This is a genomic window from Paraburkholderia sp. BL23I1N1, assembly GCF_003610295.1.
Lineage (GTDB): Bacteria > Pseudomonadota > Gammaproteobacteria > Burkholderiales > Burkholderiaceae > Paraburkholderia.
The window spans coordinates 6,149,222-6,206,892 of sequence record NZ_RAPV01000001.1 but is presented as its reverse complement, the minus strand read 5'-3'; the positions used below and the strand labels follow the sequence as shown (position 1 = coordinate 6,206,892).

General features: G+C 60.0%; 47 protein-coding genes and 5 pseudogenes (2 of these 52 running past the window's edge). 33 read left to right on the top strand and 19 right to left on the bottom strand.

Annotated elements, in window-relative coordinates; all coding sequences use genetic code 11:
* Both B0G76_RS29015 and B0G76_RS29010 read left to right on the top strand, forming a co-directional pair.
* Positions 1–428 carry the end of a relaxase/mobilization nuclease domain-containing protein gene (locus B0G76_RS29015; protein WP_120295521.1) on the top strand. Its footprint begins 622 nt before the window's first position, so 428 of the gene's 1,050 nt are visible here — the last part of the coding sequence; the start codon falls outside the window, past its left edge; it ends in the stop codon at positions 426–428.
* 15 nt (positions 429–443) lie between these two features.
* Positions 444–1,040, top strand: a pseudogene (locus B0G76_RS29010) (DNA adenine methylase).
* A 60-nt stretch (positions 1,041–1,100) separates the two neighbouring features.
* Here the strand turns inward: B0G76_RS29010 and B0G76_RS44625 are convergent.
* Both B0G76_RS44625 and B0G76_RS29000 read right to left on the bottom strand, forming a co-directional pair.
* On the bottom strand, positions 1,101–1,307 hold the full coding sequence (locus B0G76_RS44625) for a hypothetical protein (protein ID WP_310793955.1): 207 nt from the start codon (positions 1,305–1,307) through the stop codon (positions 1,101–1,103).
* A 1,250-nt stretch (positions 1,308–2,557) separates the two neighbouring features.
* Positions 2,558–2,644: pseudogene (locus B0G76_RS29000) on the bottom strand (DDE-type integrase/transposase/recombinase); the annotation flags it as partial.
* Between the two features lie 662 nt (positions 2,645–3,306).
* Here B0G76_RS29000 and B0G76_RS28995 point away from each other — a divergent pair.
* The 5 genes from B0G76_RS28995 (at position 3,307) to B0G76_RS28975 (ending at position 9,093) form a co-directional block, all read left to right on the top strand.
* On the top strand, positions 3,307–4,041 hold the full coding sequence (locus B0G76_RS28995) for an HpcH/HpaI aldolase/citrate lyase family protein (RefSeq protein ID WP_147394101.1): 735 nt from the start codon (positions 3,307–3,309) through the stop codon (positions 4,039–4,041).
* A 97-nt stretch (positions 4,042–4,138) separates the two neighbouring features.
* Positions 4,139–5,299 carry a pyridoxal phosphate-dependent aminotransferase gene (locus tag B0G76_RS28990; protein ID WP_120295519.1) on the top strand — a complete coding sequence of 387 codons (1,161 nt, stop codon included), beginning with the start codon at positions 4,139–4,141 and terminating at the stop codon, positions 5,297–5,299.
* 106 nt (positions 5,300–5,405) lie between these two features.
* Positions 5,406–6,476: a porin gene (locus B0G76_RS28985; protein WP_120295518.1), complete on the top strand. Its 1,071-nt coding sequence runs from the start codon at positions 5,406–5,408 to the stop codon at positions 6,474–6,476.
* Positions 6,477–6,512: 36 nt separating this feature from the next.
* Complete coding sequence (locus B0G76_RS28980; protein WP_120295517.1) at positions 6,513–7,652, top strand: aminotransferase class V-fold PLP-dependent enzyme; 1,140 nt, start codon at positions 6,513–6,515, stop codon at positions 7,650–7,652.
* 37 nt (positions 7,653–7,689) lie between these two features.
* The gene (locus B0G76_RS28975; RefSeq protein ID WP_120295516.1) at positions 7,690–9,093 is read left to right on the top strand and encodes an amino acid permease; all 1,404 of its coding nucleotides are present in this window, start codon (positions 7,690–7,692) and stop codon (positions 9,091–9,093) included.
* A 182-nt stretch (positions 9,094–9,275) separates the two neighbouring features.
* Here B0G76_RS28975 and B0G76_RS28970 read toward each other — a convergent pair whose 3' ends face one another.
* A complete protein-coding gene (locus B0G76_RS28970; protein ID WP_120295515.1) occupies positions 9,276–9,968 on the bottom strand; it encodes a GntR family transcriptional regulator in 693 nt (230 codons plus the stop codon).
* A gap of 363 nt (positions 9,969–10,331) precedes the next feature.
* Here B0G76_RS28970 and B0G76_RS28965 point away from each other — a divergent pair, with 363 nt between their 5' ends.
* The 3 genes from B0G76_RS28965 (at position 10,332) to B0G76_RS28955 (ending at position 14,999) form a co-directional block, all read left to right on the top strand.
* Positions 10,332–11,111: a cyclase family protein gene (locus B0G76_RS28965; protein ID WP_120295514.1), complete on the top strand. Its 780-nt coding sequence runs from the start codon at positions 10,332–10,334 to the stop codon at positions 11,109–11,111.
* 169 nt (positions 11,112–11,280) lie between these two features.
* Positions 11,281–13,464, top strand: a complete 2,184-nt coding sequence (locus B0G76_RS28960) for an indolepyruvate ferredoxin oxidoreductase subunit alpha (RefSeq protein ID WP_120295513.1) — start codon at positions 11,281–11,283, stop codon at positions 13,462–13,464.
* Between the two features lie 14 nt (positions 13,465–13,478).
* A complete protein-coding gene (locus tag B0G76_RS28955; protein ID WP_120296899.1) occupies positions 13,479–14,999 on the top strand; it encodes an indolepyruvate oxidoreductase subunit beta family protein in 1,521 nt (506 codons plus the stop codon).
* A 166-nt stretch (positions 15,000–15,165) separates the two neighbouring features.
* Here the strand turns inward: B0G76_RS28955 and B0G76_RS28950 are convergent, their stop codons facing one another.
* Together B0G76_RS28950 and B0G76_RS28945 are read right to left on the bottom strand one after the other, a co-directional pair.
* Positions 15,166–15,384: a hypothetical protein gene (locus tag B0G76_RS28950; RefSeq protein ID WP_120295512.1), complete on the bottom strand. Its 219-nt coding sequence runs from the start codon at positions 15,382–15,384 to the stop codon at positions 15,166–15,168.
* A 361-nt stretch (positions 15,385–15,745) separates the two neighbouring features.
* Positions 15,746–16,048: a tyrosine-type recombinase/integrase gene (locus tag B0G76_RS28945; RefSeq protein WP_120295511.1), complete on the bottom strand. Its 303-nt coding sequence runs from the start codon at positions 16,046–16,048 to the stop codon at positions 15,746–15,748.
* Positions 16,049–16,382: 334 nt separating this feature from the next.
* Between B0G76_RS28945 and B0G76_RS42580 the strand changes: the two genes are divergently transcribed.
* Positions 16,383–16,994 carry a DUF1566 domain-containing protein gene (locus B0G76_RS42580; protein WP_147394100.1) on the top strand — a complete coding sequence of 204 codons (612 nt, stop codon included), beginning with the start codon at positions 16,383–16,385 and terminating at the stop codon, positions 16,992–16,994.
* A 59-nt stretch (positions 16,995–17,053) separates the two neighbouring features.
* Here the strand turns inward: B0G76_RS42580 and gltS are convergent, their stop codons facing one another.
* Together gltS and nhaA are read right to left on the bottom strand one after the other, a co-directional pair.
* Complete coding sequence (gene gltS / locus B0G76_RS28935; RefSeq protein WP_120295509.1) at positions 17,054–18,256, bottom strand: sodium/glutamate symporter; 1,203 nt, start codon at positions 18,254–18,256, stop codon at positions 17,054–17,056.
* A 24-nt stretch (positions 18,257–18,280) separates the two neighbouring features.
* Positions 18,281–19,460, bottom strand: a pseudogene (gene nhaA / locus B0G76_RS28930) (Na+/H+ antiporter NhaA).
* Positions 19,461–20,165: 705 nt separating this feature from the next.
* On the opposite strand from nhaA, the gene B0G76_RS28925 reads away from it, so the two are divergent.
* The 13 genes from B0G76_RS28925 (at position 20,166) to B0G76_RS28865 (ending at position 35,434) form a co-directional block, all read left to right on the top strand.
* Positions 20,166–21,656 (top strand): sensor histidine kinase, encoded by a 1,491-nt coding sequence (locus tag B0G76_RS28925; RefSeq protein WP_259460752.1) that lies wholly within the window; start codon positions 20,166–20,168, stop codon positions 21,654–21,656.
* Positions 21,653–22,288 carry a response regulator transcription factor gene (locus B0G76_RS28920; protein ID WP_120295508.1) on the top strand — a complete coding sequence of 212 codons (636 nt, stop codon included), beginning with the start codon at positions 21,653–21,655 and terminating at the stop codon, positions 22,286–22,288. Before B0G76_RS28925 ends, B0G76_RS28920 begins: the two co-directional genes overlap by 4 nt.
* 159 nt (positions 22,289–22,447) lie before the next feature.
* Complete coding sequence (locus B0G76_RS28915) at positions 22,448–22,834, top strand: response regulator transcription factor (protein ID WP_120295507.1); 387 nt, start codon at positions 22,448–22,450, stop codon at positions 22,832–22,834.
* A 150-nt stretch (positions 22,835–22,984) separates the two neighbouring features.
* A complete protein-coding gene (locus B0G76_RS28910; protein WP_120295506.1) occupies positions 22,985–23,593 on the top strand; it encodes a YSC84-related protein in 609 nt (202 codons plus the stop codon).
* 115 nt (positions 23,594–23,708) lie between these two features.
* Entirely contained in the window at positions 23,709–24,185 is a 477-nt protein-coding gene (locus tag B0G76_RS28905) for a YMGG-like glycine zipper-containing protein (RefSeq protein ID WP_120295505.1), read from the top strand.
* A gap of 37 nt (positions 24,186–24,222) precedes the next feature.
* A complete protein-coding gene (locus B0G76_RS28900) occupies positions 24,223–24,615 on the top strand; it encodes a hypothetical protein (RefSeq protein WP_120295504.1) in 393 nt (130 codons plus the stop codon).
* Between the two features lie 59 nt (positions 24,616–24,674).
* Positions 24,675–25,943, top strand: coding sequence for an efflux RND transporter periplasmic adaptor subunit (locus B0G76_RS28895; protein ID WP_120296897.1), 1,269 nt, complete (start codon positions 24,675–24,677; stop codon positions 25,941–25,943).
* 13 nt (positions 25,944–25,956) lie between these two features.
* The gene (locus B0G76_RS28890) at positions 25,957–29,187 is read left to right on the top strand and encodes an efflux RND transporter permease subunit (protein ID WP_120295503.1); all 3,231 of its coding nucleotides are present in this window, start codon (positions 25,957–25,959) and stop codon (positions 29,185–29,187) included.
* A gap of 1 nt (position 29,188) precedes the next feature.
* Entirely contained in the window at positions 29,189–30,676 is a 1,488-nt protein-coding gene (locus tag B0G76_RS28885) for an efflux transporter outer membrane subunit (protein ID WP_120295502.1), read from the top strand.
* Positions 30,673–31,938 carry a paraquat-inducible protein A gene (locus tag B0G76_RS28880; protein WP_120295501.1) on the top strand — a complete coding sequence of 422 codons (1,266 nt, stop codon included), beginning with the start codon at positions 30,673–30,675 and terminating at the stop codon, positions 31,936–31,938. Before B0G76_RS28885 ends, B0G76_RS28880 begins: the two co-directional genes overlap by 4 nt.
* Positions 31,931–33,559, top strand: a complete 1,629-nt coding sequence (locus B0G76_RS28875) for an intermembrane transport protein PqiB (RefSeq protein ID WP_120295500.1) — start codon at positions 31,931–31,933, stop codon at positions 33,557–33,559. The genes B0G76_RS28880 and B0G76_RS28875 overlap by 8 nt, the downstream gene beginning before the upstream one ends.
* Positions 33,556–34,140, top strand: coding sequence for a membrane integrity-associated transporter subunit PqiC (locus B0G76_RS28870; RefSeq protein ID WP_120295499.1), 585 nt, complete (start codon positions 33,556–33,558; stop codon positions 34,138–34,140). The genes B0G76_RS28875 and B0G76_RS28870 overlap by 4 nt, the downstream gene beginning before the upstream one ends.
* Positions 34,141–34,219: 79 nt before the next feature.
* On the top strand, positions 34,220–35,434 hold the full coding sequence (locus B0G76_RS28865) for a monovalent cation:proton antiporter-2 (CPA2) family protein (protein WP_120295498.1): 1,215 nt from the start codon (positions 34,220–34,222) through the stop codon (positions 35,432–35,434).
* A 96-nt stretch (positions 35,435–35,530) separates the two neighbouring features.
* Here B0G76_RS28865 and B0G76_RS28860 read toward each other — a convergent pair whose 3' ends face one another.
* Complete coding sequence (locus B0G76_RS28860) at positions 35,531–36,637, bottom strand: TrkA family potassium uptake protein (protein WP_120295497.1); 1,107 nt, start codon at positions 36,635–36,637, stop codon at positions 35,531–35,533.
* 207 nt (positions 36,638–36,844) lie between these two features.
* On the opposite strand from B0G76_RS28860, the gene B0G76_RS28855 reads away from it, so the two are divergent.
* Entirely contained in the window at positions 36,845–38,257 is a 1,413-nt protein-coding gene (locus B0G76_RS28855) for a DUF2252 domain-containing protein (RefSeq protein WP_220700779.1), read from the top strand.
* A gap of 226 nt (positions 38,258–38,483) precedes the next feature.
* On the opposite strand, the gene ydiK is transcribed toward B0G76_RS28855, so the two are convergent.
* Both ydiK and B0G76_RS28845 read right to left on the bottom strand, forming a co-directional pair.
* On the bottom strand, positions 38,484–39,608 hold the full coding sequence (gene ydiK / locus B0G76_RS28850; RefSeq protein ID WP_120295495.1) for an AI-2E family transporter YdiK: 1,125 nt from the start codon (positions 39,606–39,608) through the stop codon (positions 38,484–38,486).
* 418 nt (positions 39,609–40,026) lie between these two features.
* Positions 40,027–40,983, bottom strand: coding sequence for a Na/Pi cotransporter family protein (locus B0G76_RS28845; protein ID WP_120295494.1), 957 nt, complete (start codon positions 40,981–40,983; stop codon positions 40,027–40,029).
* Between the two features lie 692 nt (positions 40,984–41,675).
* On the opposite strand from B0G76_RS28845, the gene B0G76_RS43035 reads away from it, so the two are divergent.
* From B0G76_RS43035 to B0G76_RS28810, 7 genes and pseudogenes are all read left to right on the top strand, one after another.
* A complete protein-coding gene (locus B0G76_RS43035; RefSeq protein WP_183082248.1) occupies positions 41,676–41,942 on the top strand; it encodes a hypothetical protein in 267 nt (88 codons plus the stop codon).
* Positions 41,943–41,989: 47 nt separating this feature from the next.
* Positions 41,990–42,736 (top strand): carbonic anhydrase family protein, encoded by a 747-nt coding sequence (locus tag B0G76_RS28835; RefSeq protein WP_120295493.1) that lies wholly within the window; start codon positions 41,990–41,992, stop codon positions 42,734–42,736.
* Between the two features lie 210 nt (positions 42,737–42,946).
* Positions 42,947–43,102, top strand: a pseudogene (locus tag B0G76_RS44205) (IS6 family transposase); the annotation flags it as partial.
* Between the two features lie 310 nt (positions 43,103–43,412).
* Positions 43,413–44,495 carry a patatin-like phospholipase family protein gene (locus B0G76_RS28825; protein WP_120295492.1) on the top strand — a complete coding sequence of 361 codons (1,083 nt, stop codon included), beginning with the start codon at positions 43,413–43,415 and terminating at the stop codon, positions 44,493–44,495.
* A gap of 218 nt (positions 44,496–44,713) precedes the next feature.
* Positions 44,714–46,216 carry a GntP family permease gene (locus tag B0G76_RS28820; RefSeq protein WP_120295491.1) on the top strand — a complete coding sequence of 501 codons (1,503 nt, stop codon included), beginning with the start codon at positions 44,714–44,716 and terminating at the stop codon, positions 46,214–46,216.
* 305 nt (positions 46,217–46,521) lie between these two features.
* A complete protein-coding gene (gene nuoN, locus B0G76_RS28815) occupies positions 46,522–47,991 on the top strand; it encodes an NADH-quinone oxidoreductase subunit NuoN (protein ID WP_120295490.1) in 1,470 nt (489 codons plus the stop codon).
* Positions 47,991–48,071: pseudogene (locus tag B0G76_RS28810) on the top strand (DUF2818 domain-containing protein); the annotation flags it as partial. The gene nuoN and the pseudogene B0G76_RS28810, both read left to right, overlap by 1 nt.
* A gap of 417 nt (positions 48,072–48,488) precedes the next feature.
* On the opposite strand, the gene B0G76_RS43030 reads toward B0G76_RS28810, so the two are convergent.
* The 8 genes from B0G76_RS43030 to B0G76_RS28775 all read right to left on the bottom strand — a co-directional run bounded on the left by B0G76_RS43030 (position 48,489) and on the right by B0G76_RS28775 (position 55,601).
* Entirely contained in the window at positions 48,489–48,626 is a 138-nt protein-coding gene (locus B0G76_RS43030; protein WP_183082164.1) for a hypothetical protein, read from the bottom strand.
* A 181-nt stretch (positions 48,627–48,807) separates the two neighbouring features.
* Positions 48,808–49,938, bottom strand: a complete 1,131-nt coding sequence (locus B0G76_RS28805) for a porin (protein ID WP_120295478.1) — start codon at positions 49,936–49,938, stop codon at positions 48,808–48,810.
* A gap of 75 nt (positions 49,939–50,013) precedes the next feature.
* The gene (locus B0G76_RS28800) at positions 50,014–51,654 is read right to left on the bottom strand and encodes a 3-(methylthio)propionyl-CoA ligase (protein WP_120295489.1); all 1,641 of its coding nucleotides are present in this window, start codon (positions 51,652–51,654) and stop codon (positions 50,014–50,016) included.
* A gap of 48 nt (positions 51,655–51,702) precedes the next feature.
* Positions 51,703–51,837, bottom strand: a complete 135-nt coding sequence (locus B0G76_RS28795; protein ID WP_409076768.1) for a DUF1289 domain-containing protein — start codon at positions 51,835–51,837, stop codon at positions 51,703–51,705.
* A gap of 61 nt (positions 51,838–51,898) precedes the next feature.
* A complete protein-coding gene (locus tag B0G76_RS28790; RefSeq protein WP_120295487.1) occupies positions 51,899–52,735 on the bottom strand; it encodes an SDR family NAD(P)-dependent oxidoreductase in 837 nt (278 codons plus the stop codon).
* A 6-nt stretch (positions 52,736–52,741) separates the two neighbouring features.
* The gene (locus tag B0G76_RS28785) at positions 52,742–54,019 is read right to left on the bottom strand and encodes an MFS transporter (protein WP_310793954.1); all 1,278 of its coding nucleotides are present in this window, start codon (positions 54,017–54,019) and stop codon (positions 52,742–52,744) included.
* A gap of 75 nt (positions 54,020–54,094) precedes the next feature.
* Positions 54,095–55,150, bottom strand: a complete 1,056-nt coding sequence (locus B0G76_RS28780) for a 3-keto-5-aminohexanoate cleavage protein (protein ID WP_120295486.1) — start codon at positions 55,148–55,150, stop codon at positions 54,095–54,097.
* Between the two features lie 43 nt (positions 55,151–55,193).
* Entirely contained in the window at positions 55,194–55,601 is a 408-nt protein-coding gene (locus B0G76_RS28775) for a carboxymuconolactone decarboxylase family protein (RefSeq protein ID WP_120295485.1), read from the bottom strand.
* Between the two features lie 139 nt (positions 55,602–55,740).
* Between B0G76_RS28775 and B0G76_RS28770 the strand changes: the two genes are divergently transcribed.
* On the top strand, positions 55,741–56,742 hold the full coding sequence (locus B0G76_RS28770; protein ID WP_120295484.1) for an AraC family transcriptional regulator: 1,002 nt from the start codon (positions 55,741–55,743) through the stop codon (positions 56,740–56,742).
* A 211-nt stretch (positions 56,743–56,953) separates the two neighbouring features.
* Here the strand turns inward: B0G76_RS28770 and B0G76_RS28765 are convergent, their stop codons facing one another.
* A protein-coding gene (locus B0G76_RS28765) for a DUF2950 domain-containing protein (RefSeq protein WP_183082167.1) crosses the window boundary here: on the bottom strand, positions 56,954–57,671 show its 3' portion. The gene runs 248 nt beyond the window's last position; only the last 718 of its 966 coding nucleotides appear in the window; its start codon lies off the right edge, out of view; it ends in the stop codon at positions 56,954–56,956.

Below are 57,671 nucleotides of genomic sequence, written 5' to 3'. Positions count from 1 at the left end.
AGCACGGCGTGGAGGCCAATGCGACGCCGCGACTCGCCCGTGGCGAAACGCGGCGCTATCCGAAACAGGCTGTCGTGCATCTGAGCGCGCGTGGAGAAATACCACGTTACTGGCGATCGGGGCTGGGCGAGCCGACCCGCCTTGCCTTGTGGCACGCACACGCTGGGCCGCTCGAAGCATGGCAAGGCGTCGTTCACGCGATGGCTGGCTCGCAGAGTGCCGATGACCGGAGCCTGGCGGAAATGATCACAGACTTCGTGCAGACGATGCCGGTCCAGCACGACCGGCCCGACACCGGACGCATCGGCCGGAATGAAGGGATACGTCGGCGTAGCTCAATGCGTGAGCGTGGATTACGTCGCACGGACCGCGGTGAGACCCAGCAGGAACCGTTTCTGGACGACCTGGATGTGCGCGTGGAGCGGTGAGCAGAGGAGATGTGAATGGCGATGCCGATCATTCTGTGGATAGGCGGCAAGCGGCGGCTCGCGGACATACACCGCGTGGTGCAGCATCACCTCGAAGAGTCACACACTGACCGACATCCAGCGTGCAGCGCGCTTCTACTACCTCCAGTAGAACTAACTGATTCGGCGGCCGGGTTGAAGGGCGGACTTTCGGTACCGTGACGACTTCGTCGCCGGGGCTCAATCTGTTGCGCCAGGAGGAGACGCTGTCGGCGACCCATCTCAGGCTGTCGGGAGCGTATATCGAAAAGCTGGACTGGCATGTTTGCATGGACCGGTACGATCGGCCACACACTTTTTTCTATCTTGCCCCCATACTGGGAAACAGAGGGCTGCGGCCTGCCGTTTGAATTTGAACAGTACGAGCGTATGGCGGGGATGCTGGGCGGGTTGCGGGGGCGGGCGATCCTGACGCTCAATAACCACCCGGCGATGAGGGCGTTGTTCGCGCAGTTTGATATGGAATGCGTCGATATCCAGTACACCGTTGGCGGTGTAGGAAATACCGCGCCGCGCAGCGAACTCATTATCTACAGCGGGGACCGGTCGAAAGAACCTGTGGGACTATTCTGACATTGGTAACGGCGCCAGTTTGAGCGCGTCTGGCGCCGCGCTTCGACTCACGTTGTGGTGTCAGCGATCCATGAGGAGTGCGGGGCCCGCCTTGTACGAGGCGACCAGCACGAAGATCATGCCCATGATCAGCAACAGAAAGCTGTAGAGTGTGAGCGGAAAAAACAGGAGCAGTTGCAGCGTCGAACCACCGATGCCGTGGACGAGATCGGTGTCGCGGATATTCTCGTACAGCAGCCATGCAACGGCGGCAAGCCCGAAGGCCATCAGGATGATTCCGTCGGATGTTGTCGTGTGCTGAAGGTATGCTTTCCCCAGAAATAGAAGCCCACCAGAGAAGATTGATCGCGATGGCGGTGAGCCAGAATCCGCGCGTTGTCAAGAAGGAGTGGCCGAACCGGCGCCGGCAGTGCCTGTTGAACAGCTGGAGGCCTTTTGCGACAGCGACGACGATAGCGACGATCAGCGCGAGTTTCAGCCAACCCATGATTCGCTGCCTTCAGGCACGCATTGCGGCATAAACCTGTTCCGGTCAAAACATGGGTTCAGGCAGGAGCGAGGTTTCATCTGCCAAATATAGACGTTTGACTGGCGAATGCAACGTGATCGATTCAGACTGGAATGGTGTTATTGAATCCCTTGTGGTGGTAGTTACTTGCTCGCTACCTTGTTGTTGTCTCTCGTTTCAGCGCGGAATCTTCAGGCGCAATTTTTTATTATTGAAAGAGGACCGCGAGAGACCGCGCAAGTGAGGGCGAGGGGATCAGTCATTGAGCCAACCAAACGCATTAACGCAGGTTACGATTTGCCGAAGCGCGACTGCCGCGGCGATCTTGCCAGGCGCCAGATCTGGCAGGAAGTGGAAACGCGTCTGGCGAAGGAGATACATGGTGACAGGCTTCATCCGGTCGCCAGCGTCGACGTTCGATCCGACAGGGATTCGGACAAGGCGACAAGAAGCCCAGTGGCATCGTGGCGCGTATGCTTCAGCTCGAGCAAGCGGTCTTGAAATCTTCGGTTGAAGTCTCAGGAACGTCATTGATCAGGGGCCCGTTTTGCGCGGGCCCTTGGTTTCACAACAGATAATCGCTGGTAGGCCGTACGGGATTCGAAGCTGTGACCAACGGATTAAAAGTGCGAATCAGGGTATAACGCTGCATGTACATTTTACTAAGAATCAACGGCTTGGCGCAACTGCACCGCAGTCGGCCGCAGTCAAAAGCAGTCGTTCGCAACCGTATCTGCCTCCCAATCTGCCTCCCGATTTCGTCGGTTCATGACTGTCGCCCGACCGAATCCGCGGCCAAGGGGAGCAGAAATATCTGTGGTTTGGGTATTCGACTAACCTCCACATTGCGGTCGGTTTGGAAGGCTTTAAGGAATTGGGCCACAACGTAAAAGACAGTACGCTGAGCATCGTCCTTCATGGGGCACTTCACTACCTCGAAATCCCACGCGCTATGAGCCAGCCGTTCTAATGGAACGGAGGCAGGCCGGCTATATGATTATCAGAACCGTCGGTAGAGATACCGCCACTCACCCCTGATTCGAATGTAGGTCTCATCCATCCTCCAGCTCTTGCTGACCGCCCGTTTGCACCGTCGACATCACATCGAGCGGATAGTGAAGGCGCTTTAGCACCTCGACTCTACGCTCGCCGTTCTACCTCAACGGAGGGAGGCCGGCTATATGATTATCAAAACCATCCCCAACGTGATCCCAAGATGATGTTTTTGTCACAAAAGCACGCTCACGTGGGAAATTGTCGGGGACGGAGCCACGACTATCGAGGTGGCGCATCAAAGCGCGCTGAGCATCGCGGAAGCAATGCAGGTGCACATCATGAATATTAAGGGTTCCTACGTGATTAACTCGATAAGACTGCCTAAGGTCTATCGACGTTTCCGCCCGCGTTGTCGCATCAGCTCAGCCAGCTGGACTCCCGGCAGTTTCTTGTCCAATAAAAGGGCAAACTCATAGCGACAGCCGACATGGAAAAAGAGCGGTTGCTACGCGAGCAAGTTCTGTATGAAGAATGCACTCCTCTCAGGGTCATCCCTAGGTGCAATAGGCAGCGTTACACCCGGCAGCCCTTCACACGGTCCACGGCGGCCAAAGCTGCGGAATCTCGCTGGCGGCACAAATACTTGACACCTAAATATTTCCTCCTTAGTCTGAACGCAGTTTCGACAAACTGAATCCAGAATTCGGAAAATACAATTACCTAACGCCGGTGCGGGCCACCCACGCCGACGAGGAGTCTTCGATGCTTTTCCAGTCTTTCAAGCAAGCCCTACTAGGTAAGAAGCCGCTTGACCTCATATGGCTTGCACTTGGAAGTGTGCCGATGGCGGAATTTGCGACCTTTGCCAAACCGGACGCGCTGGTGCTCGATCTCCAGCACGGCCTTTGGGACCGCGGCACGCTGGAGGCGGCGATCGGCGTCGCCGGCACGCGGTTGCCGGTCATTGCGCGCTGCGCCGAGAATTCGCCGCACGCCATCGCCCGGGCGCTCGACGCGGGTGCGGCGTCAGTGCTGGTACCGCTCATCGAAACTGCCGAGGACGCGCGTCGCGCGGTGTCGGCCGGACGCTACCCGCCATTCGGTAATCGTTCTGCCGGTGGTGTGCGGCCGCTGCTGGCTGGTGTCGACGCGATGCTGGCTGCGGATCGCGAAGTGGCGGTCGGCATGCTGATCGAGACTGCTCATGGCGTCGACAATGTCGAGGCCATCGCCGCAGTGCCGGGTGTTGACTACCTGTTCATCGGTACTGGCGATCTGTCCCTGTCGCGCGAGGGGGATAACGAGCAGATCGGCCGCGATTGCGAGCGGATCCTGCGTGCAGCGCGGGCGCACGACTTGCCGTGTGGCATCTTCACGCGCGACGCAAAAGCAGCACGTCAGGCGTTTGCGAACGGATACCAGATGGCCGTGTGCGCCAACGACATCGATCTGGTCAAGCAAGGTTTTCTGTCGGCGTTAAAGCAGGTGTCGCAATGACACACGAACAGTACGACGACTCTGACCCGAATCCCGGCTGCGTTTCGCCTGGGAACTGCTGCCATCCCTTACCTGAAACGAACTCGCTGGAGGCCCAATGAACATCACGAGAGAAGCGATCCTGTCGATGCCGGATTCGCCGATCATCGACGTATGGCGTCTTGGCGTTGGACGCAGTGACGTCATTGGTCTGTGGGCCGGCGAAAGCGACCTGCCGACACCCCAGCTGTTCTGCGATGCGGCCAGCCGTGCATTGGCTGCCGGTCAGACTTTTTACTCGCAGAATCGCGGCATCCCCGAACTGCGCGACGCCATCGGCGGCTATTACGCGCGTCTGTGCGGCGTCACCGTCGAAGACGAGCGCATCGCCGCTACCAGCTCCGGCATGAACGCGGTGATGCTCATCGCGCAGGCCATCATTGAACCGGGCGACAACGTCGTGTGCGTGAGTCCGTCGTGGCCCAACATCCTGCGCGCTGTCACCGTGACAGGCGGCCATGTCCGCGAGGTGCCGCTCAACCGTGGCGACGACGGCTGGCATCTCGATCTGCAGCGCCTGTTCGACGCATGTGACGCACGCACGCGAGCCATCTACTACGCGTCGCCGGGTAACCCGACCGGCTGGATGCTGGAAGACGGGCAGCAGCGGCAACTGCTCGAATTCGCACGTTCACGCGGCATCGCCATCCTCGCCGACGAGGTTTATCAGCGCATTGTCTATGACCGCCCGTACGCGGCGTCGATGCTGGAGATCGCGACGCCGGATGACCCCGTCTTCGTGATTAACAGCTTTTCCAAAGCGTGGGCTATGACAGGCTGGCGCATGGGATGGATGGTGTATCCGCGCCAGATGCTCGACACCTTCGAGAAGCTGATCCAGTTCAACACGAGCGGCGGTCAGGCATTTCTTCAGGCGGGTGCCGTAGTCGCCCTTAATGAGGGCGAGCCATTCGTTCGCTCGTTCGTTGAGCGCTGCCGCGTCGGCCAGACGATTGCGCTTGACCGTCTACGCGCACTGCCCGGCGTCGAGGTGGTGCCGAACCATGCGTCGTTCTATTTGATGTTCAGTGTCGACGGTGTGTCCGACACGCTTGAGTTCTGCAAGCGTGCCGTGCGCGAAGCGGGGGTGGGGCTCGCACCGGGCATCGCCTTCGGCGAAACGTCGGCGCAGCAGATTCGCCTTTGTTACGCGCGTAGTGAAGCCAGTTTGATCGAAGCAATGGACCGGCTCGAGACATTCGTGACCCGCCGTCGCTAGCGCGGCCACGGCCGCGCGGATTTTGCAGTGCAGTACCCACGCTCGCAGGAGACCGGCGCTTGCCGCTGAGAGCGCTATTCAATCGAAGAAAAGGGAAAGGAGCAGTATGCAACGCAAATTTCACGCTGTGATGGCGATCCTGGGTGCCTCTCTGAGCGGCAGTGCCATGGCGCAAAGCAGCGTTACGTTGTACGGCATCGTTGACCAGAGCGTGCGCTACACGACTAACGCCGACTCGGCAAACAACAGCAGCGTGCAGTTGACGAACGGCGCGATCACGAACAGCCGTTGGGGTCTCAAGGGGGACGAGGACCTCGGTGGCGGACTCAAAGCGGTGTTCCGTCTGGAAAGCGGCTTCGAACCGCAAACGGGGCAGCTCGATCAGGGTGGCAGCCTCTTCGGCCGCTATGCATATGTTGGTCTGTCGGGCAGGTTGGGCACGTTTACGCTGGGTCGTCAGGGAACCGAAGCATTCAACCTGTTCGGCGAGTTCGATCCGCTGACGGTCGGCAACTACACGGCCAACTCATGGCCGTTTTTTATGACGGTCGGCCGCATCAGCAATGCAGCCACTTACGCTGGCAACTTCGGCGGTCTCCATCTCGGCGCCACCTATGGATTCGGCCAGCAGCCGGGCAGCTTCAGCCAGAACAGCAACTGGAGCGTCCGCACGTCGTATGACATGGGCACTCTCAGCGTTGGCGGCACGTATCAGGAAGCGCGCGACCTCAGCAACAACGTGCAACGCATGTGGGGGCTAGGCGCACACTACGGGATTGGGCCGGCCACGCTGTTCCTCGGTTATATGGGCGGCAGTGACGCCACCGGTTTCATCGACAGCGCGCTCAACGATCCGACCCGTACGGTCACGACAGGCTCGTTCGCGGCCAACCTGCGTAGAGACATGACAGTCTTCACTGGAGCGTCCTATCAGGTTAATCCAGCGCTCGCGATCACTGGTGCGTTCTATTACGACGACATAAAAAACGTCAACGGTCTCGCTGGCAACGGAGGCACGCGCTACACCGGTGTGCTGCTGGCTGAATATTCGCTGTCGAAGCGCACTCAGGTCTACGCCACGGTCGACTACAACCGCGTGACGGGCGGCGCATTTACCGAGTTGCCGGGCAATGACAACCAGACCGGTGTGGCCGTGGGTATCCGCCAGAGCTTCTAGTTCGGGACCGCTATTTTTTTGCAAGGAACGTAATTTATGAACTACCCCACTGAATCCAGTCGGGCAGGTTGGCTGCTGTATCACTCCGTCGGCATGTTCCCCGGACAGGAAGACGCCGTGCGCGCCGCGCTGGATAACTTCGCATCGAACTGGTGCCGCCCTGATCTGCAGCGTTGGGACTACGGGTTGGCCGCGCGTCAGCAAGTGCTCGATCAGTGGGCTACGCTTATCGGTGCACCGACGGATTCGGTATTCGCTGCTGAAAACGTCACCGAGGCGTTCGCCAAGTTCGTTGGCGCACTGGGTCGCCAGCGTCTGGCTGGGCGCCGTATCCTGATCGCCGCGGACTGCTTTCCGAGCCTGCATTTCATGCTGCGTGGGCTGGAGCCGGTGCTGGGTTTCACGCTCGATACGGTGCCGCTCGCAGAAAACGAGTCCTACGTGAGCGACGACGCCTTCATCGCGCGCTGGCGGGATGACGTTGCGCTGGCGATCGTCACCTGGGTCACCTCGACCGCATCGAAGCGGGCCGATCTGACGCGCCTTGCCACTCACGCACGCGCACAAGGCAGCCTGATCTCGGTCGACATCACGCAGGGCGCCGGCATCTTCGATTTCGATGTCGCACGACCAGCCGTCGATTTCGCCGCCAGCACCACACTCAAGTGGCTGTGTGGTGCGCCGGGCACCGGGCTCGCCTATCTCAACCCGGCCTTGCTCGACTCGGCGTTGGCACCCTTGGTGCAGGGCTGGTTCAGTCAGCCTGATCCATTCAACTGGGATTTGACGCGCTTTTCGCTCGCCTCTGGCGCGCGCCGTTTCGACAGCGGCACACCGTCCTTTCTGCCGTTCGTGGCGTCCGCGCCGGGCCTTGCGTGGCGCTTGTCGCCGGCCGCAGCCGGTTTGCGCGCGCACAACCTGACGCTGTCGCACCGGTTGATCGAGATGATCGACGCCAAAGGCTATCGCTTGCGTTCGCCGCGCGACGATGCGCAGCGTGCCGGCAGCGTAATGGCCGACTTGCCTGCGCGCATCGACCCGCGCGAACTGGAAGTGAGGCTCGCGCGGCACGGCATCCTGGTCGACACACGCGGCACGACGGTACGTATGTCGCCCGGCGTATTGACGACCGCCGAGGCGCTTGACGAGCTATCGGCATTGCTACCTGAAGCCTGAATCTGACGTATCGCGACTACAACAAGGAAGCCAGGACATGGAAGAGACAAGCATTACCTCACGTGAGGGCGGCTTGAATAAAGCCCTGACACAGCGGCAGATCACAATGATCGGCATTGGCGGCGCGATCGGCACTGGCCTTTTCATGGGAAGCGGCATAGCGATCGGCTATGCGGGTCCCGGGGTCCTGATCAGCTACGCGATCGCGGCGCTAATTGCGGTCATTATGGTTTTCAGCCTGGCGGAGATGGCTGTCGCGCACCCGACCGCCGGCTCGTTCGGCACCTATGCGGAGATGTATCTGAACCGCGGCGTCGGCTTCGTGGTGCGGTACACATATTGGGTCATCGAAGTGGTGGCGGTCGGCGGCGAAGCGATTGCGGTCGGCGTCTATATGGGCTTCTGGTTTCCGGGTATTCCCGTGTGGCTATGGTCAATGGCCTTTGGCGTGGCGCTCATTTACGTCAATTGCCGATCGGTGACTAATTTCGGTTCGTTCGAATACTGGTTCGCCTTGACCAAGGTCGTCGCGATCATCGCTTTCATCGTGGTGGGCATTGCGCATGTTTTCGGCCTTGGCACCGGTACACCGCCTGTCGGCATGCATAACCTGACCGGTTTGCCAGGCGGCTTCATGCCGCACGGTTTCCACGGCGTGTGGATGGGTGTGCTGATGGCGATCTTTTCGTTCTATGGCGTGGAGATCGTGGCTGTGACGTCGGGTGAGGCCAAGGACCCATCGCGCGCGATCCCGCATGCACTGCGTTCGATGGTGCTGCGCCTGACGCTGTTCTACATCCTGGCGCTTGGCATCATGGTCGCGTATCTGCCGTGGACCGAGGCGGGCGCGAGGGTGGTTCAGCAAAGTCCGTTCGTCAAGCTGTTCGCTCACGCGGGTATTGCACACGCGGCAGGCATCATGAATTTCGTGGTGATCACGGCGGCGCTGTCCAGCATGAACACGAACATCTATCTGTCATCGCGCACGCTGTTTTCGCTGGCGCGAGGTGGCTTCGCGCCACGCTGGATCGGCACCCTGTCCGCGAACGGTACGCCGCTCGTGGCCACGCTGATCTCCGGCGCAGGTGTGCTACTGGCTGCGGCCGTGTCCTTCTTCAGCCCGCTTGCCTATAACTACCTGTTCGGGATTGCCTTGTTCGGCGGCATCTTCGTGTGGATCGTGATTCTGGTGACGCACTTGCGTTTCCGTCAAGCGTGGAAAGGCCGCAAGCTGCCGGTCCGCATGCCGCTCTTCCCGATTGCCCAGATTACGGGTATCGCCCTGTTGAGCGCGATTCTGATCACCATGGGCCTTGATACCGAGTTCTGGGACATCTCGTGGATCGTCGGTGTGCCCTGGCTGATTGCCGTGTCGGCCGTGTATCTGATCTACCGCAAGCGGTTGTCGCAAGCGGCATTCGCTAAGGCGGCGAGTGCCTGAGTTCTTGCAGTGCTGCGCCAATCGAACTCGCGGCGCTTGTCAGAGATAAGCTGTACCCGGAGGTAACGCGGCGCATGCGCACTGTGCATGCGCCGCGGTTATTTTGCTCGCCGGATCAGGCGATTCCCTGTGAGCACAAAGGGCGCTGTCTCGCGCCACATGCCCTCATGGAGAATATCGACTCAGTCCTCGCCGCCAAGCAATGCGAAATACTGTTCCTCCGCATTGACAATGAACTCGAGCATCGCGCCTCTGATCTTTTTCGGGTCACGCTTAGTAAAACCGTCGAGTAGCACCTGCATGCCCTCGATAGCGATCTTCTGCGTATTACGATCCTTGAGGGTGCTGAGTCGCACCTGCTGCGCATGATCGGCGAAACGCCGGATCATTGACTGTAGCCTCGCGTTCTGCACGGCATCGAGCCAGACGTCACGAAATTCGATGTTGGCGTCGATCAATGTGACCGTGTCGTTCTTGTCGTAGGCCTTGCATGCTTTCCGGTAGGCGCGGTTGAGTGCGGCTTCCTGTTTCTCAGTGAGGTTCGCCGCGGCGCCTGCGGCAGCGCTCGGCTCGAGCAAGCGTCGCATTTCGAAGATCTCGCGAATATCGCTGTTCGTGAGTATCGGCACCACGAAGCCACGTGTCGTGCCGACAAGATAACCCTCGTTGACGAGGCGCAGCAGCGCCTGCCGCACCGGCATGCGGGTGCAATCGAATTCGTCGGCAATCTCATAGTCGAGCACGCGATCATCCGGCGCGATTTCGCCGCGTTGCAGCCGTGTGCGGATTTCCTGATAGACGGTCTCGCTCAACGTGGTTTGCTTGAGCGCGGTGCGCCGCGGGAGCTTCGTCTCTTTCGCAACTTCATCGGACATCAGTGGCTTCCTCCCAATCGAGCTGGCATTCAGAATTCATTTCATTGTAAGGGCATTCTACCTTGCGACAGCGCGGCTCGCGCGGGTGCCGGTATCGTGGATTCATGTCCTTCGCCACTGCCTTGATCCGGGCGAACAGACCGGCATGAAAGTCGCGCGTATGGCCACGTTTACCCTGGACGCTGTGCATTTTTGAGGTTGGTGTTTGACATCTATTTCTTTAAATAATATTCTGAATTCAGTTTTTAATTTTTGCCCATGGGCCGATCCAGGGGCGTCGTGATTCGCCAGCAACATCTCACTAGATGATTAGCGGTTCGAGCCAGAAAAGGGCGCGCGCCGATCACACAGGATGCCTCAACAATGACTTCCAGCCTTGCACAGCTCGCCGCAGATCTCGTCAGCGGGCGTGTCCGGACTGCCGACCTGACGCAGACGCTATCGCCGGAATTCCCGGCACTGCAACTGCCGCCTGAATTCGGCCAGGTCTGGGCATTCAAGATGGAGAAGATCAGCCAGTACGACGAGAACGGACCGGGCTGGTACTGGAACAATTTTTCGTGCGGCGAACACACCGGCACGCACTTCGATGCGCCGGTGCACTGGATCACGGGCAAGGACCACACCCAGAATTCAGTCGATACGATCGACCCGAAAAATTTCATCGCGCCCGCGATGGTGGTGGACGCCAGCGCCGAAGTGGCGGCCAATCCGGACTGGTTGCTGACAGTCGATTTTCTGGAGCGCTGGGAAACCAGACATGGCCGCATTACTGAGGGCGCCTGGCTGTTGTTGCGCACGGACTGGTCGAAGCGTACCGATCCCGTCGAATTCCTGAATCTGCGCGAGGACGGCGCTCATACACCTGGGCCGACCCAGGAGGCGGTCGAGTGGTTGATTCAGCAGCGGAAAGTGCACGGGTTCGGCGTCGAGACGATCAATACGGATGCAGGTCAATCGTATAGCTGGCCGGTGCCCTATCCGTGCCACACGCTGATGCACGGGTCAAACCGATACGGGTTGCAGTGTCTGACGAACCTCGACCAGTTGCCGCCTCGTGGCGCGATGATCGTGGCCGCACCCCTGAAAATTCAGGGTGGGTCAGGGAGCCCGCTGCGCGTGCTGGCGCTGATCGCTGACTGAATGAACTTCTCGCTCGTAAAGACGTGAGAAGTCGGCGCAGTCAAACGCACCGAAACGGGTCGCTGCTGTGCAACAGCATTGCGTGACAGAGATTCAAATACCCGATTTTATTGGCGGCCGGAATGGCGAAAGTTAGCCCCGGGCAGCCAGACCATGATGAAGGAAGGTAATGGCTGAGCGGTCATTTGCAGAAGAAGTCAAGAAGTTGCGCCTTGGTGCAGGCGATGTATTCAGCGGCGAAGGCATTCTTGCCGTAACCAAGGCACTGCTGGAATCCGGCGTAGCCTATGTTGCGGGCTATCAGGGTTCGCCAATCTCGCATCTGATGGATGTGCTGGCCGACGCGCAAGATATCCTCTCCGAAAACGGCATCCGTTTCGAGAACAGTGCCAGTGAGGCGACCGCGGCTGCGTCTCTCGCCGCATCGGTCAATTATCCGTTGCGCGGTGCCGTGACCTTCAAGGCGACAGTCGGCACCAATGTGGCCTCGGACGCATTGGCCAATCTCGCGTCCGGCGGTGTGACCGGCGGCGCGCTGATTATCGTCGGTGAGGACTACGGCGAAGGCTCGTCGATCATGCAGGAGCGAAGCCATGCGTTTGCGATGAAATCGCAGATGTGGCTGCTTGATCCGCGTCCTAATCTCCCGTGCATCGTGCAGGCTGTGAAGAACGGTTTCGATCTGTCGGAGGCAAGCAACACGCCGGTGATGCTGCAATTGCGCGTGCGAGCCTGCCATGTGCACGGGCAGTTCGTCGCGTCCGACAATCGTCGCTCGACATTCTCGATCCGGGATGCGCTGGAGAACCCGGCGCGTGACGTCAGCCGTATCGTGCTACCGCCGGCCAGCTTCCTGCACGAGCAGGAGAAGATCAACCAGCGCTGGCCTGCCGCGGTGAAGTTTATCGAGGACCGCCAGCTCAACGAGTTCTTTGCTGCCGACGCGGACGATATCGGCATCGCCGTACAGGGCGGGAGCTATAACACGGTCATTCGCGCCCTGGAGCAATTTGGCCTGGCCGACGTGTTTGGCGAGTCGCAGATTCCGCTGTATGTCATGAACGTTGCCTATCCGCTGATCGATTCGGAGTGGCAGCGTTTCTGCGAAGGTAAGCGTGCTGTGCTGGTGATCGAGGAAGGCCAGCCCAACTTCGTCGAACAGAACGCGGCCAGCATTCTGCGTCAGCTGGGTTCCGTGGCCGCGCTGCATGGCAAGGACATGCTGCCGCTGGCCGGTGAATACAACACCGCCACCCTCCTGAAGGGCCTGCGCGCTTTTCTTGAACGGTATGGCAGGCTCGAGCCGCTGCCGCAGCCTGCACCCGTACGCAAAATCATTCCGGTGGTTGCGGACGTGACCGGCGCGGGGCCCGATAGCGATGCCGCAGAGCGGCCGGTCGACGAGAGCGTTCAGGCCCGGCCGCCGGGTTTTTGCACCGGGTGTCCGGAGCGGCCGATCTTCACGGCGATGAAGCTGCTGGAGCGCGAACTCGGTCCGCACCACGTTAGCGCTGACATTGGCTGTCACCTGTTCTCAATCCTGCCACCATTCAACCTGGGCAACACGACGATGGGCTATGGGTTGGGCAGCGCCAGCGCGGCGGCGCTCAATGCGTCCGCGGGCAAGCGCGCGATTTCGGTGATGGGCGACGGTGGCTTCTGGCATAACGGCTTGACCAGCGGCATCGCCAACGCGGTGTTCAATAAGAGCGACAACCTGACCATCGTGGTCGACAACAGCTACACGTCCGCGACCGGAGGGCAGGATATCCTGTCGTCGACCGCGCTGAACCCGGCGCGCAGTACCGGCCATGCGATCGAAGGCGCCGTGCGCGGGGTGGGTGTCAAGTGGGTGCGGACCATCCGCCACACTTATGACCTCAAGGCCATGATGTCGACGCTGAAAGACGCGCTCACCACCGGTGCCAAGGGGCCGAAGGTACTGATTGCCCAAAGCGAATGCATGCTCAACAAGCAGCGGCGCGAGAAACCCAAGGTGCGTCAGGCAATTGCCGCGGGCAAACGCGCGGTTCGCGAGCGCTTTGGCATCGACTCCGACACCTGCACCGGCGATCATTCCTGCATCCGTTTGTCGGGCTGCCCGTCGCTGACGATCAAACCCAATCCCGATCCGCTGCGCACCGATCCGGTGGCTGCCGTGCTTGACAGTTGCGTGGGCTGTGGCCTGTGCGGCGAGGTGTCGCATGCGGCTGTCCTGTGTCCGTCGTTCTATCGTGCGCAGATCGTCACTAACCCCACTCGGTGGGACCGGTTGCGACAGCGACTGCGCAATGGAGTGATCGGCTGGCTGCAGCAGCGCGACGCCGCACGCCGCGCTCTAACCGCATTTTGACCCGCATGTTGACCATGAGCGACTCGACTACTTCAACCGTGAAAGCAAAACCGATCAAGATAGCCATCCTGGCCATGGGCGGGGAGGGGGGCGGCGTGCTGGCCGACTGGATCGTCGATATGGGCGAGCACAACGGCTGGATTGCGCAGACGACCTCGGTGCCGGGCGTCGCTCAACGCACCGGCGCGACCATCTACTATGTCGAGCTGTTTCCACGCGAAGCGGCTGAGCGCAGCGGCCGCTTGCCGGTGTTGGCGTTGATGCCCGCGCCCGGTGACGTGGACGTCGTGCTGGCTTCCGAATTGATGGAGGCCGGACGCGCGGTACAACGCGGCTTTGTCACGCCGGAGCGCACCACGCTAGTCGCATCCACGCACCGTGTCTATTCGATCGCCGAGAAGTCGGCTATGGGCGATGGCCGCGTGGAGAGCGGCGCATTGATTGCGCACGCCAGCAAGGCGGCGAAACGTTTTGTGCGCTTCGATATGGCGGCTGCCGCTGAGGCCGCCGGTAGCGTGATCAGCGCCGTGCTGTTCGGCGCGTTGGCGGGGACGGGCGTGCTGCCATTTAGCCGTTTGCAGTTCGAAGCGACCATCGAGCGAGGCGGGGTCGGCGTCGCGCCGAGCCTGAGGGCATTCGCTACGGCGTATAGCACTGCCGAGGCAGACGGGAAGCCGGTCGTCGATGCCCCGGCCAGCCCTTGCGAGCCGAGTCCGCGTGATCCGGTCGTAGCGCGAGTGCTGCAACGCGTACGTGACGAGTTGCCCATGGCGGTCCAGCCGGTCGTCGTGGAGGGTGTGCGTCGCCTGATCGACTACCAGGACCTCGCCTATGCGGGCCTGTATCTGGATCGTCTCAGTGCTGTGCGCCGATCGCTGACGCACGAAGATGTGGACCTGCTACGTGAAACCGCGCGCCATCTGGCGTTGTGGATGTCCTACGAGGACACCATCCGCGTGGCTGATCTGAAGACGCGCGGTACCCGCTTTGAGCGTGTGCGTGACGAAGTGCGTATCCAGCCGGAGCAATTGCTGGCAATCAACGAGTTCATGCATCCGCGTCTGGAAGAAATCTGCGAGACCCTGCCCGTGAAGTTTGGCCGATGGCTGATGCGACCGCATCTTGCAAACCGGATCGTGCGCCGTGTCACGAGCGCCGGACGCGTAGTCACCACGAGTTCGCTGCGCGGCTACCTTCTGCTCTACGCGCTGTCACGCGCGCGCCGCTGGCGCCGCGTCACGCTTCGCTATGCTTTGGAGAATGCGCGCATCGAAGAATGGCTACAGCATGTGATTGTCGCGGCTCGACGCAACCCGGTGCTGGCGATAGAAGTTGCGCAGTGCCAGGGATTGGTCAAGGGATACAGCGATACCCACTCACGCGGCCTGAAGAACTACGAGACCTTGATGGCGGCGGTAGGGCGGGCCGGCGCCATGCTTGCGCCTTCAACATTACGCGACTTGCGTAAAGCGGCGCTCGCCGATGAGCATGGGAATGCGTTGCGAGCGCTGCTTGTCAAGCATGCGCTGATCTAGGAGACCGTCGGAGTTGAGGTGAAGCGTAATTCAAAACACTTCAATTACCTGACTGAGTTCGCGCCGGTTTGCGGACTCACCTCGTCGTCAACACGCGATAAAAGTAAAAAGTAGTTTGAAAGAAGATTGGAGCGGCAATCCGGGGCGGGGACTGTTGGTGCCGAGCTCAGCCCGCCTCTTTGTCTGCGCCCGTTGCCGGGCGCAGGTCATCGTTTGCCGCCGTTGCGACCGCGGCCAGATCTAATGCGACGGCGACTGTTCGTTGCTCGCCCATCAAGCCAGCATGCGTGTGGCGGGTCAACGCTACCAGCGCACCCGCCACGGCCGCTTTGCGCACGCCGAACGGATGCGCCGCTATCGCAGCCGCAACAATAAAGTGACGCATGGGGTTCCGCTGAGCCTGCCGCCGATGCTTTACTGAGACCGACTTCGACGACATCGGCCACAGCAGCGGTATCCACGCACACCACACCTGTGCCTGAGCATTGCCACTTCTGCCACTGCGTCTGTGCGGGCTTCCTACGCCTAGGTCCACTTCGCCGTCGGGTCTTCCGTGATATTCGGACTGCTACTCACTACACAAGTGACCCATGACCATCGGAGTCGAACTCGAGGCGCAGATCCTGCGCTATTATTTACCCCTCCGGATTATGTCGGGTTACACGATTGGGATCTACGGATCGACCAAAGATTGTGGGTCGTAAAGCAGATGTACTCGAGCGATTACCCGACATAATTTGAAGGGGCTAAAGACTGTTCAGAAAGTCGAGGAGCTCGTCTGTTTGCTTGAAGCGTCCAGGCCTTCCGGGTCGCGGAGTGGCCTTTTCAAGGGCCTCTTCCTTCATCGCAAGAGTCGCTTCGACATAGATCTCCGTGGTTTCCACAGATTCATGCCCGAGCCGTAACGCGATGACCGAGCGACGAACGCTTTGTTGCAGAAGGTCCATGGCCATGGTGTGTCTTAAACAGTGGACAGTGACCCGTTTCTGCTTCAATGACGGGCAAACTTCACACGCGGCCTTGTGGTGCTTGTTTAGCAGGTACTGCATGCCATGGTCCTTCTGGAGGGCGAATTTTCGAGGGTGGCTCACAGCGACGCACGCATGAGCCGCATGCAGAGCGACGGGGACGCTTATTTTTCTACCAGCCGATCACACCGGCCTTGAACGCCTTCCTCGCGCCGAATTTGACGGATTTGACGGGTTTCGCGCCAGCGTCATCTGCGCGCCGATACTCGCCGTCCGACCGGCCTCAGAGTGGTGTAGGTCCAAAGTCCCATTGTCAGAGTGAGTTGAGGCGGCGATAGTGCTTCTGCAGGCAAAGTTCGGCTTGCGAGCAGGGTGTGTCTACTCGATCATCATGACCTCAGTTTTTTCGACTCCTATGAACTTCACCGGAAAAAAGTGGAACTCGCTATTCACGCAGCTTCGCGCGTTGCTAGCTGCTGCATTGGTTGTGAGCCCGGTTTGTTCCCGCGCAGCGGAACAAACCGGCGAGATCGTCACGAGCGAGGAGATATGCATACCCAAAGGAGCCCATCCAATGGTCGGCGGCGGTACGACGGTTTTCTCTCACGATAGAACCTGTTTTCGCCGTCCCCCAGCCCGCGTCTATCCATCGGAAAGCAAGGTCTCACGCGCGAAGATGGGTCCCCCTGATCCCTACAACGGAGCGCGGGTAGTGCGGTACGACTACCATGACGCGCTCTACCACTGCACGTATCTTCACATGCGGCTGCCGACGGTCGAAGAACTCAAGGCCCTGTATGCCTACGCCAACAAGGCTAACGATGCCGCTACAGGGAGCGGATATGCAATCGTCGCACCCAAAAACGATTCGCGCTATTCAGGCGGTCTGTATGGCTGGGGCGGCGGCAGCGTCTACTGGTCAAATACGTTTGCCGGAAGGGGCCACCGCGAGGTCGCCGACCTTGGCACCGGTCGGGTCAGCATTCGTAGCTATTCGCAATTGAGCTACGTTTCCTGCGTTCGCTGATGCTTTTGCCGCGCTTCGCGGGTTCGGGTTTTTTGCTGCCAGGGCGGTGGAGTCCCGCTTTATCCGTAGATGGGAAGCAGCAGGAACAGCTTGATGACGATTGCGTTGGCGATGTCAATGAAAAACGCCCCAACCATGGGCACGACCAGAAAGGCCAGATGGGAGGGTCCGAAGCGCTCCGTAATGGCTTGCATGTTGGCGATTGCAGTCGGGGTAGCACCCAGGCCAAAACCACAGTGTCCGGCCGCCAGGACCGCAGCATCATAGTTGCTGCCCATCACGCGGAAAGTAACAACGATGGCGTACGCGGCCATGGCGAGTGCCTGCACGACCAGGATCGCAAGAAGCGGCAGCGCCAACGATGCAAGGTCCCACAGGCGCAGGCTCATCAGCGCGATCGCGAGAAACAGTCCGAGGCTTACGTTGCCAAGTACCGACACCGCGCGCTCAAATACCTGATACAAGCCGGCTACCGCGAGCCCATTGCGGAGAATCACGCCGACAAACAACACACACACGAACGTGGGCAACTCGAAGGCAGTGCCGGTCAACCAGTTTGCGAGTGCGGAGCCGACGGCGAGGCAGACGGAAATCAGCGCAACCGTTTCGATGAGAATTTCTGCCGTGATCAGTCGCTCAGCTTTAGGCTGCTCGAACCCGCTTGTAATCGGGACGTCGGTTTTCTTGGTGGGTGCAAGACCGTAACGTGTAATGAGGAAGCGCGCGACCGGCCCGCCGATCAGTCCACCGAGGATCAGTCCGAATGTGGCGCAGGCGATTGCAATCTCCGTTGCCGACTCCAGCCCGTGGCGCTCCGCGAATACCTTGGCCCATGCTGCACCGGTCCCGTGTCCGCCAGATAGCGTTACCGACGCGCCAAGCAGGCCGAGAAGTCGTTCTTGCCCCAAGGCCCAGGAGAGTCCGAGGCCCAGCGCATCCTGCATCACGAGCAAGCCGACCACCACGCCGAGAAAGACCAGCAGCGCCCGACCGCCGGCTCTCAGTCCCGCCAGATCTGCGTTAAGACCGATCGTCGCGAAAAAAGTGAGCATCAGGGGCGCCTGAAGCGTCGTATCGAAATGCACTTCTATCTTGAGCGTGCTGCGCAGCGCAAACGCAAGCAGGGCAACGAGCAGGCCCCCGACGACAGGTTCCGGAATGCTGTAAGTTCTCAGTAAACTGGTCCGCGCAAGGATCTGCCTTCCAAGCAGAAGCACGAGCGCAGCCGCCATCAGCGTTTCCAGCGTGTCGAGCCTCAGCATGTTTTTCTCCGGTCACGAGATCGGTTAGTCAGACTCGGACATTTTTGGCGTCACATAGCTACTCGGCGCGAATTTGAGCAACAGATAACCCGTCACGCCTGAAAGTGTTGAACCTGCGATGACGCCCAACCGGAGTGGCGTGAAATATTCAGGGCCTTCGAAAGCGAGGGAGCCGATGAACAGACTCATGGTGAAGCCGACGCCACACAGAGCGCCCACGCCAGCGAGTTGAAGCCATCCTGCTCCGTCCGGAAGCCTGGCTAGCCCGAGCCGAATCAGGATCGCACTTGCGCCGACAACGCCAAGAAGCTTGCCGAGGAAGAGCCCTGCGGCGATCCCGAGCGGCAGCGGCTCGGTCAGCGCTGCGATCGTTACACCAGCGAATGAGACGCCCGCGTTGGCGAACGCGAAAATAGGCAGGACAGCGAAGGCCACCCAGGGATGAAGGCTGTGCTCGAGTTCATGCAAAGGGGCGTGGCCTCGCGCGTTTTTCGTTTTCAACGGGATGGCGAAGGCAACTGCAACGCCTGCGAGCGTGGCATGGACGCCGGACTTCAGCACGAATACCCACAGGATCACGCCCACAATGGCGTACGGTGCAATTCGTGTGATCTTGCGAAGGTTCAAGCCGATCAGTACCGCTATCGCCACGACCGCGAAAGCCAGCATTTGCACCGAAAGATCGGCAGTGTAGAACAACGCAATGATGACGATTGCGCCGAGGTCGTCCGCGATTGCCACGGCGGTCAGGAAAATCTTCAGCGACACCGGAACCCGGCCGCCGAGGAGAGAGAGGATTCCAAGGGCGAACGCTATGTCGGTAGCGGTGGGGATAGCCCAGCCATTTAACGCCACATGATTGTCGCGATTGATGAGGAAATAGATCAGCGCGGGCACTACCATTCCGCCTACTCCGGCAACGACTGGCAACACGATCTGTGCGAGAGTTGACAGTTCCCCTTCAATGACCTCCCGCTTGACCTCGAGTCCTACGAGAAAGAAGAAGATTGCCATCAAAACCGTCATTAATCCAGAGCAGTAACGGTTTGGCGATGGCGAACGAGCCGAAACGCATCTCCACCGGAGTTTTCAGAATCTCGTCGTATGCTGATTGAAGTGGCGTGTTACTGCAGATTAGTGCAAGCACTGCCGCGGCCGCGAGCAGCAGGCCAGCCGCTGATTCAAGCTTGAGGAAGTCGGACATGCCGTCGGTTATTTTTTGAATCGCGTTGTCGATCACGATGGCCGTCCCGTTGTCAGTAGAGCAGCGCTTCAGGACTCCAGCCGACGTTAGCGAGCGGCGTAGGTCAGTGATTTTCAGTCGATTGCACTGCGCATATCAAGCCTATCACCGCTGCAATGGCTGACTATTGGACCTTGGTCTCATAGAAACGGCTTAGTTGCTCCAGAACTCATCATTCAGAACGCTACACTGTGCGTGCGACGCAAGGGAAGTCGCTTTGCCGTTTGCGATGAAGAGAATGCGCAAATCATGCGAGATCGCTCGGCAATGCGTTTCCCGGGCGCGGCCCCTTTTTTGGTCCGGCCGACTTACCCTCCAGTTCGCGCGGCGTCAGCTGCGGTTCCCCATATTTGCATAATACGTTTGGGGGAGACAGTTTTGCGAGCTGTAAGATGGCTCCCGATGAAGCGCGGTGCAGGTTTACCTACGTTTACTAATGCCTCGACAACACCTAGGATTGCGTACATGTTACTGGACTGCGGTGCGGTGGTGAGCGCCTGCCCGGTCGTTGCTACCGAGGCACTGCGGGTGAAATTACCCCGGTTCTACCCTCAACGGTTGTTCGCGTCACGCTTGATTCAGAGCTGACGGCCAAGGCGTTTTGGTACCAGCGAAGCGCGAACCCAGCGGTTCGCCAGGTGCTGTTCAAGAGAGGAGCGCCGTGCCATGACCAAGGTTGTGTCTGCCGCAGTGGCTGCTCTTCATGGTTTGCGATTTCCGAGGCAACTGCGCACCCAGCGGCTTGTAGTCGGTGCCGATACATCGACGAAGCAAGCTGTCCCGCGATTCAATTTTCACCGCGCCGCTGCGCAGTTCAAGGGCAAAGATGTGCTCTCGTACCGACCGCCGAGAGACGCATGGATGCCATTCCCGGTACTTTCCAATGCATGGCGGCCTGATGCCGACAGGGGACTACGCGACTCACCATGCCACGCGCCGCTAGCGGCACAATCATCCACCGCTCTGTCTCGTATCGCTATCCCAACCCGAATTATCCGCTTGCTTTCGGGGCGGCTTAGGCGAAGCCGCGCGGCCGGAGCCGATCTGGTCAGCTTGAGTGCTGCCTGGGAGGCGTTGCCGATTGCCATTCTTGTGGTGGACCGCCACGGCAGGATGGTGCTGGCCAACGGACAAGCTGAAATGCTTTTTGGTTACCAACACGGGGATCTGATCGGGGCACCCGTCGACCTGCTTGTTCCCGTACGGCATGCCGATAGTGGTCGTGCATCAAGTGGAGAATTATTCAGATCATTGCAGGAAAAAGCGTGTGGTCCTGCGCAAGACCTGTTCGCAAGGCGACGCGATGGCACCCAATTCCCGGTGGAACTTGTGCTCAATACATTTCGCTTCGAACGTGAATCGGCGTCGCTTATGGTTGTTGTCGATAGAACCGAACGATACGAGCTACATCGAAACCGGCAGGAACTCGCTCACCTGACGCGCGTGTCGACGCTCGGCGAAATGGCGAGTTCTCTCGCGCACGAACTGAACCAGCCGCTGACCGCGATCCTGAGCAACGTCCAGGCGGCGCAACGATTCATGGCCGACGACGCCGTCGACCTCGCGGAGGTCCGCGAAATCCTGACGGACATTGTTGAGGACAGCGGTCGGGCGAGTGAGGTTATTCGCCGCATTCGTGCCTTCGTCAAGAAAGATGAACTCGAACTGGGCCCCCTTGATCTTGCCGGCGTCCTGCGCGATGTGGTGATTCTGGTTCACAGTGATGCGATCGTACGCGGGATTCGCGTTACGCTCGATGCCCGCGAGAATCTGCCGGCGGTTCGCGGCGACAGGGTGCAGTTGCAACAGGTCGTGCTCAATCTCCTGCTCAACGCGTTCGACGCTGTGAACGATTGTCCCTCTGCTGATCGTGTCGTGAGTCTGGCGGTCAAATCAGACCGGGACGGGATGGTATGTATTGCGGTACATGATCGTGGCCATGGGCTGACTATCGACAAGCTCGACAAGATCTTCAAACCGTTCTTCACGTCAAAGCCCCACGGCCTTGGCCTGGGACTGTCGATTAGTCGCTCGATCATCGACATGCACGGCGGCAGGATCTGGGCTGAAAACAACGTGGACAAGGGCGCCACATTTCATGTCGTTTTACCGTCGGAGGGCGGGGCAGAGTTAGGCCGCTCGGAGCAACTGTCATGAACGGACCTGCGCCCCGGGTGTTCGTGGTTGACGATGACGATTCCGTACGCCGGGCGATGGGACGTCTGATCCGCTCTGCTGGGTACGAGGTCGACCTGTTCGGCTCGGCGAGCGAATTTCTTGACAATGCTTCGCTCGCTGCGTGCCCGGCGTGTCTCGTACTCGATGTTCAATTGCCAGATTTAAGCGGCCTTGAGCTGCAACGGAAACTGAACGCCCGGCTGCCGATCATCTTTATCACCGGTCACGGCGACATTGAAATGACCGTCGGCGCGATGAAGGCCGGTGCCACCGACTTCTTTCCGAAGCCGGTGAACGGCGCGGATTTGCTGCGGGCGGTCGCGCAGGCGCTGGATGGGGCCATACGCACGCAGGAAACCCGCACCGAGCTGGATGCCATTCGTGCCAATCTTGACCGGCTAACGCCGAGAGAGCGGGAGGTGATGGTGCTGGTCGTCAGGGGCTTGATGAACAAGCAGGTTGCCTCTGAACTGGGCATCGCGGAGAAGACCATCAAGACCCATCGCGCACGCGTAATGGAGAAGATGGACGTCACATCGCTCGCCGGACTCGTGCACGCCGCCGACAAATTGGGCCTCTCCGCTCCGATCGATCGAGCGTCGCACTGCTAAACGCTCGCGCTCGAGCGAATACCGGTATGCCTGCTGCCCGGGCCCATGCAATGAGCGCATGGGACTAAAGTCCACTATCGACCCACCTACTTTCTCTCGTAGTCTAGCGTTTGGGGGGATGCGATTGATAACGTGTTCCCAGACACCGGACTATTTGCAATGGGAAAAACCAAACCATTGGTTGCTGTCGTCGATGATGACGGGTCGGTGAGCCGGGCTATCAAGCGCTTATTGCGGTCCATCGGGATCGGTTCTGACACCTTCGCGAGTGGCGACGAATTTCTGGACATGTTGTTGTCCATGCCGTCGTACCGTCCAGACTGTGTGATTCTTGATGTGCAGATGCCTGGTCTGAATGGACTGGAGGTCCAGCGGCGTCTCGCCGGCCGAGGCTTGCCCATCATTTTTATCACGGCACATGACGACATTGCGGTGCGCGAACAGGCACTCGCGGCGGGCGCTGTCGCCTATTTGCGCAAGCCGTTTAACGACGAACTGTTCGTTAAGACGGTGCGTGCGGCTCTGGACAGCAATCCGCAAACGTAGCGTAGGGCGAGTCAACTCAACCCTATTGGACCAAAGTCCCATTGTCTTTGGTCTTCGTCAGTACCAGTATTGACGTCATCAGGCAGTTTTCTCGGAACGGCCACCACGCGGGCTTGCTCAACAACCGGTATGTCAAAGGGAGTGCCCATCATGATCAGATTCGTTTGTGTGCTAGGAATGGTTTCATGCTGCGCTGTCCTCGCGGCCTGTTCGACTGGGCAATCGTCTTCCGGTCAAGCATCGCCCGCTCAATCGTCCTCCGCCGAGGCTTCTGCCACTCCGATGGCTATGGACCCCGGATTGGATGAGGAAGCGAACGCTGCATTGCGGAGTTTGTATTCCGACAATCAGAAAGCGCAAGAGATCGGACAGCGGGCGAAGGGCATCCTTGTCTTCCCGGACATCGTGAAAGCAGGCTTCCTTGTCGGTGCACATCACGGCGAAGGGGAACTGATCGAGAACGGCAAGGTGACCGGATACTACGCTCATTCGGCCGTTTCATATGGCCTCCAGGCGGGCGTACAGAAGTTTTCGTACGCCATGTTCTTCATGAGCGATTCGGCGCTGCAGAATCTCAAAACGAGTCCGGGATTCGAGGTCGGTGTCGGTCCGAGTATCGTGGTGGTGGATGCGGGCAAAGCCAAGTCCCTGACGACAGCGACGATGCAGGCCGATATCTATGCGTTCATCTTTGATCAGAAGGGCTTGATGGCTGGCCTGGGTTTGCAGGGTTCGAAGATTACGAGGCTAAGTCGCTGAATCCGGCCATAGCGAGCATTTCTGAAAGCTGTCTGTGGAAGGGCTCACGATGAGCCTGGGAAAGCATGTTCGATTAGTCGGACGAGCATCGGAAAAGCAGTTTGGACACCGAATCATGAAACCATTGATGCACATTCAGGCTGGCCTGGCATTCCTGTCGGTGGCGTTTTCAGCAGTGGCGCAGCAGCCGATCACCTATCCGGCGAACGGTCAAAGCCAGCAAAAGCAGAACACCGATACCGGTGAATGCCAGGTATGGGCGAAGCAGACAACAGGCGTAGACCCAGTGGCGCTCGCTCAAAGAGCGGCGAATCAACCCGGTGCCCCGCAGCCTCAAGGTGAGCGGCTCAGGGGTGCTGCCGGCGGCGCTGCACTGGGCGCGGCAGTCGGGGCCATTGCAGGAAATGCGGGAACGGGTGCGGCGATCGGCGCGGTGACGGGCACTGTGGGCGGCGGAATGCAACAGCGTCGCAGGGCCCAGGCGAGTGCACAGCAGCAACAGGGTATGCAACAGGACACCTCGCAGCAGTTGGCGACCTATAACCGTGCCTTCTCGGCATGCATGTCCGGCCGCGGCTACACCGTGCAATAGGCGGGGGCAAGGGTGGCCGGGACGCGGAGAAGCAGTCATGAAGATTCGATGTGTTGCGCTTCTGGCATCGTTCAGCCTGGCCTCCTTTGGATCGCTCGCAGCGGATTTCGACGGCAGCAAGCCGCTCATCTGTGCGACCGTCGAAGCGCACGACTGTGATAGCGGAATGCTCTGCGAGCGATCGCTGCCGGCGGACATCGGCGCGCCGCAATTTCTTCGTGTGGATTTTGCGAAGAAGGTCATCGTGGGCGCTCGCCGCGCGACGCCTATCCAGTTCATGGACAAACTCGAGAATCAGATTCTGCTCCAGGGTACGGAACTGGGATTCGCATGGACGATAGCGCTCGATAAGGAAGATGGCTCAATGTCGGCGACGCTGGTGAACCGCGATGAGGTTTTCGTGCTGTTCGGCGCCTGTACTCCAATGTAGTTGCGACGGGTGAGCTTATGAATCCCGCACTTCCAGAACCGCGCGATGGCAGACGGCCGATGCCGGATGTATCACGAATCAGCGTCCGGGGGACGTATTCGGGGCACTCGTGGGGACCGCTGGCGCCGATTCTCGCGAGCTTCGCCGTCGCGTTGCTTGCCGGGTGCAGCAAACCCGCGGCTGTCCCCGCGCCCAGCGCTGCTGAAGTGACGGTGATGACGATCACTCCGCACAATACGCCTGTCGATTTCGAGTTCACTGCACAAACCCAAAGTTCACGGGAGGTCGAAATCCGCGCACGCGTTGACGGCTTTCTCGACAAACGGGCCTATACGGAAGGTCAACTGGTGCATGCCGGCCAGACGCTCTTTCTGATGGACCGCAAGCCGTTCGAGGCTGTGTTGCAGACGGCAAAGGGTGAACTGGCACAGCAGCAGGCGCGACTCGTCGTTGCGAAAGCCAATCTCGCCCGTGTCGTGCCACTTGCAGCCCAGAATGCGGTAAGCAAGAAGGACCTTGACGATGCCACGGGTAGCGAACGGCAGGCGGAGGCCGCGGTTATCTCGGCGCAAGGACAGGTTCAGACCGCGCAACTGAACCTCAGCTACACGACAATCAAGTCGCCACTGACAGGGCTGTCGAGCTACGCAAGACAGCAGGAGGGCAGCTATGTCACGGCCGCCGCGACGGGCCTGCTGACAACTGTCTATCAACTCGATCCTATGTGGGTCAATTTCAGCATTTCAGAAAACGAGATGTTGCGCTACCGGGACCAGATCGCCAAAGGCCAACTGCAGTTCCCACCTGATAACGACTTCGAAGTCGCGCTTATTCTTGCGGACGGCTCGGAGTTTCCCGCCCGCGGTCGTATCAACTTCACTAATCCGGCCTTTAGCACGGAAACCGGAACGTTTCTTGTGCGGGCCGTATTCGACAACCCGAAAGGCACGCTGCGTCCGGGCCAGTTCGTACGTGCCCGGGTGTCCGGCGCGGTGCGTCCGAATGCGATCGTCGTGCCGCAACACGCAGTCCTGCAGGGCGATAAAAGCCACTTCGTCTGGGTCGTCGACAACGAATCGAAAGCCCATCAGCGCGTGGTGGAGGTGGGCGAGTGGCACGGAAACGACTGGTTCATCACGGATGGACTCCAGCCGGGAGAGCGAATCGTGGTTGACGGCGCACTTCGTGTCGCGGCTGGCGCGCAGCTGAAGATCGTCACAAAGCCAGCCGGGGCGGCAGATGATGCGCCGCACGCAGCCACCGATGCACCAGCCGCAGAGGAGCAGAAGCTCGCGCGCGGACAATCGAATAGCACGGTGACCAGATGAGCGGGCCGGGAAAATGAACATCTCCCACCACTGCATTGACCGGCCGATTTTCGCGGCAGTCATTTCGATTGTCATCACGCTCGGGGGCGCGTTGACGATGTTCGCGCTGCCGATCGCGCAGTACCCGGACATTACGCCGCCACAGATCACCATCTCGGCCAATTATCCAGGTGCGAACGCGGATGTGGTCGCCAACAATGTTGCGGCGCCCATCGAGCAGCAGGTGAATGGCGCCGACAACATGATCTACATGAACTCGTCGAGTTCTTCTACGGGCAACCTGACGATCAACGCCTATTTCCAGATCGGCACCAACCCGGAACTGGCGCAGGTCGATGTGCAGAACCGCGTGAATCTGGCGCTGCCGCAACTGCCTTCGTCAGTGCAATCGCAAGGCATTCAGGTACAGAAGAAGTCGTCGGCGTTCATGATGGTGATCGCGATCTATTCGCCGAGCAACCGCTACGACGCAACCTACATTGCCAACTACGCGAACATCTATGTGCTGGATGCGCTAAAGCGCATTCCGGGTGCCAATCAGTCGAGCATCTTCGGCAACCCGGACTACGCGATGCGCATCTGGTTGAGGCCGGACCGGATGGCGCAACTGGGCATCACCGCCGCAGACGTGCAGAAGGCAGTTAGCAGCCAGAACCAGCAGTTTGCGGCTGGACGCCTCGGGCAGTCGCCGACGGGCGTCCCGGTCGAACAGTCATTCGCTGTGACGACCACCGGCCGGCTCACGGAGCCGGCAGAATTCGAGAACATCATTATCCGTGCCGCCAATGGGGGGGCGGCGATCGTGCGCCTCAAGGATATCGGCCGTGCCGAACTCGGGCAAAAGGACTATTCGATCCGGAGCAGGTACCAGGGCAAGCCCGCAACGGTCATTGCTGTCTATCAGCAGCCAGGCGCCAACGCACTCGACGTGTCGAAGCAGGTGCGCGCGACGCTTGCCCAGATGAAGCAGTCGTTTCCAGAGGGCATGGACTACAGCATCGCGATGGACACGACCGAGTTCACGCGGGCGTCGATCACGGATGTAGTCCATACGTTCTTCGAGGCGGTGGTGCTGGTCGTGATCGTTGTATTCGTATTCCTGCAGAGCCTGCGCGCCACGTTGATACCTGTGCTTGCTGTACCGGTGTCGATAGTCGGTACGTTTATGGGCATGCAGGCCATGGGCTTTTCGATCAACATGCTGACCCTGTTCGGCATGGTGCTCGCCATTGGTATCGTCGTAGACGACGCGATTATCGTAATCGAGAACGTGGAGCGCAACATGAACGTCCACAAGCTGAATCCGAATGCCGCCGCCAAACGGGCGATGGATGAAGTCTCGGGCGCGCTCGTCGCAACCACCCTGGTGTTGGTCGCTGTATTCGTGCCGGTTGCGTTCATAGGCGGCATTACCGGGCAGATGTACAAGCAGTTCGCGATCACGATCGCGATTTCGGTTGTCATATCAGGCATCGTCGCGCTCACGCTGTCGCCTGCGTTGGCGGCGTTGTTGCTGAAGCCCGGACACCACGAAAAACGCGGCTTCTTCAGGTGGTTTGACAATGCATTCGCACGGCTGACCGACGGTTATTCGCGCGTGGTTGCCCTCGTCATCAGGCGCCTCGTCCTAGCCCTGCTGCTCTTCGCGGGCATGATCGCGCTGTCGGTCGTGATGATGAGATCGATTCCGACATCATTCCTGCCTCCAGAAGACCAGGGCTACCTGCTCGGCGCGGTCATCATGCCGGATGCGGCCAGCCTCGATCGCACCGGCAATGTGTCACAGCACGTCACCGACTATTTCATGAAGCAACCGGCCGTGGGCAGCGTCACGGTCGTCGACGGTTACAGCCTGCTGGATAGCCAGACCAAGAACAACGCGGCAACATTCTTTGTCGGCCTCAAGGGCTTCGACGAGCGCTACAAGTGGGCAAACATCAAGAGTCAGAATGCACGCGCCGTGTTGCTCGGCGCTTATGCAAACCTGTCGAAGGTGAAGGAGGGGATCATCCTGCCTGTGAATCCCCCGTCGATTCCCGGACTCGGAACGACAGGCGGCACGGAGATGTGGATTCAGAGCAAGGGCGACGCGACGATTGCGCAGCTCGCAGGCGTGGTGAAGGACTTCGTCGCCAGGGCGAAACAGCGGCCTGAACTGTCCGGGGTCACCTCGACGTTCAACGCGTCGGCGCAGCAGCTGCTCGTCGACGTGGACCGCGACAAGTCGGAAACCCTCGGCGTCCCGGTTGAGGAGGTGTACAGCGCAATGCAGTTGATGTTCGGCTCGCAGTATGTGTCGCAATTCAGTCGGTCGAGCCGCCTGTGGCAGGTCATTTTGCAGGCCGAGCCGTCATACCGGCTCAAGCCCGAGGATCTCAATCAGATCTTTGTGCGCAGCAGGACCGGCAGCATGGTTCCGCTCAAGGCCGTGGTCACATCGCGGTACGTCACGGGTCCTGATCTGGTGACGCGCTTCAACAATTTTCCGGCGGTCAAGATCACGGCGAACGCCGCCCCTGGCTACAGCTCGGGACAGGTTCTCGACGCGCTTGACGACGTCGCCCGACTGATGCCGGCCGGCTACGGCATTGGCTGGAGCGGTGAGGCCTACGAGGCGAAACAGGGGGGAGCGGCTTCAAGCCTCGTGTTTGTGTTCGGCCTCGTCATGGTGTTCCTGATTCTAGCCGCGCAATACGAGAAGTGGAGCCTGCCGATTGGCGTGTTGCTGGCTGTGCCTTTCGCGCTGTTCGGCGCGTTGCTTGCGATCCTGCTGCGTGGTTTGCAGAACGACGTGTATTTTCAGATCGGGTTGACGATTCTGGTCGCACTGGCGGCCAAGAACGCGATCCTGATCTTCGAGTTTGCCGTGTTGAACCGCGAGGGTGGGGCATCGGTCCATGACGCCACCATGACCGCCGCCAGCGAACGCCTGCGTCCGATCATGATGACGTCACTCGCGTTCATTCTCGGCTGCATGCCGCTGGCGCTCGCAACGGGCGCGTCAGCGAACAGCCGGCACTCGATTGCCACGGGCGTGATCGGCGGGATGCTTGGTGCCACGGTCATCGCTGTGTTCTTCATCCCGATGTTCTACTACGGGCTCCAGACGCTCTCCGAAAAGACGGGCGGCAGGAATACGCCGGACCCAACCGGCGGCACGCCCGGCGGCGGGGGATCCCCTTCTGCTCCCGCTGGTCCGGGTGGACCGTCGGTCAAGCCGTCGGCGAGACGTCAGGGCGAATGACATGCGTACCGCGGCGTCAATCCTGTTGATCGCGCCGGCACTCGTCCTCGGCATGGGCGGCTGCCTGCTCGGTCCTGACTACGTGCGGCCGTCGGTCGAAACGCCGGCGACGTTCCGATTCGCCTCCGGTGAAGGCGCGCAGGTCGGTAATGCCGCGTGGTGGGAGCAGTTCCGGGACCCGGTGCTGAACGATCTCATTGCCACCGCGCTCGCCGACAATAAGGATGTGAAGATTGCGGCCGCGCGCGTGGACCTGTTCCTGGGCCAGTTCGTCACGACCCGCTCCGCGCTGTTCCCGCAGCTCAACGCAGGTTTCGATGCATCCCGTCAACGTGCATCGCAGGCGGGGCCGACCCCGCTGCCCACTGGAGTTGGCCCTGTGTTCAACGAGTTTCAGGCACCGCTTGCGGTCTCCTGGGAAATCGACATGTTCGGCAAGGTGCGTCGCCAGACCGAAGCTGCGCGCGCGAGTTTGCTGGCGAGCGAAGAGGGCCGTCGCGCGACGATTCTGTCGCTGGTCGCATCCGTTGCTTCCGCGTACATCAATTTGCGCGATCTCGACGCACAGCTTGCCATTGCGAAAGCGACCACCGAGAGTCGCGCCGACTCGGTCAAGGTTTTCTCGGCGCGTTTCTCGGGAGGGGACGTCTCGCAGATGGAGCTCGCGCAGAGCCAGTCGGAATACGAGGCGTCGCTTGCCACGATTCCGCAGATCGAAGCGCAAATAGCGCAGCAGGAAGATGCGCTGTCACTCCTGCTCGGCCATAACCCGGGAGACATCCTGCGTGGGCGGGAGCTCTCGGATCTGGCGATCCCGGCCGTGCCGTCCGGGCTGCCTTCGGATCTGCTCGAGCGCCGTCCGGATGTGCTTCAGGCCGAGCAGAACCTGGTTGCCGCAAACGCGTTGATCGGCGCGGCACGCGCGCTGTACTTCCCGTCGATTTCGCTGACCGGATTGTTCGGTTCCGTCAGTGGACAGTTCTCGAAGCTGTTTACAGGGCCTGCGCGCGTCTGGTCGTACGCTGGTTCCGTGAGCGTGCCGATCTTCACGGCCGGCAACATAGGCGGGCAGGTGAGGCAGGCTGAAGCGCAGCAGCAACAGGCGTTGTTCGAATATCAGCAGATCATCCAGAGCGCGTTTCGGGATGTCGACGATGCGCTGATTGCGCTGCAGAAATCTAGAGAACAACTCGTCGTGCAGAGTCGTCAGATCGATGCGTTGCGCACCTACTCACGGCTCGCGCGGCTGCGTTACGAGGGCGGATATACGAGCTATATCGAAGTACTGGACGCGGAACGTAGTTTGTTCAATGCCCAACTCAGCTACACCCAGACCAATGGCGCGGTGTTCGGTTCAATCATTGCGCTTTATAAGGCGATGGGCGGCGGCTGGGTGGTGACGGCTGAACAGATGACACACAAGGCATCCATGCGGCAGGGCGGTGTCGCGCCTCGACGTGACGATTCCGTTGCGGAGCTGCTGCCATGACCGGCGAACGCCTTATCGCGTGTCACGAATGCGATCTGATCCAGCGCGAGTCGCCTCTTCCGCACAGCGGCGTGCTGCGTTGTTGCCGTTGCGGCGCGGAGCTTTACCGGAGCCATGCAGACAGCCTCGATCACACGCTCGCCTATACGCTGACTTCAATGATTCTGTTCGGCATTGCCAACGCGTTCCCTATCGTCGGCCTGGCGGTGAACGGCAACCTCGTCCAGACCACGCTCTTCGGCGCGGTGCGTGTGCTGTATCTGGATGGTATGTGGCCGCTCGCGACACTCGTGTTCGCGACGACGATACTGACGCCCGCCCTGCAAATGACCGCCATCGCGTATCTGATGATGCCGTTGAGATTGGGACGCGTGCCGTACCGGGTCGACATGGCGTTCCGCCTGCTGCGCCTCGTGCAGCCATGGGGCATGACAGAGGTGCTGATCCTCGGACTGCTCGTCGCACTTGTCAAGCTTGCGCATATAGCGAGCGTTGTACCCGGCGTTGCACTGTGGTCGTTCGGTGCGTTGATGCTCCTGCAGTCTGCCGCGAGTGCGGCATTCGATTCTCGCGAAATCTGGATCCGTGTCGGTGGCGCGCAAAAAGGCGGGCCGTCGAGCGGCTCGCCGACGGCTTTACCGGCTTCGACGGCGGCTGGCTGCGGATTGATGGTCTGCCACAGTTGCGGGTTGATGTCGAAACCGGCTGCGCACGCGCACGAGGCATTATGTCCGCGATGCGGAGCGCGCGTCCACTTTCGGAAACTGGATAGCATCGCTCGCACGTGGGCGTTTCTGATCGCTGCGATGATCCTCTACATTCCGGCCAACGTGCTGCCGGTCATGCACACGAGTTCGCTGTTCGGGGCGCAGAAAGACACCATCATGAGCGGGGTGGTTTATCTGTGGACATCGGGTTCCTGGCCGCTCGCAGCGATCGTATTCATCGCGAGTGTCGTGGTGCCGATGCTGAAGATCCTCGCGCTGGTATACCTGGTGGCGTCGACACAGTTTCATTCGCGCTGGCAGCCGCAGCAAAGGACGCGCATCTATCGGTTGGTGGAATTTGTCGGGCGCTGGTCGATGCTCGACATCTATGTCATTACGATGCTGGTTGCCCTCGTGCAGTTCAATGCGTTGGCGACAATCAGCGCTGGGCCGGCCGCGGTCGCGTTCGGGGCAGTCGTCGTGCTGACCATGTTCGCCGCCATGTCGTTCGATCCGCGGCTGATCTGGGACACGGTGGAGAAGGACCGTGTCTAGGCCACCCGATCGATCTGACTCGCCTGAGCCCAATATTCCGGAAGCGGTCGCGGCGGGCCGCCCGCGTTGGCGGATACAACTGATCTGGCTGGTGCCGCTTGTGGCCGTCCTGATTGGTGGCTGGCTCGCCGTGAAGGCTGTCCTCGAGCAGGGCTCTACGATTACGATCACGTTCATGACGGGTGAAGGGCTCGAGGCGGGCAAAACCAAGATCAAGTTCAAGAATGTGGACATCGGGGTCGTCAGGAGCGTAACGCTGTCGAAAGATCACACACGCGTTGTCGCGAGCGCTGAAATTGTCAAGGACGCGGCAGATCTGCTTGTCGACAACACACGTTTCTGGGTCGTACGGCCGCGCATTTCCGGGGGTACGGTCTCGGGAATCGGCACGCTGTTGTCTGGTTCGTTTATCGGCATGGACGTCGGCAACGCAACGACCAGACGGCGTGACTATATCGGCCTCGAAACGCCACCCGTGTTTGCAAGCGACGTGCCGGGACGGGAGTTCGTGTTGAAGGCCGAGGACATGGGCTCACTCGACGTTGGCTCTCCGGTCTTTTTCCGCCGGCTGCAGGTGGGGCAGGTCACTGCCTACCGTCTCGACGATGACGGCAAAGGTGTGACATTAAGAGTATTCGTCAATGCACCCTATGACAGGTTTGTCAGTAGCGGCACGCGGTTCTGGCACGCAAGCGGCATTGACGTCTCGCTGGATACGACCGGTGTCAAGGTCAATACCCAGTCGTTAGTGTCGATCGTGATCGGCGGCCTTGCGTTCGAAACGCCTTCTGAGGAGGCTGCCCAATCCCAGGCCGCTGCCGGGACTACATTCGCTTTGTTCCACGACCGTGCGGACGCGATGAAGCGCCAGGACCGTATCGTCGATACCTACGTACTGAATTTCACGGAGTCGGTGCGCGGGCTGACGGTCGGCGCGCCCGTCGACTTCCGCGGAATCGTAGTGGGTGAGGTGAAAGCGATCTATACCCGCTTTGACCCGGCCACCAAACAGTTCAGCATTCCGGTCGAAGTGAATTTCTATCCGGAGCGCTTCACGTCCCGGTACCGGTCCGGCACCACAGGGGGCAGAATCGGGGGCGTGAATCCTCATGACCTGGCGGAGCTACTGGTGGAGCGGGGCCTGCGCGCACAGTTGAAAACGGGCAACCTGCTCACCGGGCAGCTGTATGTCGCGCTCGAATTCTTTCCCAATGCACCAAAAGCGAAAATGGATTGGACCAGGAGCCCTCCGGAAATACCGACTGTCCCTGGTGGCCTGCAATCGTTGCAGGACTCGGTCACAAGCCTGGTGGCCAAGTTGAACAAGATTCCGTTCGAAACGATCGGAAAGAACGCGCAGCAGACGCTCGCCGACGCGGACACGCTGCTCAGGCGGCTCGACACGGAAGTCGCGCCGCAGGCGCGCGATGCGCTGGCTGCGGCGCGTACGGCTCTCGATTCCGCGAACAGCGCGTTGCAGCCGGACTCGGGATTGCAGCAAGGCGTCGGCGACGCCATGAGTGAGCTTGCTCGCACCGCTGCTGCGTTCAGAACACTCGCGGACTACCTCGAACGACACCCGGAAGCGCTGATCCGAGGCAAGCCGGAGGACCAGAAATGATGCGCTCAATCCTGTTCCTGATTGCCGCGCTCGCGGTTGGACAGTTCGCTGGTTGCACCGGCTCGCCAAAGGCGGTCTTTTACACCCTGAGCTCGGATACCGCGCTCGAACGCAGTGGGCCTGCCGTCCCGATCAGCATCGTCGTGGGTCCGGTGACGCTGCCGGAGTTGATCGACCGTCCGCAGATGGTGACGCGAGTCAGTCCCAACGAGGTTGCCCTGAACGAATTCGCACGTTGGGGGGAGCCTCTGAAAAGCGGGATCCCGCGGGCACTCGCCGGCGACCTTGCGCAATTGCTGGGTACCGGCAATGTATCGGTTTTTCCGCAGACCGTGGGCATGTCGACCTGGCAGGTTCGCGTGGACATTCTGCGCTTCGACGTGACGCCCGGAGAAGCAGTGACGGTTGAGGCGCTGTGGACCGTGCGTCCCCCAAAGCAGGCTGCCCAGCTAACAGGGCGCACGCTCGCACGTGAGCCGTTGAACGGGCAGGGTTACGACGCGATCGCGGCAGCGCACAGCCGCGCTCTGGCCGCCGTGAGTCGCGATATTGCCGCGGCGATTGAACGGACGCAGCCGTGATGGAGACTACACGTCTCACCGTTCTGTCTCGACCGTTTTCGGTCCGAGGGCTCGCGACGTTCTTCGCCAGGCGAACGGCATGGAAGCTCTGCTGATCGACACCGTCATATTCCTCGCGGCGGCATTGTTTGTCGTGCCGCTGTCGGTACGGCTCGGCTTTGGCTCCGTACTGGGCTATCTCCTGGCCGGCGTGTTGATCGGCCCCTGGGTCTTCCGGCTCATCACCGACGTCGACGCGATCCTGCACTTCTCCGAGCTGGGCATCGTCCTGATGATGTTTGTCATCGGACTTGAAATGCATATAAGCAAACTGTGGGCGATGCGCCGCACGATATTTGGCTACGGCGGGATCCAGATGGCGTTGTGCGCGTTGATTCTGACAACGATCTTTGTCGCCTTCGGTTCACCCTGGCGGATTGGCGTGACGGGAGGCCTTGCGCTTGCGCTTTCGTCAACCGCAATGGTGATCGCAGAGTTGCAGCAACGCAAACTGATGGATACGCCGGCCGGGCGCGCGGGCTTTGGCATTCTGCTGTTTCAGGATATGACAGCGATCCCGTTGATCGCCCTGTTGCCTTTACTCGGTCCGGCGACGATGGGTACTACTGCGGGGCCAGCGTGGCTCGCTACGACGAAAGCGCTAGTCATGCTTGCTGCAGTCGCGCTAGTTGGCCGCTTTTTGTTGCGCTATGCGCTGCGCGCGATTGCGCGCACCAGGGTGCCTGAGATCTTCACCGCGTTCGCGCTGCTCTGGGTGATCGGCGTCGCGCTGTTGATGCAAAGCGTCCACCTCTCGATGTCACTGGGCGCCTTTCTCGCGGGCGTCCTGCTTGCGGATTCCGAATACCGTCACGAAATAGAAGCCGACATGGCGCCATTCAAGGGACTGCTGCTCGGGCTATTCTTTATCGCTGTCGGCATGTCCATCGATTTTGGCGTGTTAGCGCGCGAACCGATACGAATCCTGGCGCTGGTGGTGGCGCTCGTTGGTTCCAAGACGGCCGCAATGTGGTTTCTGGCACGCCGTTTCGACGTGCCTGACAAACAGAGGGCTTACTTCGCGATCCTGCTATCGCAAGGTGGCGAGTTCGCGTTCGTCGTGCTGGCGGCATCCTTCGCTGCGCGCGCAATCGATCAGCGACTGTCGTCGATCGTGACGTTGGTGGTTGCATTGTCGATGGTCACGACGCCGGTCCTGTTGCTCGTGAATCGCCGTTTCTCCGGGACACAGCCCGGTTCCGGCGAGTCGGTCCGCGCAGAGGACGACGTTCCGAGGTCAGGGAACGACGGTTAGAAGGCGGGAAAGCGAGCCTTTTTGTAAATGTTCTGCAATTCAGGCTGCATCGATTGAATCGCTGGCCATCGTCCTGCCGATCAGGATTCGGCCAGGTCACTCGCGGGCGGTTCCCGTTGTACGCATCGATTGAATAACGATAAGCGTGTCACCCTGATTGATTGTGCAGTGTGCGTCCCGATAGAACGAAAGGACGTTTCCGTCGCGAACCAGTCCGATAACGATGGCGCTCGCGACCGCGTTGGTCGCGCAGCCTACCTCGTGCTGTGCAGCGGGCCTTTCGACCAGGCTCACGCGGCCACGGGTCGATAGCAAGTCGTTGATGAATGGAACGAGGTAGCGGCTTTGCACCCCATCGGCGAGTAGCAGCCCTCCGATCTTGGTGGACGAGACGATGACGTCGGCGCCCGCCTGGCGCAATTGCCGTTGAAAAACGTGCTCCTGAATCCGGACGACGACCTTGGTCGACGGAGCGATGCTGCGGACGCTGAGGGTAAGGAGGATCGCGGTTGGATCGTCCGAAACGGCGATGATTACAGCTTTCGCTGCGCGTACCTGGGCCTGTTGCAACACGCTTTCGCGCGACGGGTCGCCGAGCAGGCCGGTGACCCCGAGTGCGGTCGCCGCTTCCAGTGCCGCCTCCTGCTGATCAATCACCACGATTGACCCTGGATCGACGCCGCTTTCCAGCAACTCGCGCACGGCGACAGAACCAGTCAGCCCATAGCCGCAGACGACAACGTGATCGCGCAATTGTTTCTGTAGCCGTCCCATGCGGAATTCCTCGATGACACGTTGAATGACTAACTGATACGCAGTACCCAGAAAGACGAACCAAATGACGATGCGAATCGGCACAATGAAGAATGAAACGATCATCCGCGCTCGTGCCGTGACCGGCACGACGTCGCCATAGCCAACGGTCGCGACGGTGACCATCGTGAAGTACGCCACGTCGATCATGCCGAGCGTTCGGTTTTCTGCGTCGCGCAGTTCGTCACGGTCGAAGTACAGCACGAGGAACGCGAGCGCGCATAGTCCGGCGACGAAGTAGAAGCGTTGCAGCAACACACGCTGCGGTGAAGCACTGGGACGTGTGAACAGTGTCCGGGTGCGCGGCACCTGCCACGCCGCACGAGCCCGCAGCGATAGGCGAAAACGAGGGGCTGGTCGTTGGCGCTCGGTTCCCACGTTGGGATCCATTGATGAATTGTGCCTTCGCAATTCTACGACGAACCAGCGGTTCGCATTCCGTCAATCGACGGACGGCTGGGAAGGCAGACCTCCGGGCCTGAGCATAGCGGCCAACGTTGCCTCGTGCATCAGGTTGCCCGAACAGCATCAATTCCAGAGGCTGGCCTAAACTTAGGGTAGTGGTAAGTTTGAGGGGGTAACATGCACACGGAGTCATTGGAACCGCTCGAAGGCGCAGGGCAGGCCGAGTCCGGATCGCCAACTGTCGTCAGCCAGCATCTTTCACGGGCGGAACGCCGTGCCATAGGCAAGGCCCTGCGCAAGAAGATTCCCCGGGAGTTTCATGCGACCTGGAACGCGCCTTCTGACCGGCCGGATCCTGTGGATCTGGTGCAGGAGTCCAACAAGGGGCGCCTCACGGACCTGATTCCCCTGCGCCACGGGCGCATGGCGCAATCGCCTTTCACCTTTTACCGCGGGGCGGCGCTCAATATGGCGGAAGACCTGGCATCCATGCCAAGCACCGGCGTGCGTGTCCAGTGCTGCGGTGATGCGCACCTCGTCAACTTCCGTGGTTTTGCCACACCGGAGCGCAACGTCATATTCGCGATTAACGATCTCGACGAGACGCTCGCGGCCGCCTGGGAGTGGGATCTCAAACGCCTCACTGCGAGCTTCGTGATTGCCTGTCGAAATAATGGCCTGAGTGAATCCGCCGCCCAGGACACGGTCCTCACCTGCGTTCGGTCGTATCGCGAACACATGGCCGAATTCGGCGAAATGAAATCGCTCGACCGCTGGTATTTTGCCCTCGAAACCGAAATGCTGATTTCGACCATCGTGGATCCGACCATCCGCCGTCGAGCCGTCAAACGGCTCGCGAAGGAACGTGAGACCTGTATCACTGAGGACATCTTTCCCAAGCTCGTGCAGGGTTCGGGGCACACTGCACTCATCAAGGAACAGCCTCCAACCATCTTTCGCCTGAAAGGGCACCGCGCAGGGCAAATTGATTCCCGAATCGCGAATGTCTTCGCCCGTTACCGCGAAAGTCTGACTCCAGCCTGCCGCGTGATGCTCGATCACTACAGGCTGCTGGACGTCGCAATCAAGGTTGTCGGTGTCGGCAGCGTCGGCACCCGCTGCTGGATTGGGTTACTGATGGACGGTGCGGGAGATCCGCTCCTGCTCCAGGTCAAAGAAGCGCGAGCCTCGGTTCTGGAGACCCATGCGGGCAAAAGCGTCTACCCAAACCATGGGGAGCGCGTCGTGAATGGTCACCGGCTCATGCAGCCTTCGAGTGACATCTTTCTGGGATGGACGAAGGGAGGGTCGGGGCGACATTACTACGTGCGCCAACTCCGGGACGTCAAAATCAAGTTCCCCGTCGATGCGTTCGACAAGGCCGAGATGTGCCTATTCGCTGACTGGTGCGGCTGGTCGCTCGCGCTCTCTCACGCGCGCTCCGGGGATCCCTCCATCATTAGCGGATATCTGGGCAAGAGCGACGCGTTCGACAAGGCGCTTGCCATTTTTTCGGTTGCGTACGCAGACCAAACTGAAGCGGACCACGCTGCACTAAAGCGTGCGATCGAAGGCGGAAAGGTGAAGGCAATCTTCGAAGAGTAGCAATGAGTCGCGCGGGGAAACACCCACGGGCGACGCGGCCGTTGATAAGCCCCACAAAGAATGTCGGATGGAGAGCAATCATGCTCGCACTCATTGGGCGGCGTGCTGCTGCCATGGGCGGTCGCTGATCAGCGTCCCATCCAGGCGGTCTGAACCTGCAATCCACTGCGCCCGACGTGTCGATATCGGCACGTCGCCAGGAACTGTCGTCACCAGACGGTTATGGTCAATCGGGCGTCGTGTCTGCTGGGGGGGCGGCCGGATTGGGCGTCCGCGTATCCGCTGCAGCTTCGGACGCCCCTGGCGTGTCGATCCAGGCGAGCAGCAAATGGTAGGTAACGGCCAGAACGACCGGCCCGATAAACAGTCCGACTACGCCGATCGAAAGCAGGCCACCAAGCACGCCGGAAATGATGAGCATCATTGGCAAAGAGACAGCCCGACGGATCAGGATTGGGCGCATGAAATTGTCGAGACCGGTGACCCCGATGGACCAGACGAACAAAAGGATCGCCGCGAGCCGCGCATCGTGAATGAACAACCAGGCGACACATCCCATCAATGGCAGGAACGGCCCGATCTGCACCAGACACACGATTAGCAGGAGTGCGGCCAGTACGCCTGCAAACGGGACGCCGGCTATCCAGATGCCGAGTGCGCCGAGGGCGGCCTGCACAACAGCGGTGACAACCACGCCGAGCGCAATCGCGCGAATCGACTGCCCGATCAGATGGACGATACCTGTACCTCTGTACGGTGCGACACGCTGTGCGAGGCGCGTTACCAGCCGCGCAGCGACTTCGCCATTCGCATAAAGAAGGCCGCACACGACCAGCATGAGGAGCAGATGCAGCATGAACAAGCCTGCCTGGCTCACGCGAGCAAGCAGCCAGCGTGCCGCGATAGCAGCGTAGGGTTGGAGCTTTGCGAGCACCCCGCCCGGCCCCGCGTCCGAGAGGCTCTGCCACTCGTGTGCAATACGGACGCCGACTACAGGTATGGCCGCCAGCCAGTGTGGAGGCGACGGAAGCGCGTAGTCCGGCAAGCCTTTGACGAATGCCGTGATGTCGGCGGCGTGGTCGGCGAGCGTCGATATGGCGCCGAACACAGGAACGACGATCACCACGACTTGTAGCAGCAGCATGATCACTACGGCGAGTCCCCTTCGCTCGCCTAGGCGATGCTGCACCGAGAGCAGAACAGGCCATGTCGTAACGACGATCATGGTGCCCCAGATGAACGCCGGTACGAAAGGGAGCAGGATATACAGGCTCCCGCCGATCAGCAGAAGCACGGTGCCGATGGCAAGCACGACCCGGGGAAGATCCACGGCAGGACGGGTGTCATTCATTTTCAGCCTATTCCCAGTAACGCAATGGGCATTGGACCTCCGCCGTCCAGTTGCTCTTTGAATGACTCGAACGGGCATTCAAGTGCTGTGAATAGTGCAATCCTGCGGCGTCGGCATCGTCCAGGCGATGCTTGCTCGGGCAGTCGGGGAGGCGAGTGCGGCGCCCCGCGAGCCGAGCGCTTTGATCACACCATCAAATTGTCCGCCAGCACATGCATGCTCGCCTCGTCGCCTCCACGGAACGAACGCTCAGTCGTCTGTCCGAGGCGAGACCACGGACAGAGCAGGCGTGGACGTACCCGCAGAACGCGTCGCACGGCATTGAGGAACACCCAATTGGTGCGAGAGACGCGACGCCTGGTTTAACCGCCGCCTGCCTCGCACCGAATTGCGCAAAAAAGTCGGCCCCAGCATGCGATCACGGCACCGACGCAGGCCGTGGCGATTTCGCGTCGACCCGCAGCCAACTGCGCAGAGGAGGCTCTATCCAGTTCAGCGTGAGGAGGAGGACCAATGCAACCGTTAGATTGAATATGAGGTGTGCCCAAGCCACGGCCATGCCAGGGTTGGCGCTCGCGTCCACAACCGCTCGCGAAAAAGGTCTCAGGAATGGGAAGTAAACCAGCACGCCAGCGGCGTTGAACAGAAAGTTGGTAATCGCCGTGGCTCTGGCAACAGGGCTCATTCCGAGACCCGCGATCAGAGCCGTCGACGTAGAGCCCACGTTCGAGCCAATCACAATCGGTATTGCAGCCTCTGGCGGGAGCACGCCTTGCTGCACCAGAAGGATGGCCAATCCCGTGGTGACACTGCTTGACTGGACGAGCGCCGTAAAGACAAGGCCGGCAAGCACGCCCATCCACGGCGCCTCGGCGAGGGCCAGCCAATCCTTGAACTGCTGGCGATTCTGCAGCGGTTTCAGTTCCGTCGAGATGAGATCTAGCGCAAAGAACACCAGGCCAAAGTAGAAGATGGCCTTCCCAACAACCTTCGCCCGGATGGGCAGGATCGAGATCAACGAGCCCAGCACGATAAACATGGGGCCGATACCGGTGAGCTTGAAAGAAACCAGCCAGGCAGTGGCTGTCGTTCCTACATTGGCACCAAGCAAAACGCCCAGACTGGCCCGGAACGAAATGACGGAGGCATCGACGAGGGTGACTGCGAGCGCAGTAACGGCGCTGCTCGACTGTACGACCGCTGTGGCCAGCGCGGCGACCAGAAAGCCGCGCCAACGGTTGGCCGTCACCCGCCCCAGCCATGCCTGCAATGCCTCGCCTCCGACGGCTTGAAGTTCGCCGCTGAACCCTTGAAGTCCATACAAGAAAAGAATGACTGCGGAAATTGCGGAGAACAGTCCCTGCAATGGGGTCATCGCAAACTCCTGGTTGTTCGCAGCGCTTACCCATAACCGGCCGCGCTCCAGATTGTTGATTTCAAGCTCCCCAATAGCACGGTCGGCGGTCCATGCAGTTCAATCGTGTCTGCGATCGTCCCACCGGTAGCCAAGGCTTGCAATGCGTGAGGTTCGTGAAACGCATACTGCAGACATGGATGGCATACGGCCGACGTGCAAAGACGCCGACGTGCAAAGACGCCGACGTGCAAAGACGCCGACGTGCAAAGACGCCGACGTGCAAAGACGCCGACGCGCAATCTCGCGGAGCGCGCTCGGCCTGGCAGTTGCGCATTGTCCGGACTGGTGCACCGCCCGCGCTTGCACCAGGAGCTTGGCGCGATCATCGAACTCCGGGGGCGACACTCCCAGCAACCGCGGAGTACAGCATCTTGCGGCCGTCCTGGCGGCAATAGACCGAAGCCGTTTAATCGTGAGGGACGGTGTGCAGAGAGGATATGTTCAGCATAAGGTGCTCCGGGCCACTACGCTATTGGACCAAAGGCTCATTGTCTGCCTTCATGCGGCCACCTACTCTAGATGTTGATCCAGGACGAGACTCAGGCGGTACGTGTGTGGAGAGACTGAGATGGCGAAGCCTTGTCACCGATCAGTAGTACAGCGCCCCGGCGGGCAAGGCTGAGATTCCGGCGCTGGCGATTGCTAAACACGTGTTCGTCAAAGCCGCCGCGCGTTCCGGTGCCATCGGCGGGGCTGGCTATATGATTATCAATGCCCTCCATGTCGCGCCCGCAATCATGCAGTGGGATTCTGCCCCAGGCTTCGGCAATCTCAAAATTACCAGGACATTTATGCGGGTGAAGCCCATTCTGTTCAGATACGTCGTAAAGGCACCGCTGGTCGTCGGGCATCGCAGCGAATTTACGTTTGCCTGTCACGAGCGCCGGGCAAAGACCTGGGGCGCGTTCGAAGCGTAACGTTGGTGCCGGATTCGATATACGATTGTCAAAAAGGAAATGAATTCATGTGCGACACATATGAGTTTCTTCGACCCAACGACGGCTCAGGCCGGCGGAATTTTCTCAGGCTAACCGGCACCGCGGCCGTGCTCGGGCTCACCGGCGGCACTCTCTTCGCGGGTCCGGCATACGCCGATGCGTTGACCAAGGCGCAGCGCGAAAGCATGACACCAGAGCAGATCATCGAGGCAATGAAGCGAGGGAACGCGCGCTTTCGGAAGGGCGAGCGGAAAGCCCGCAATTACTTGAACGAGCAGAGGGCGAGCGCGAATGGACAGTATCCCGCGGCCGTGCTGCTTAGTTGTATCGACTCGCGCGCGCCAGCTGAAGTGATCATGGATCTCGGCATCGGTGATATCTTCAATTGCCGTGTCGCTGGCAACGTCGAAAACAACGACATTCTTGGCAGCATGGAGTTCGCATGCAAACTGGCTGGTGCAAAAGTAGTCCTGGTAATGGGTCACACAAAGTGTGGCGCCGTCAAGGGCGCCATTGCCAACGCCGAACTAGGCAATCTCACCGGATTGTTGGCCAGGATCAAACCCGCGGTGCAGGCGACGACCTACGCAGGTGATCGTTCTGCGACGAACTACGCTTTCGTGGACGCCGTGGCGCGTAAGAACGTCGAGTTGACCATAGCAGGCATTCGTAAGGATAGCCCGGTGCTCGCGGAGCTGGAAACCAGCGGCACGATCAAGATTGCCGGTGCGATGTACAACCTTGCAACGGGTGCGGTTGAGTTCTTCAGTTGATCAGCACGAGCGGCTGTTTGTCCCGATGGCCGCTTTCAAGAAAAGCGGCCGACAGGTAGGGACCGTATGCGCCTGTCGCGATAGGCGAAAGTCGGCCAGGTGTTGGCCGTGAGAGGGCACTGTCAGGTTAGCCACCGGCGGGGGTAGGATGTTGCGATGAAAAAGACGAAATCGCTTTATCACGGCCACCTGTTGCGGTCAAACCCGGTGCCACGCAAGATCATTACCGATCAGTTGCGCAGCTATCCGGCCGCGAAGGCGGATATCCCGGAGCTCGCTCACGTCAGGCATGTGTTCGTCAGGGCGGCTGCGCGCGTGAACAACCGCGCGGAGAACAGCCATCAGCCCACCCGCCGACGCGCACGCGGGCATTTCTCTCCCGCTTCGGTCCGATCCGGCAGCACTTTGCGTTGCCCAGACACCGGATGAATGCTTCGCGTCATCGTATTGAACTCAAGGCACGCTGCACGGCATGGCAACGCTGGAGCGTGACCGACCCAGCAACGCCGACTGATCAGGATGCCAATAGACTATCAGCACGATTCAGGCTGTATCCGCTAGCTCGATAATGCCGGTGTGTGTCCAATAGCGATGGCGCTGGTCTCCCCTGTGGTAGACAGGCAACTGGCAGCTCATCTTTCGCAATGTTCGGATCAAGACGGGTAAGGTGGAGACAATGGTCACGCAACATCACGACGACCCTAAGGCCTCGGTGGCGAACCACGATCCTCTGTCGATCGACCTTGCCTTGCAGGGTGGTGGTGCTCACGGGGCATTTACGTGGGGCGTGCTTGAGCGGGTGCTCGAAATACCCTGGCTAAAGATTGAAAGCATCACCGGTACGTCAGCCGGAGCGATGAACGCTGTTGTGCTGGTGCATGGATATACGCTTGGCGGCCCGGAAGGTGCGAAGTTGGCCCTTGAGCAGTTCTGGCGGCGGGTCAGCGATAAGGCGCGGTACAGCCCATTCCAGCGGACGCCGGTTGACGTGATGATGGGCAACTGGTCGCTCGATAATTCTCCTGCCTATATTTTCTATGATCTCTTCAGTCGCCTGTTTTCTCCCTATCAAACCAACCCGACGAACTTTGATCCGCTGCGGACCATTCTGGAGGAAAGCATCAATTTCGAAGGACTGAAGCAATCGCCGATCAAGCTGTTCGTCACCGCCACCAATGTCCGCACGGGTCTGCCGCGCGTTTTCCGAAACGCGAATATAAGTGTCGAGGCAGTTCTCGCTTCTGCATGCCTGCCGTTGGTGCATCAGGCCGTCGAGATAGACGGCGACCCCTACTGGGATGGCGGCTTTTCCGGCAATCCGTTGCTAACGCCGGTTATTCGCGAAAGCAAGGCGCGCGATATTCTGCTTGTCCAGATCAATCCGATTGAGCGGCCCGGCGTGCCAAAAACGGCGTCCGAGATTCTTAACCGGCTGAACGAGATTTCATTCAATTCGAGTCTCAAGAAGGAGTTGCGTGGCATCGCCATGTTCCAGCGCCTGTTTGTCGACGAGGGCCCCGGGCATGCAGCCTGGGCGGAACAATGGGCCGATGCGCGCGTCCACCGGATCGCAAGCCCACGCATGGTCGAACTCGGTGTGTCCTCCAAGCTCAACGCAGAGTGGGAGTTTCTCCGCATGTTACGAGAAGAAGGGCGTAAATGCATGGAACTCTTCCTGAAGGATCATGCGGCGGATCTCGGCAAGCGATCGACTTTCGATCTTGACTCCCTTCTCGATACGGTTCTTGAGCAGATATGAAGCTGCAGGATTTGCGGTTGGTCCCCGTCGTGAGCGTGGCGCCGCCTTGCATCCCGGTTAGCTGTTTATGAGGCTGTGCAGTGAAGCCTGATTGCTGCCCACCAACGGGCCGTCCTTCGGGACGTAGAGGGCGATTCACCTGGATATAACGGGTTCGTTCTCTGTGCGTGCACGCCCTCGACTACTCAACGTGACAGAATCCCCGCCGGAATACGACTATGAACGCAGTTGCACTCACTCCTCTCGCGCTCGGCTTCGGACTGACCGGTATGCTTGTCAGTCTCGGCCTGCTGATCTGGTTTGCATATCGAGGGTGGAGCGTGCTGCTGCTCGCGCCGCTTGCCGCGATGCTGGCGGCAGGCATCTCCGGCGAGCCGGTCCTCGCGCATTGGACGCAGACCTTCATGGGCAGCGCTGCGCGTTTTGTCGCGCAGTTCTTTCCGCTGTTCCTGCTTGGCGCACTGTTCGGCAAGCTGATGGAGGATAGCGGTTCAGTGCAGGCCATCGCGGGTTTTATGACGCGGCGGCTCGGCCCACGCCGCGCGATGCTCGCGGTAGTAATCGGCGGTGCGCTCGTTACCTATGGCGGTGTCAGTCTGTTCGTTGCCTTTTTTGTACTGGCGCCGATGGCGCAGGCGCTCTTTCAGGAAGCAAACATTCCGCGCAGGTTAATGCCTCCCGCCATAGCGCTCGGTACGTCGACCTTCACGATGTCGGCGTTGCCAGGCACGCCGGCGATCCAGAATGCGATTCCGATGCCATTCTTCGGCACGACGCCGTTCGCCGCGCCCGGCCTCGGGGTGATCGCTAGCGTCGTGATGGCCGGATTCGGACTGTGGTGGCTAGGCAGACAGGAAGTGCGGGCACGCGCTCTCGGTGAAGGCTTCACGACTCGGGCGGCTGAACACTCCATGCCGGAAATTGGAGCTGCACGCCACACTGGCCTCGTGCGTGAGCGTGCAACCGTCTCGCAGAGCTTTGATCCCGTCGAGATCGATCATGGCCACGTCTCCTCGACCATGCCGTCTTTCGGTATCGCCATTGCCCCGCTGGTGGTCGTCGTAGGCGTGAACTTCCTTATGAACGTCGTCGTATTGCCGCGGCTCGACGCGGCTTATCTTGCTGAAGGTCGTTGGGGAGCGACGTCGCTTGGAGCTGTCGGTGGGGTGTGGGGCGTTTGCGTTGCACTCGCGGTGGCAATCGTCATGCTTGTATTGCTTAATCGGACGAGGCTCCCTGCGCTGCGCGAAAGTGTCGACGCGGGAGCGAACGCAGCGGTGTTGCCGGTGCTCAGTGTGAGCAGTCTGGTCGGGTATGGCGCGGTGATCGCGGCACTGCCTGCATTCGGGCTCGTCCGCGAATGGGTGCTCGGCATCGGCGGAGGCCCGCTGGTATCGCTAGCGGTAGCCACAAATCTGTTGGCCGCCCTGACAGGTTCGGCGTCCGGTGGTATGACGATTGCGCTCGATGCGCTCGGCGGCACTTACCTGCAACTTGCAGCACAGCATCACATCGATCCGGCGTTGCTGCACCGTGTGGCGGTGATTTCATCCGGTACGCTGGACAGCCTGCCGCACAACGGTGCGGTCGTCACGCTGCTCGCGGTGTGTGGCTCGACGCATCGGGAAAGCTATCGCGACATCGTGATGGTGGGTATTGTTGGCGCGCTGCTGGCGCTCGTGATAGTGATCGCCGTCGGATCTGTAGCGGGATCGTTCTAGGGTGAAGTTGTACGCAACGTTATGTGCCAATCTCGATTGGCCCGGAGAGATGAGATGGCTCGCTGAATTCCGGATGTGTCGCGTGACTGGTACGGGCTTTTCTATCACGCGACGCTTTGCCATTGGTGCCTTTTTTGAAGCATTGATGCTGCGGGTCACGGTAGCATGTCGATGGATTGGAAAGACTTCAACCCAAAGCCAGTGAAGTTCGGCGGAGAATGCCTGGATGAACAGTATCTCGACTTCTCCTCGATCAATTCGCATGCGGCGTAACTCGCTCTAATTTCACAAGAGCCGTAAAGATCATGCAAAACGCACATATGCTGTTGCCCGACGCGCTGGTAGTGCTCGGCTTCGTGATCGCCTCCCGACTGGGAGACTTCTGCTCTGAAGCAACGAACCGCCGTCTTACTTACCTCATCGCGGTCCTGTCGTCGACTGCGGCGGGCGTTTGGTTCGCGATCCAATCGTCCGATCCACATCAATACTATTTCTTCTCGCGAATGATCGTGATCGATTCGTTCGCCAGCGTGATGAAGGCGGCCGTGTCGCTTGGCTTCGCTGCCACGCTCGTCTATTCGCGTAGATATCTCGAAGATCGCGAGCTGTTCCGCGACCATGTGTTCCTGCTCGGCATGTTCTCGCTGCTCGGCCAGTTGATCATGATTTCGGGCAACCACTTCCTGATGCTCTACCTCGGTCTCGAACTGATGTCGCTGTCGCTATACGCAATGATTGCGTTGCGGCGCGACGCCGCGCAGTCGAGCGAAGCGGCGATGAAGTACTACGTGCTGGGCGCACTGGCGACGGGTTTCCTGCTGTACGGCATCTCCATGCTCTACGGCGCGACAGGCTCGCTCGAACTGAACGAGGTACTGAAGACGGTTGCTTCTGGCCGCGTCAACCATGCCGTGCTGCTGTTTGGCGTGATTTTCATCGTCGCGGGCGTAGCTTTCAAAATGGGGGCTGTGCCTTTCCATATGTGGGTGCCGGATATCTATCAGGGTGCGCCGACTGCGATGACGCTTTTCGTCGGAGGCGGTCCGAAGGTCGCGGCGTTCGCGTGGGGCCTGCGGTTCCTTGTGATGGGACTGTTGCCGCTCGCAGTCGACTGGCAGGAAATGCTCGTGATTCTGGCGGCGCTGTCGATGATCGTCGGCAACATCACCGGAATCGTGCAACATAACGTCAAGCGGATGCTCGCGTACTCGGCCATTTCGAACATGGGCTTCGTGCTGCTTGGCCTGCTGGCGGGAGTCGTCGCCGGCAACGCCGGTGGCGCGGCGGGCGCGTACGGTTCGGCAATGTTCTACAGCATCGTGTATCTGCTTACGACGACGGGCACATTTGGCGTGATCATGTTTCTGGCGCGCCGCGATTTCGAAGCAGAAACGCTCGGCGACTTCAAGGGCCTGAATCAACGCAGCCCGGTGTTCGCGTTCGTGATGATGGTGATGATGTTTTCGCTAGCTGGTATTCCGCCGACGGTCGGCTTCTATGCGAAGCTCGCCGTGCTTGAAGCGGCGGTCAACGCCGGCCTCGCGTGGCTCGCGGTGCTGGCAGTGATCACGTCGTTGTTCGGCGCGTTCTACTACCTGCGCATCGTCAAGCTGATGTACTTCGACACACCGCAGGACACGACCCCGATCCTGGCAGGTGCCTGCAATCGCACGCTGCTTGCGCTGAACGGCGTGGCCGTGCTGGTGCTCGGCATCGTTCCAGGTCCGCTGATGACGGTCTGCCTGCAGGCGATCTCGCACACACTCCCGCTGTAGTGTCCGCGGCAGGCTGGTTCATCGTGCTGTTGGCGCTCGCCGGGGGCAACGCGCCGTTCCTGAGTCAGCGGATCTTCGCTGGAGCGAGCCCTGTGCGCCCATAGCGATGAGCTATCTACGACGTGAGCCCTCTGCGGTCTAACGTTGTCGACCTGCCTGCAGCAGAGAGCGAGGTATAGGTGAAAACGCAATGGCGATGCCTGGAATTATCGTAATCGCACGGTTGCGAAGCGCATCTGTAACCGGTTGCCCCGCCCAGTGTCGCCTTCCCGCCCGGGTGGCTCCTTTCGATGGCGCCGAATGGTTCGGGTCTACACTGAAAACACAATCAGGCGGGCAGCGGACATTCAGGACGTCAGCGCAGCCGAGCGATTTCATTCGCTAGTGATATAAGCAGTTCTTATCATATGGGAATTGCCTCGTTCTGCCATCCTTATCGTGACACAAGCCAAGACGGGTCCTGATGCTGATTTTATTCATGGCGAACCCGGTTGATCTCAACGCTCGACCAGATCTCTGACCGCAGTCAGGGTGGCCGGAACGGTGATGTTGTTGCTTTGATCCAGTGCCTCTGCAGGTAGCCAGACAGCCAGAGCGATAACGCCGATCGCGCCGAAGGCGACAATAACTTTCATTTCCCTGCTCGCTTACCGAAAGAATTGCGCTGTACCTGAGCAACTGGGAACAGGTCCACCGGACCTGCCTGGACAGTCCACCGCCCCGGTCATCGGCGGGTTTCGTGGGCTATCCGATACCGTTGCTCAGACGATTGCGGTTCGCGAGCAACGACTGCTTGCGAGCCGTTATTTCGCTCGATCAGAACGCGTGACGCATCCCGAGCATGACAGCCGTCGTGCCCATGCCGGGCGCAGCCGGCTGGCCGTATGCAATCGTCTGGGTCATATCTCCGTGGTTGTTCACCCAACCCACCTGGGCATAGACCAGCGTGGTCTTTGACAGGCTGTATTCACCGCCTCCAGCGACCTCAAGCGATTTGTTGGCCGAACTGTTCTTGTCTTTCAGATAATAGACGCCGCTTGTGACTTTCAACGCTGGCGAAATCTGATAGCCCAGACCTGCCGTATACATGTCCAGGTTGACCAGATTCGCATGGGCCGGGTTCTTGCCGTTGCTGTACGACGCGGACATCGAGATGCCGCTGAGCGTCGTATATTTTGCGCCCACATACCACATGCGGTTATTGTCCAGCCCGGTGGGGACGGGCGGCGTCAAACCGGTGTTGGTGTCGTGACCGTTGTAATAAAAGGCCGCCAGGCTGAGGCCATAGTTCGAGTACTTCAGCACGGCCGATTCGCGCGTGCCGCCCTGGAAGCTTCCCGCGACGCCGCCGGGCGCGTATTCGAGCAAGCCCGACACCCCGGCGAATTTCGGCGACTCGTAGACGATCGCATTGCTGTCGTAGAGTGCACCGATCGGGCCATTGGTGTTGGCGCCCGCCCAGCCCGCTGCCGTGTTCATGCCGATCCACGCGGTCAGGATGCTGCCAAAGTAGTCCCCCGAGCGAACGTCGGTCTCGGCCATTGCGTACGCCATCGGGACGATCTGCCTGCCCGCAGTGACCGAACCGAACGGTCCCGACATGCCGACAGTCGCAAACTGGTTGAACATCGCGGAAGCACCTGTGGTATCGGCGAGACCGAACTTGCCGGTGCCGCTGTCGAAAGACCCTTGCAGCTTGAAGTTGACGTGATATCCGCCGCCAATGTCCTCGGTACCCTTCATGCCGTAGATACTCGAGTAGATGCCGCCATCCTTGAAGCGATAGACCTTCCCGAGGTTCTTCGCCGCTGGACTGAACGAAGCCGCCGACGTGCTCTGATACATCAGCCCCGAATCGACTACACCGTACAGCGTCACCGACGATTGCGCATGTGCGGCACTGCCAAGCGCAGCCATTGCAGCGGCCGCTACCCATTTCAATTTCATTGCGTCTCCGATTTATTGCTTTATATAACCCAAACGATCTACATCCACGCTCACCACAAAAGACTGCCTGTCGGCTCACGAGGGCAACAGATAATTCTGAAACTCGTCGCGCAACTGGTTCTTCAACACCTTGCCGGTCGCGCCAAGCGGCACTGCAGCGACAAACACGACCGCGTCCGGCGTCCACCACTTCGCGATCTTTCCCTCGAAGAACGCCAGCAATTCCTCGGCGCTCACGTGCGCGTCAGGCCGCTTGACGGCAAGTAGCAGCGGCCGTTCATCCCACTTCGGATGTTTTGCCGCTATGCACGCGGCGCTTGCTATCGCCGGATGCGCGGCCGCGATGTTCTCGATCTCGATTGAACTGATCCACTCTCCGCCGGACTTGATTACGTCCTTGCTGCGATCGGTGATCTGCATGAAGCCGTCGGCGTCGATGGTCGCGACATCGCCAGTCGGAAACCAGCCATGCGTGTCGGCATCGATACGCAGCGGGTTGCCACCTTCATTGCGGAAGTAGTTGCGCACGACCCATGGGCCACGCACCAGCAGTTCACCGGAACTCACGCCATCCCAAGGCAATTCCTGTCCATCCCCGGCGACGATCTTCATGTCCACGCCAAACACCGCGCGTCCCTGCTTCGATTGCACCGCGCGACGCGCCTCCGGTTGCATTGCGAGGTGGCTGGATTTCATCGCACCGACGGTCCCGATCGGACTCAGTTCGGTCATCCCCCATGCGTGCAGGACCTCGATGTCATGGTCGTCCTGAAACTTGCGAAGCATCGCGGGCGGACAGGCCGCGCCACCAATGACGGTACGCTTCAGGGTCGAGAATTTCAGCGCGCCCTGTTCGATCCAGTTCAGCAGTCCTTGCCACACCGTCGGCACACCGGCCGCGAATGTGACTCCTTCAGCCTCGATCAGCTCGTACAGTGATTGGCCGTCCAGCCCCGGGCCGGGGAAAACCAGCTTGGCACCCACCATGCACGCGATGTAAGGGATGCCCCATGCATTGACATGAAACATCGGCACGACCGGCAGGATCACGTCGCGCGCCGAACAGTTCAGTGCGTCCGGCAAAGCTGCGGCGTAGGTGTGCAGCACCGACGAGCGGTGCGAGTACAGGACGCCTTTCGGGTTTCCGGTGGTACCAGACGTATAGCAAAGCGTGCTGGCCGTTTCTTCGTCGAAGTTCGGCCACACGTAGGTGGACGAACTTCTCTCAAGCAGATCTTCGTAGCACAACAGATTAACGATGCCGCTATCACGCGGCATATGCTCGAGATCGGTCATCGCGATAAACGCCTTGACCGTCTTGCAGCGCGAGGCAATCGCCTTCACTATCGGCAGGAACGTCAGGTCGAAGAACAGATACTGATCTTCCGCATGGTCGACGATGTAGGCAATCTGATCCGCATGCAGACGCGGATTGATCGTGTGCATTACCGCACCCATTCCGGAGATGCCGTAGTACAACTCCATATGCCGATAGCCGTTCCATGCCAGCGTACCCACGCGATTCGACGCCTGGACGCCCAGTCGCGTGAGCGCATTGGCCATCTGGCACGCACGGCGGTGGCAATCGCGGAACGTATAACGATGAATGTCACCCTCAATCCGGCGCGACACGATCTCAGTATCGCCGTGATGGCGATCCGCATGCACGATGAGCGATGAAATCAGCAACTGCTTATGTAGCATCAAACCGTTCATTTCGTTAATCCATTCTCTGATACAGGGGCGCGAAGGCAGCGTCGAGCTTCACACTTTCCTGTTACGGCGTTGTTCGAGCGATTGCGCAACTTCGGTCTTTTGCCGGTCAGTCATCTGGTCCCAAACGCCTATTTCGACGAGCGTTCGCCAGCACCCCTGGCAGAACCTGGCGTGCTGATCCATCCTGCAAATATTGATGCAGGGATTTTTGATGGCATCGCCTAGGATCATGCGCAGCACCCGGTCAAATCACCACACCGCCATTCGGGCTGATGACCTGGCCCACGAGATAGTGGTCGCCCGCCAGGTAGGTCACCGTCGACGCATACTCCTGCATCGTGCCGAGGCGTCCGGCTGGGCAAATCTGCCAGAACTGGTTGGACTTTTCCTCACCCACGGTCTCGAAATACTTCGTGAATTCCGGCGTGGCCACACCGCCCGGGGCCATCGCGTTGACGAACACGTTGGCGCCCGCCACCTCAGCCGCGACCGATTTGGTGAAGGCAATAACCGCACCTTTGGTCGCGCTGTAATGCGGGCTATGCGCGCTCATGGCCGAGATGCCTGCAATCGAAGCGATGTTGACGATCTTGCCGTCGCGCTGCGGCTCCATCAGCCTGAGCGCCTCACGCGTGCAATAGAACAGGCCGTGCACATTGACGTCCCAGTAGCGATGCCATTCGTCGTCGCTGATGCTGCGGGTGAAACCCAGCGATTGCCGCGGCACCGGCATGGTGAGATACGCGTAGTGCTTGTTGCGGCGCTCCGTATCGACCGGCCGGTTGGGCACGAGCGCGGCGTTGTTGACCAGAATGTGCAACGTGCCGAAGCGCTCGACGATGGCTTCGAACAGTTCCGTAACTTCGCTGCTGGACGACACGTCGCAGCGCAACGCAAGGCACTGCGCACCGGTCGCTTCCACGCCGATACGCGTTTCTTCCAATGCCGGCATGTCGATATCGCAAATCGCAACGTGTGCGCCGGCTTTCGCCAGATCGATCGCAATCGCTCCACCCATGCCGCGACCCGCACCGGTGACGAGGGCCACCCGCCCTTCCAGATTCTGATTTTGATTTCGCATTCTCAATTACCTTGTAAGTTGTGCGCTTTCCAGCGCGAGCGCACGCTGCTTGCCTGAGGCACGCGCCGCGAGCGCAAAGAACAGTGCTGAACTGATCGCGAGCACATCGGTAGCGATCAGCACACCCGTCAGCGGTGCGGAGGCGCCCACCTTGACGAAATGGTCCGTGACCATGCCGACGACGACCGTGCCAGTGGCGAGAGCAAACACGTTGATCGACATCATCGTGAAGCCGACGACCGTCGAGCGCATGTTCTGCGGCGTCAGGCCGGTGACGACCGTAATGGCAGGGCCATACACGGCGAGTGGCAGAAAAAATCCCGCGCACATGCCCATATAGAAAAGTGGCGACCCTGCCGGGGCAAAACGGTAGGCCAGCATGAACGGAGCGCAGATCATGACGAGAAGTGCCATGAAACTTGCGTGCCCTCCCCGCAGCTTCTTCGCGACCCGATCGGCCATTGCACCGCCTGCTGCCGCACCCAGCGTGCCGAATACCAGTTGCAGCGCGCCAATCCTGGTAGCGATGCCCGCCGCGTTCATGCCCCGCTCGTCGACGAGCCACAACTGCGTGAAGGAGAAGCTGGCAAAAACCAGGTGCACCAGCACGAAGCCGATAATCGTCAAGTACAGAGCCCGGTTGCCAGCGACCGTACGCAACACGGCGAGTACTTGCGGCAGGACGGGCGCGCCCCTTTCCTGCGGCGCCAGCCGGCTGCGATCTTCCTTCAGCAGCGCCAGCGGCACCGCGATGGCAACACCGATAACGCCCAGTGCATAAAACGTGCTGCGCCAGCCGTGCGTGGCACCAAAGCTGCCGGCAAGCAGGAAGCTGCAGCCGACGCCCAGCGGAATGCCCATGAAGAACAGCCCCATCGCCGTGCCTCGCTTCTTCTCGGAGAAGAGTTCTGCGAGCAGGGCCACCGCGGCCGGGACCAGCGCTGCTTCACCGCTGGCGACAAAAAACCGTGCGACCACCATCTGCTCGAAGCTTTGGGCGTGACCGGATGCCAGCGTGCAGACGCTCCAGATCAGTACGCCTGCGGCGATGACCCGCGGGCGGCTGAAGCGGTCCGCGAGCGTGCCCATGAACACGGCCATCACCCCAAAGCTCAGCACCCACACCGCGCCGACCAGAAAGCCATATTGCGTATGGTCGAGCGCGAGATCGTGAGTGATCTGCGGTGAGAAACCGAGCAGCATATTGCGGTCGATATGAGCCAGCAGGTGAATCACCAGTAGCGATGCCAGAACCGCAGCGGGGCTTTTCTTCCAGAACATCATCTGTCTCCATGCCTCGGGGAATCATTGATGCCAGACGGAACGCAAAACGCTGTCGCGTTCTGCCTGGCCACCCCGTCAGGCGACTTTACGTGCGGCCACGTCGCGCTGGACGGACCGCCGGTTAGGCGGCATGCGCAGGTTGTCCAGTGTCTCGTCGACGGAACCCCATTGCGTGCCGATCTGATAGATGCGATGGGCGTCCTCGCCGCTCGCGACGTCGCGGTTGAGTTCGCGCGCGATACGCACCATCTTTTCGATCTGCTGCACCGACGTTGCGCGTTCGCCGTCCGGGCCGAACAACGTGTCTTCGATGCCGACGCGCACATGCAGACCCAACGCGATAGCCATCGTGTTCAACGGCACCACGTTGCGGTTCAGCGTTTCGAGCGTGAGCACCGCGCCGTCCGGCGTGCGTCGCGCGAACTCGATCATGTCGGCAGGATGCAGTCCGGACGCGCCGCCACCGATCGCCACGTAATTGAGGTTCAGAGGGCCGGTGTATGCGCCGTTGCGGATCAGACGTTCGAGCGTTTCCAGTTGTGCCAGATTTCCCAGCATGAACTGCGGCTGGATACCGTTGGCCACGAGGCGCCTGATATGCTCGACGTGCCATGACGGATTGGATGGCACGATCATGTCGCGATAAGCCGCCTGCAGCGCGGGGTTCATCAGCGAAGTGCCTGCGATGTCGGCCTCGGTCATCAACTCCATCACATTCATCTGGCTGGTGTTGATCGCCACGGTGACCTGATCGGGACGCGGGTCCAACTCCGCCAGCATGTGGCGCGTGTCGTCGTTTTGCCATTTGGCGGCTTCGCCTTCGTTCTCCGGCGCAAACGAGATCGAGCCGCCGACCTGCAGCACCATCTTCGGCACTGCTTCGCGCAGGCGCGCCAGCATGTCGTTGAATTTCGACAGGCGCTTGCTGCCCTTGCCGTCTTCCTCACGAACATGCACGTGCAGCACGGTGGCGCCCGCGTTGTAGCAATCGACGGCCTTCTGGATCTGCTGGTCCATCGTGACCGGAATGTCGTCGGAATCGCTGGGGATCCATTGCGGGCCGTACGGCGCGACCTGGATCACGAGTTTTTCCTGATTTTCAGGCAGCAGTGAGTCGTCTAGAAAATGCATGTCTTGGTTCCTTGTTAGCGGTTTCTGAAGCTACGGCGGCCCGTTAGCCAGCGGCCTGAGCACTGCCGGCACGTGCCTTTTCAAATGCAGCCAGCTCTTCCAGCAGAATCGGCGCGCCCAGGCTGGACGAATGGATGCCGAGAACGCTCACCGCCTGCAGAACTGCCGCGATTTCTTCCCTGGTGGCGCCTAGTTCCAAAGCCTTGCGGATGTGTCGGCGCGTGCCCGGCGCATACATGTGCGTGCACGACGCATCCACGGCAATGGCGATGAACTCCAAAACCTTCGGTTCCAGAACACCTGACATGACGGTATGCATGCCCATCGCCATGAATTTCTCGGCCCAAACGGGATCGATTTCGGCAAACGCGTCCCAGGCGGGATTCCAGTTACCGGTGGCGCGCAGTCCATCGCAGATCGGCGTGGCGCTGTGGTTCGTCTCATTGCTCATCGTTGACTTCCTCTACATTCCTGAATTGCGCGGCGCGTGACCGTGTCGCGGCTACAGGGCTAAGTATCGGATATGGGCGATTTTTGGTTTGACTAAACGGGACAATTAATTTACATTTTGGGACGCAAGGGAAAACGCTATGTCCTACCGCCTGCGAAGCGCTGCACTTACCAATTACGTCGAAGTCGCCCGATCCGTTGGCGTCGATCCTTATCACCAACTCAGCAGCGCAGGAATCAGCCAGTCTGTTCTACTGGACAGCGACATCATGATTCCGGCCGACGCAGTGGCACGGCTGCTCGAGGCTTCAGCCCGGGCCGCAGGTATCGACGATTTCGGACTGCGGATGGCGGAAACGCGGCAACTCTCCAACCTGGGCCCGCTCGGCTTCGTCATGCGCGAGCAGCCGACGCTGCGTAAGGCGCTCGAATCAATGGCGCATTACCTGCGCCTGCAGAACGAAGCGCTCGTCATCCATATCGAGGAGTCGGGAGGACTTGCAGTCATTCGGGAAGACATCATCGGCGGCATTCCTGGCTCGATGCGCCAGGCAACGGATCTGGTGCTAGGGGTTCTGTACCGGATGCTGAGTGTGGTGCTTGGCGCCGCCTGGAGGCCGCGCACGATCTGCTTCACCCATGACGCGCCAGCAAATCTCGCGACACACGGGCGCGTGTTTGGTGCACCGGTGGCATTTAGACAGGACTTCGACGGCATCGTATGCCTGGCAACGGATCTGGACGCCGCGGTTCCTACCTATGACCCTGTAATGGCCTTGCAGGTACGTCGCTACCTCGATGCCATGCTAGTTCAGTCCAATACAACGATGCCTGACAAGGTCAGGAGGCTGGTCGTCGCGCTGCTTCCCTCCGGCGCGTGCTCGGTAGATCGGATAGCCCAGCATTTAGGCGTCGACCGCAGGACGGTGTCCCGGCAGCTTGCAAGTTACGGCGACAGCTATTTATCAATCGTTGATGAAGTCCGGATCGAGTTGGTGACGCGATACGTCGACAGCGGTGACCGACCGCTTTCCGAAGTCGCCACGCTGGTCGGTTTCTCATCATTAAGCGCGTTTTCTCGCTGGTTTAATGGGCGTTTTGGCTGCAGCGTTTCAACGTGGCGACGCGATAAGGAACAGTGAAGTACTGGGATTGGCACGCGGTCTGCCTTCGGTTCCGCCCCCCTCAGCGGGCAGCCACTATCGACCTTGACGATTAAGCGAAGGACTCGGCGTATATACCCATCGCAACGAGCTTCTAAGCCCGCAACGGGTATCTCGGGCGCAAAAATGTACATCATGCGCCGGACGCAACCAGCCCTTCGCGGATCGCATCTGGGGGCGGTAGTGATCGCTATTGCCCGGTGATCTGCGAATCAGGCACCCCCTGCCAACCGGTGGGATCGTACCGCTGGATCCGTGCAGCCGCGCTGGATGACTTAGGCCCGAGATTTTGTTGGTAAACCTTACCGTCGCTGCCACTGATAAATGTCATTACTCCGGTCTCGCCATATTTCACTGGCCACGCAATCACGGCGTAGCCACCAGTCATCAATGTTCCGTTGAGGTAATTGCGCGCTCCACCTGGCGCGCCCGGCCCTTGTGCGGTGAGGATACGGTAGCGATAACCATGGTAGCCTTGACCGGGTTGCACGGTCGGACCCATTACTGCCGCCAGTTCGCCCAGAGGGCTTTCGGGTTCTCCCTCGGCGGTCGGCCAGTACAGACCGTCCTGCTTGCCGGGATTACTGATGAAGCGCTGCGCGTAAACCGTCTCGCCTTTTGCCTTGGCGAAATCGCGCTGAGCGTCGCCGATCGCAAGCACGGTCTGAATGGCCGCGAGTTCGTCACGGCCGATGCGCCGGGTGGTCATCTCGTCGCGGCCAGCACGGAGATCGAAATGCCAGCCGGCCGATGTTTGTCTGATCGGAACCGGCAGCGTCCAGCCTGACTCGCCTGCCTGCAGGTGAGCCGTCCCCTTTCCATCGTCGACGATCTCATGATGCTTCGCGTATGCGGACAGGAACGCGTACACGTCCTCCGTGCCAATTGACCCGACCGGGATGAACTGC

Excerpts from the sequence above, each read along its gene's own strand:
- B0G76_RS28975 (WP_120295516.1), top strand. The coding sequence starts at position 7,690 with ATGGAAGAGACAAGCATTACCTCACGTGAGGGCGGCTTGAATAAAGCC.
- B0G76_RS28965 (WP_120295514.1), top strand. The coding sequence starts at position 10,332 with ATGACTTCCAGCCTTGCACAGCTCGCCGCAGATCTCGTCAGCGGGCGT.
- gltS (WP_120295509.1), bottom strand. The coding sequence starts at position 18,256 with ATGCTGAGGCTCGACACGCTGGAAACGCTGATGGCGGCTGCGCTCGTG.
- B0G76_RS28780 (WP_120295486.1), bottom strand. The coding sequence starts at position 55,150 with ATGCATTTTCTAGACGACTCACTGCTGCCTGAAAATCAGGAAAAACTC.
- B0G76_RS28960 (WP_120295513.1), top strand. The coding sequence starts at position 11,281 with ATGGCTGAGCGGTCATTTGCAGAAGAAGTCAAGAAGTTGCGCCTTGGT.
- B0G76_RS28995 (WP_147394101.1), top strand. The coding sequence starts at position 3,307 with ATGCTTTTCCAGTCTTTCAAGCAAGCCCTACTAGGTAAGAAGCCGCTT.
- B0G76_RS28985 (WP_120295518.1), top strand. The coding sequence starts at position 5,406 with ATGCAACGCAAATTTCACGCTGTGATGGCGATCCTGGGTGCCTCTCTG.
- B0G76_RS28865 (WP_120295498.1), top strand. The coding sequence starts at position 34,220 with ATGGAAGCTCTGCTGATCGACACCGTCATATTCCTCGCGGCGGCATTG.
- B0G76_RS28770 (WP_120295484.1), top strand. The coding sequence starts at position 55,741 with ATGTCCTACCGCCTGCGAAGCGCTGCACTTACCAATTACGTCGAAGTC.
- B0G76_RS28915 (WP_120295507.1), top strand. The coding sequence starts at position 22,448 with ATGGGAAAAACCAAACCATTGGTTGCTGTCGTCGATGATGACGGGTCG.
- B0G76_RS28945 (WP_120295511.1), bottom strand. The coding sequence starts at position 16,048 with ATGCAGTACCTGCTAAACAAGCACCACAAGGCCGCGTGTGAAGTTTGC.
- B0G76_RS28990 (WP_120295519.1), top strand. The coding sequence starts at position 4,139 with ATGAACATCACGAGAGAAGCGATCCTGTCGATGCCGGATTCGCCGATC.
- B0G76_RS28900 (WP_120295504.1), top strand. The coding sequence starts at position 24,223 with ATGAAGATTCGATGTGTTGCGCTTCTGGCATCGTTCAGCCTGGCCTCC.
- B0G76_RS28860 (WP_120295497.1), bottom strand. The coding sequence starts at position 36,637 with ATGGATCCCAACGTGGGAACCGAGCGCCAACGACCAGCCCCTCGTTTT.
- B0G76_RS28835 (WP_120295493.1), top strand. The coding sequence starts at position 41,990 with ATGTGCGACACATATGAGTTTCTTCGACCCAACGACGGCTCAGGCCGG.
- ydiK (WP_120295495.1), bottom strand. The coding sequence starts at position 39,608 with ATGAATGACACCCGTCCTGCCGTGGATCTTCCCCGGGTCGTGCTTGCC.
- B0G76_RS28800 (WP_120295489.1), bottom strand. The coding sequence starts at position 51,654 with ATGAACGGTTTGATGCTACATAAGCAGTTGCTGATTTCATCGCTCATC.
- B0G76_RS28980 (WP_120295517.1), top strand. The coding sequence starts at position 6,513 with ATGAACTACCCCACTGAATCCAGTCGGGCAGGTTGGCTGCTGTATCAC.
- B0G76_RS43030 (WP_183082164.1), bottom strand. The coding sequence starts at position 48,626 with ATGAAAGTTATTGTCGCCTTCGGCGCGATCGGCGTTATCGCTCTGGCT.
- B0G76_RS28845 (WP_120295494.1), bottom strand. The coding sequence starts at position 40,983 with ATGACCCCATTGCAGGGACTGTTCTCCGCAATTTCCGCAGTCATTCTT.
- B0G76_RS28795 (WP_409076768.1), bottom strand. The coding sequence starts at position 51,837 with ATGGATCAGCACGCCAGGTTCTGCCAGGGGTGCTGGCGAACGCTCGTC.
- B0G76_RS28970 (WP_120295515.1), bottom strand. The coding sequence starts at position 9,968 with ATGTCCGATGAAGTTGCGAAAGAGACGAAGCTCCCGCGGCGCACCGCG.
- B0G76_RS28905 (WP_120295505.1), top strand. The coding sequence starts at position 23,709 with ATGAAACCATTGATGCACATTCAGGCTGGCCTGGCATTCCTGTCGGTG.
- B0G76_RS42580 (WP_147394100.1), top strand. The coding sequence starts at position 16,383 with ATGAACTTCACCGGAAAAAAGTGGAACTCGCTATTCACGCAGCTTCGC.
- B0G76_RS28805 (WP_120295478.1), bottom strand. The coding sequence starts at position 49,938 with ATGAAATTGAAATGGGTAGCGGCCGCTGCAATGGCTGCGCTTGGCAGT.
- B0G76_RS28820 (WP_120295491.1), top strand. The coding sequence starts at position 44,714 with ATGAACGCAGTTGCACTCACTCCTCTCGCGCTCGGCTTCGGACTGACC.
- B0G76_RS28885 (WP_120295502.1), top strand. The coding sequence starts at position 29,189 with ATGCGTACCGCGGCGTCAATCCTGTTGATCGCGCCGGCACTCGTCCTC.
- B0G76_RS28955 (WP_120296899.1), top strand. The coding sequence starts at position 13,479 with ATGAGCGACTCGACTACTTCAACCGTGAAAGCAAAACCGATCAAGATA.
- B0G76_RS44625 (WP_310793955.1), bottom strand. The coding sequence starts at position 1,307 with ATGGCCTTCGGGCTTGCCGCCGTTGCATGGCTGCTGTACGAGAATATC.
- B0G76_RS28825 (WP_120295492.1), top strand. The coding sequence starts at position 43,413 with ATGGTCACGCAACATCACGACGACCCTAAGGCCTCGGTGGCGAACCAC.
- B0G76_RS28870 (WP_120295499.1), top strand. The coding sequence starts at position 33,556 with ATGATGCGCTCAATCCTGTTCCTGATTGCCGCGCTCGCGGTTGGACAG.
- nuoN (WP_120295490.1), top strand. The coding sequence starts at position 46,522 with ATGCAAAACGCACATATGCTGTTGCCCGACGCGCTGGTAGTGCTCGGC.
- B0G76_RS28775 (WP_120295485.1), bottom strand. The coding sequence starts at position 55,601 with ATGAGCAATGAGACGAACCACAGCGCCACGCCGATCTGCGATGGACTG.
- B0G76_RS28790 (WP_120295487.1), bottom strand. The coding sequence starts at position 52,735 with ATGCGAAATCAAAATCAGAATCTGGAAGGGCGGGTGGCCCTCGTCACC.
- B0G76_RS28910 (WP_120295506.1), top strand. The coding sequence starts at position 22,985 with ATGATCAGATTCGTTTGTGTGCTAGGAATGGTTTCATGCTGCGCTGTC.
- B0G76_RS28785 (WP_310793954.1), bottom strand. The coding sequence starts at position 54,019 with ATGATGTTCTGGAAGAAAAGCCCCGCTGCGGTTCTGGCATCGCTACTG.
- B0G76_RS28880 (WP_120295501.1), top strand. The coding sequence starts at position 30,673 with ATGACCGGCGAACGCCTTATCGCGTGTCACGAATGCGATCTGATCCAG.
- B0G76_RS28920 (WP_120295508.1), top strand. The coding sequence starts at position 21,653 with ATGAACGGACCTGCGCCCCGGGTGTTCGTGGTTGACGATGACGATTCC.
- B0G76_RS28925 (WP_259460752.1), top strand. The coding sequence starts at position 20,166 with ATGACCAAGGTTGTGTCTGCCGCAGTGGCTGCTCTTCATGGTTTGCGA.
- B0G76_RS28895 (WP_120296897.1), top strand. The coding sequence starts at position 24,675 with ATGCCGGATGTATCACGAATCAGCGTCCGGGGGACGTATTCGGGGCAC.
- B0G76_RS28950 (WP_120295512.1), bottom strand. The coding sequence starts at position 15,384 with ATGCGTCACTTTATTGTTGCGGCTGCGATAGCGGCGCATCCGTTCGGC.
- B0G76_RS28890 (WP_120295503.1), top strand. The coding sequence starts at position 25,957 with ATGAACATCTCCCACCACTGCATTGACCGGCCGATTTTCGCGGCAGTC.